Origin of the sequence: Pseudomonas sp., from assembly GCF_050739935.1 — a bacterium.
GTDB lineage: Bacteria > Pseudomonadota > Gammaproteobacteria > Pseudomonadales > Pseudomonadaceae > Aquipseudomonas.
In genome coordinates this window covers 1-56,306 of the sequence record NZ_JBOICF010000069.1, presented here as the reverse complement: position 1 = coordinate 56,306, position 56,306 = coordinate 1, and the positions used below count along the sequence as shown (strand labels likewise).

55 protein-coding genes and 2 pseudogenes (1 of these 57 running past the window's edge) are annotated in these 56,306 nt (G+C 58.7%); 34 read left to right on the top strand and 23 right to left on the bottom strand.

Annotated features, from left to right (window positions below):
* The 8 genes from ACRER8_RS13650 to ACRER8_RS13615 all read left to right on the top strand — a co-directional run.
* On the top strand, window positions 1–56 hold the end of the coding sequence (locus ACRER8_RS13650) for a mannuronate-specific alginate lyase (protein WP_431746898.1). It extends 1,081 nt beyond the left edge of the window; the window shows 56 of its 1,137 coding nt (coding positions 1,082–1,137); its start codon lies off the left edge, out of view; it ends in the stop codon at window positions 54–56.
* Window positions 57–288: 232 nt separating this feature from the next.
* Complete coding sequence (locus tag ACRER8_RS13645) at window positions 289–1,854, top strand: MBOAT family O-acyltransferase (protein WP_431746783.1); 1,566 nt, start codon at window positions 289–291, stop codon at window positions 1,852–1,854.
* A gap of 10 nt (window positions 1,855–1,864) precedes the next feature.
* Window positions 1,865–3,055: an alginate O-acetyltransferase gene (locus tag ACRER8_RS13640; RefSeq protein WP_431746782.1), complete on the top strand. Its 1,191-nt coding sequence runs from the start codon at window positions 1,865–1,867 to the stop codon at window positions 3,053–3,055.
* A 38-nt stretch (window positions 3,056–3,093) separates the two neighbouring features.
* A complete protein-coding gene (locus ACRER8_RS13635) occupies window positions 3,094–3,750 on the top strand; it encodes an alginate O-acetyltransferase AlgF (protein ID WP_431746897.1) in 657 nt (218 codons plus the stop codon).
* Between the two features lie 273 nt (window positions 3,751–4,023).
* The gene (locus ACRER8_RS13630) at window positions 4,024–5,478 is read left to right on the top strand and encodes a mannose-1-phosphate guanylyltransferase/mannose-6-phosphate isomerase (RefSeq protein ID WP_431746781.1); all 1,455 of its coding nucleotides are present in this window, start codon (window positions 4,024–4,026) and stop codon (window positions 5,476–5,478) included.
* Between the two features lie 325 nt (window positions 5,479–5,803).
* On the top strand, window positions 5,804–6,268 hold the full coding sequence (locus ACRER8_RS13625) for a multidrug transporter (RefSeq protein WP_431746780.1): 465 nt from the start codon (window positions 5,804–5,806) through the stop codon (window positions 6,266–6,268).
* Between the two features lie 27 nt (window positions 6,269–6,295).
* A complete protein-coding gene (locus tag ACRER8_RS13620) occupies window positions 6,296–7,120 on the top strand; it encodes an SDR family oxidoreductase (protein ID WP_431746779.1) in 825 nt (274 codons plus the stop codon).
* Between the two features lie 201 nt (window positions 7,121–7,321).
* Window positions 7,322–9,544: a hypothetical protein gene (locus ACRER8_RS13615; RefSeq protein WP_431746778.1), complete on the top strand. Its 2,223-nt coding sequence runs from the start codon at window positions 7,322–7,324 to the stop codon at window positions 9,542–9,544.
* Here the strand turns inward: ACRER8_RS13615 and ACRER8_RS13610 are convergent, their stop codons facing one another.
* The 4 genes from ACRER8_RS13610 to ACRER8_RS13595 all read right to left on the bottom strand — a co-directional run bounded on the left by ACRER8_RS13610 (window position 9,545) and on the right by ACRER8_RS13595 (window position 14,457).
* Complete coding sequence (locus ACRER8_RS13610; protein ID WP_431746777.1) at window positions 9,545–10,399, bottom strand: efflux RND transporter periplasmic adaptor subunit; 855 nt, start codon at window positions 10,397–10,399, stop codon at window positions 9,545–9,547.
* A gap of 18 nt (window positions 10,400–10,417) precedes the next feature.
* Complete coding sequence (locus ACRER8_RS13605) at window positions 10,418–10,618, bottom strand: DUF1656 domain-containing protein (RefSeq protein WP_431746776.1); 201 nt, start codon at window positions 10,616–10,618, stop codon at window positions 10,418–10,420.
* A complete protein-coding gene (locus tag ACRER8_RS13600; RefSeq protein WP_431746775.1) occupies window positions 10,608–12,794 on the bottom strand; it encodes an FUSC family protein in 2,187 nt (728 codons plus the stop codon). Before ACRER8_RS13600 ends, ACRER8_RS13605 begins: the two co-directional genes overlap by 11 nt.
* Window positions 12,795–12,945: 151 nt before the next feature.
* The gene (locus tag ACRER8_RS13595; protein ID WP_431746774.1) at window positions 12,946–14,457 is read right to left on the bottom strand and encodes an efflux transporter outer membrane subunit; all 1,512 of its coding nucleotides are present in this window, start codon (window positions 14,455–14,457) and stop codon (window positions 12,946–12,948) included.
* Window positions 14,458–14,639: 182 nt separating this feature from the next.
* On the opposite strand from ACRER8_RS13595, the gene ACRER8_RS13590 reads away from it, so the two are divergent.
* Both ACRER8_RS13590 and ACRER8_RS13585 read left to right on the top strand, forming a co-directional pair.
* Window positions 14,640–15,587: a LysR family transcriptional regulator gene (locus tag ACRER8_RS13590; RefSeq protein ID WP_431746773.1), complete on the top strand. Its 948-nt coding sequence runs from the start codon at window positions 14,640–14,642 to the stop codon at window positions 15,585–15,587.
* A 247-nt stretch (window positions 15,588–15,834) separates the two neighbouring features.
* Entirely contained in the window at window positions 15,835–16,809 is a 975-nt protein-coding gene (locus ACRER8_RS13585; RefSeq protein WP_431746772.1) for a 2-hydroxyacid dehydrogenase, read from the top strand.
* 251 nt (window positions 16,810–17,060) lie between these two features.
* Here ACRER8_RS13585 and ACRER8_RS13580 read toward each other — a convergent pair whose 3' ends face one another.
* Complete coding sequence (locus tag ACRER8_RS13580; RefSeq protein ID WP_431746771.1) at window positions 17,061–17,960, bottom strand: DMT family transporter; 900 nt, start codon at window positions 17,958–17,960, stop codon at window positions 17,061–17,063.
* A 323-nt stretch (window positions 17,961–18,283) separates the two neighbouring features.
* Here ACRER8_RS13580 and ACRER8_RS13575 point away from each other — a divergent pair, with 323 nt between their 5' ends.
* On the top strand, window positions 18,284–19,156 hold the full coding sequence (locus ACRER8_RS13575) for a helix-turn-helix domain-containing protein (RefSeq protein WP_431746770.1): 873 nt from the start codon (window positions 18,284–18,286) through the stop codon (window positions 19,154–19,156).
* Between the two features lie 178 nt (window positions 19,157–19,334).
* On the opposite strand, the gene ACRER8_RS13570 is transcribed toward ACRER8_RS13575, so the two are convergent.
* Genes ACRER8_RS13570 through ACRER8_RS13560 form a run of 3 tightly spaced genes read right to left on the bottom strand, consistent with a single transcriptional unit; the run spans window position 19,335 to window position 21,642 of the window.
* Window positions 19,335–19,667: a DUF3325 domain-containing protein gene (locus tag ACRER8_RS13570; protein ID WP_431746769.1), complete on the bottom strand. Its 333-nt coding sequence runs from the start codon at window positions 19,665–19,667 to the stop codon at window positions 19,335–19,337.
* The gene (locus ACRER8_RS13565; protein WP_431746768.1) at window positions 19,667–21,313 is read right to left on the bottom strand and encodes a PepSY-associated TM helix domain-containing protein; all 1,647 of its coding nucleotides are present in this window, start codon (window positions 21,311–21,313) and stop codon (window positions 19,667–19,669) included. The genes ACRER8_RS13570 and ACRER8_RS13565 overlap by 1 nt, the downstream gene beginning before the upstream one ends.
* Complete coding sequence (locus ACRER8_RS13560; RefSeq protein ID WP_431746767.1) at window positions 21,310–21,642, bottom strand: DUF3649 domain-containing protein; 333 nt, start codon at window positions 21,640–21,642, stop codon at window positions 21,310–21,312. The genes ACRER8_RS13565 and ACRER8_RS13560 overlap by 4 nt, the downstream gene beginning before the upstream one ends.
* Before the next feature lie 366 nt (window positions 21,643–22,008).
* Here ACRER8_RS13560 and ACRER8_RS13555 point away from each other — a divergent pair, with 366 nt between their 5' ends.
* Both ACRER8_RS13555 and ACRER8_RS13550 read left to right on the top strand, forming a co-directional pair.
* Window positions 22,009–22,428 (top strand): HPF/RaiA family ribosome-associated protein, encoded by a 420-nt coding sequence (locus ACRER8_RS13555; RefSeq protein ID WP_431746766.1) that lies wholly within the window; start codon window positions 22,009–22,011, stop codon window positions 22,426–22,428.
* Between the two features lie 519 nt (window positions 22,429–22,947).
* Complete coding sequence (locus tag ACRER8_RS13550) at window positions 22,948–23,277, top strand: DUF3509 domain-containing protein (RefSeq protein WP_431746765.1); 330 nt, start codon at window positions 22,948–22,950, stop codon at window positions 23,275–23,277.
* Window positions 23,278–23,352: 75 nt separating this feature from the next.
* Here the strand turns inward: ACRER8_RS13550 and ACRER8_RS13545 are convergent, their stop codons facing one another.
* Window positions 23,353–24,342, bottom strand: coding sequence for a sugar-binding transcriptional regulator (locus ACRER8_RS13545; RefSeq protein WP_431746764.1), 990 nt, complete (start codon window positions 24,340–24,342; stop codon window positions 23,353–23,355).
* An 86-nt stretch (window positions 24,343–24,428) separates the two neighbouring features.
* Entirely contained in the window at window positions 24,429–24,887 is a 459-nt protein-coding gene (gene rpiB, locus ACRER8_RS13540; protein ID WP_431746763.1) for a ribose 5-phosphate isomerase B, read from the bottom strand.
* Between the two features lie 310 nt (window positions 24,888–25,197).
* On the opposite strand from rpiB, the gene ACRER8_RS13535 reads away from it, so the two are divergent.
* From ACRER8_RS13535 to ACRER8_RS13490, 10 genes and pseudogenes are all read left to right on the top strand, one after another.
* The gene (locus ACRER8_RS13535; protein WP_431746762.1) at window positions 25,198–26,685 is read left to right on the top strand and encodes a sugar ABC transporter ATP-binding protein; all 1,488 of its coding nucleotides are present in this window, start codon (window positions 25,198–25,200) and stop codon (window positions 26,683–26,685) included.
* Window positions 26,682–27,662, top strand: coding sequence for an ABC transporter permease (locus tag ACRER8_RS13530; protein WP_431746761.1), 981 nt, complete (start codon window positions 26,682–26,684; stop codon window positions 27,660–27,662). Before ACRER8_RS13535 ends, ACRER8_RS13530 begins: the two co-directional genes overlap by 4 nt.
* A 50-nt stretch (window positions 27,663–27,712) precedes the next feature.
* Entirely contained in the window at window positions 27,713–28,714 is a 1,002-nt protein-coding gene (locus ACRER8_RS13525; RefSeq protein WP_431746760.1) for a substrate-binding domain-containing protein, read from the top strand.
* Between the two features lie 62 nt (window positions 28,715–28,776).
* Complete coding sequence (locus tag ACRER8_RS13520) at window positions 28,777–29,535, top strand: SDR family oxidoreductase (protein WP_431746759.1); 759 nt, start codon at window positions 28,777–28,779, stop codon at window positions 29,533–29,535.
* Window positions 29,536–29,564: 29 nt separating this feature from the next.
* On the top strand, window positions 29,565–30,692 hold the full coding sequence (locus ACRER8_RS13515; RefSeq protein WP_431746758.1) for an MDR/zinc-dependent alcohol dehydrogenase-like family protein: 1,128 nt from the start codon (window positions 29,565–29,567) through the stop codon (window positions 30,690–30,692).
* A 44-nt stretch (window positions 30,693–30,736) separates the two neighbouring features.
* The gene (locus ACRER8_RS13510) at window positions 30,737–31,738 is read left to right on the top strand and encodes a dihydroxyacetone kinase subunit DhaK (RefSeq protein ID WP_431746757.1); all 1,002 of its coding nucleotides are present in this window, start codon (window positions 30,737–30,739) and stop codon (window positions 31,736–31,738) included.
* Window positions 31,739–31,741: 3 nt separating this feature from the next.
* The gene (gene dhaL / locus ACRER8_RS13505) at window positions 31,742–32,389 is read left to right on the top strand and encodes a dihydroxyacetone kinase subunit DhaL (protein WP_431746756.1); all 648 of its coding nucleotides are present in this window, start codon (window positions 31,742–31,744) and stop codon (window positions 32,387–32,389) included.
* A 60-nt stretch (window positions 32,390–32,449) separates the two neighbouring features.
* Window positions 32,450–33,106 (top strand): annotated as a pseudogene (locus ACRER8_RS13500) (RHS repeat-associated core domain-containing protein); the annotation flags it as partial.
* Window positions 33,060–33,617, top strand: a complete 558-nt coding sequence (locus ACRER8_RS13495; RefSeq protein ID WP_431746755.1) for an RHS repeat-associated core domain-containing protein — start codon at window positions 33,060–33,062, stop codon at window positions 33,615–33,617. The pseudogene ACRER8_RS13500 and the gene ACRER8_RS13495, both read left to right, overlap by 47 nt.
* A 1-nt stretch (window position 33,618) precedes the next feature.
* On the top strand, window positions 33,619–34,017 hold the full coding sequence (locus ACRER8_RS13490; RefSeq protein WP_431746754.1) for a hypothetical protein: 399 nt from the start codon (window positions 33,619–33,621) through the stop codon (window positions 34,015–34,017).
* A gap of 79 nt (window positions 34,018–34,096) precedes the next feature.
* Here the strand turns inward: ACRER8_RS13490 and ACRER8_RS13485 are convergent, their stop codons facing one another.
* Entirely contained in the window at window positions 34,097–34,585 is a 489-nt protein-coding gene (locus tag ACRER8_RS13485) for a phosphate-starvation-inducible protein PsiE (RefSeq protein ID WP_431746753.1), read from the bottom strand.
* Between the two features lie 255 nt (window positions 34,586–34,840).
* On the opposite strand from ACRER8_RS13485, the gene ACRER8_RS13480 reads away from it, so the two are divergent.
* On the top strand, window positions 34,841–35,104 hold the full coding sequence (locus ACRER8_RS13480; RefSeq protein ID WP_431746752.1) for a YebG family protein: 264 nt from the start codon (window positions 34,841–34,843) through the stop codon (window positions 35,102–35,104).
* 119 nt (window positions 35,105–35,223) lie between these two features.
* Here ACRER8_RS13480 and ACRER8_RS13475 read toward each other — a convergent pair whose 3' ends face one another.
* The 4 genes from ACRER8_RS13475 to ACRER8_RS13460 all read right to left on the bottom strand — a co-directional run bounded on the left by ACRER8_RS13475 (window position 35,224) and on the right by ACRER8_RS13460 (window position 39,572).
* On the bottom strand, window positions 35,224–36,330 hold the full coding sequence (locus ACRER8_RS13475) for a dihydrolipoamide acetyltransferase family protein (protein ID WP_431746751.1): 1,107 nt from the start codon (window positions 36,328–36,330) through the stop codon (window positions 35,224–35,226).
* An 18-nt stretch (window positions 36,331–36,348) separates the two neighbouring features.
* Window positions 36,349–37,365, bottom strand: coding sequence for an alpha-ketoacid dehydrogenase subunit beta (locus tag ACRER8_RS13470; protein ID WP_431746750.1), 1,017 nt, complete (start codon window positions 37,363–37,365; stop codon window positions 36,349–36,351).
* Window positions 37,355–38,455 carry a pyruvate dehydrogenase (acetyl-transferring) E1 component subunit alpha gene (pdhA, locus tag ACRER8_RS13465; protein WP_431746749.1) on the bottom strand — a complete coding sequence of 367 codons (1,101 nt, stop codon included), beginning with the start codon at window positions 38,453–38,455 and terminating at the stop codon, window positions 37,355–37,357. Before pdhA ends, ACRER8_RS13470 begins: the two co-directional genes overlap by 11 nt.
* Before the next feature lie 94 nt (window positions 38,456–38,549).
* The gene (locus tag ACRER8_RS13460; protein ID WP_431746748.1) at window positions 38,550–39,572 is read right to left on the bottom strand and encodes a Glu/Leu/Phe/Val dehydrogenase dimerization domain-containing protein; all 1,023 of its coding nucleotides are present in this window, start codon (window positions 39,570–39,572) and stop codon (window positions 38,550–38,552) included.
* Between the two features lie 205 nt (window positions 39,573–39,777).
* On the opposite strand from ACRER8_RS13460, the gene ACRER8_RS13455 reads away from it, so the two are divergent.
* Window positions 39,778–40,581, top strand: a complete 804-nt coding sequence (locus ACRER8_RS13455) for a SirB1 family protein (RefSeq protein WP_431746747.1) — start codon at window positions 39,778–39,780, stop codon at window positions 40,579–40,581.
* Here ACRER8_RS13455 and ACRER8_RS13450 read toward each other — a convergent pair.
* The 6 genes and pseudogenes from ACRER8_RS13450 to ACRER8_RS13425 all read right to left on the bottom strand — a co-directional run bounded on the left by ACRER8_RS13450 (window position 40,535) and on the right by ACRER8_RS13425 (window position 48,550).
* A complete protein-coding gene (locus ACRER8_RS13450) occupies window positions 40,535–44,053 on the bottom strand; it encodes a dermonecrotic toxin domain-containing protein (RefSeq protein WP_431746746.1) in 3,519 nt (1,172 codons plus the stop codon). The genes ACRER8_RS13455 and ACRER8_RS13450 overlap by 47 nt on opposite strands.
* A 1,005-nt stretch (window positions 44,054–45,058) precedes the next feature.
* Window positions 45,059–45,970, bottom strand: a complete 912-nt coding sequence (locus tag ACRER8_RS13445; protein ID WP_431746745.1) for an SDR family oxidoreductase — start codon at window positions 45,968–45,970, stop codon at window positions 45,059–45,061.
* Window positions 45,971–46,095: 125 nt separating this feature from the next.
* Window positions 46,096–47,070 carry an alpha/beta fold hydrolase gene (locus ACRER8_RS13440; RefSeq protein WP_431746744.1) on the bottom strand — a complete coding sequence of 325 codons (975 nt, stop codon included), beginning with the start codon at window positions 47,068–47,070 and terminating at the stop codon, window positions 46,096–46,098.
* 2 nt (window positions 47,071–47,072) lie between these two features.
* Window positions 47,073–47,300 (bottom strand): annotated as a pseudogene (locus ACRER8_RS13435) (class II aldolase/adducin family protein); the annotation flags it as partial.
* Between the two features lie 177 nt (window positions 47,301–47,477).
* On the bottom strand, window positions 47,478–48,164 hold the full coding sequence (locus ACRER8_RS13430; RefSeq protein ID WP_431746743.1) for an LrgB family protein: 687 nt from the start codon (window positions 48,162–48,164) through the stop codon (window positions 47,478–47,480).
* Window positions 48,161–48,550 carry a CidA/LrgA family protein gene (locus ACRER8_RS13425; RefSeq protein ID WP_431746742.1) on the bottom strand — a complete coding sequence of 130 codons (390 nt, stop codon included), beginning with the start codon at window positions 48,548–48,550 and terminating at the stop codon, window positions 48,161–48,163. Before ACRER8_RS13425 ends, ACRER8_RS13430 begins: the two co-directional genes overlap by 4 nt.
* Window positions 48,551–48,690: 140 nt before the next feature.
* Between ACRER8_RS13425 and ACRER8_RS13420 the strand changes: the two genes are divergently transcribed.
* Window positions 48,691–49,563, top strand: a complete 873-nt coding sequence (locus tag ACRER8_RS13420; RefSeq protein WP_431746741.1) for a LysR family transcriptional regulator — start codon at window positions 48,691–48,693, stop codon at window positions 49,561–49,563.
* A 45-nt stretch (window positions 49,564–49,608) separates the two neighbouring features.
* On the opposite strand, the gene ACRER8_RS13415 is transcribed toward ACRER8_RS13420, so the two are convergent.
* Window positions 49,609–50,064: a flavodoxin gene (locus ACRER8_RS13415; protein WP_431746740.1), complete on the bottom strand. Its 456-nt coding sequence runs from the start codon at window positions 50,062–50,064 to the stop codon at window positions 49,609–49,611.
* A 98-nt stretch (window positions 50,065–50,162) separates the two neighbouring features.
* On the opposite strand from ACRER8_RS13415, the gene ACRER8_RS13410 reads away from it, so the two are divergent.
* Window positions 50,163–50,609 carry a PAS domain-containing protein gene (locus tag ACRER8_RS13410; RefSeq protein WP_431746739.1) on the top strand — a complete coding sequence of 149 codons (447 nt, stop codon included), beginning with the start codon at window positions 50,163–50,165 and terminating at the stop codon, window positions 50,607–50,609.
* A gap of 82 nt (window positions 50,610–50,691) precedes the next feature.
* Window positions 50,692–51,297 carry a hypothetical protein gene (locus ACRER8_RS13405; RefSeq protein WP_431746738.1) on the top strand — a complete coding sequence of 202 codons (606 nt, stop codon included), beginning with the start codon at window positions 50,692–50,694 and terminating at the stop codon, window positions 51,295–51,297.
* An 85-nt stretch (window positions 51,298–51,382) separates the two neighbouring features.
* Here ACRER8_RS13405 and ACRER8_RS13400 read toward each other — a convergent pair whose 3' ends face one another.
* Window positions 51,383–52,315 carry a MerR family transcriptional regulator gene (locus ACRER8_RS13400; RefSeq protein ID WP_431746737.1) on the bottom strand — a complete coding sequence of 311 codons (933 nt, stop codon included), beginning with the start codon at window positions 52,313–52,315 and terminating at the stop codon, window positions 51,383–51,385.
* 215 nt (window positions 52,316–52,530) lie between these two features.
* On the opposite strand from ACRER8_RS13400, the gene ACRER8_RS13395 reads away from it, so the two are divergent.
* The 6 genes from ACRER8_RS13395 (at window position 52,531) to ACRER8_RS13370 (ending at window position 55,899) form a co-directional block, all read left to right on the top strand.
* Window positions 52,531–53,100 (top strand): antibiotic biosynthesis monooxygenase, encoded by a 570-nt coding sequence (locus ACRER8_RS13395; protein ID WP_431746736.1) that lies wholly within the window; start codon window positions 52,531–52,533, stop codon window positions 53,098–53,100.
* A gap of 304 nt (window positions 53,101–53,404) precedes the next feature.
* Window positions 53,405–54,115, top strand: coding sequence for a dihydromonapterin reductase (folM, locus tag ACRER8_RS13390; protein ID WP_431746735.1), 711 nt, complete (start codon window positions 53,405–53,407; stop codon window positions 54,113–54,115).
* A gap of 20 nt (window positions 54,116–54,135) precedes the next feature.
* Window positions 54,136–54,696: a GTP cyclohydrolase I FolE gene (folE, locus tag ACRER8_RS13385; RefSeq protein WP_431746734.1), complete on the top strand. Its 561-nt coding sequence runs from the start codon at window positions 54,136–54,138 to the stop codon at window positions 54,694–54,696.
* A gap of 3 nt (window positions 54,697–54,699) precedes the next feature.
* A complete protein-coding gene (folX, locus tag ACRER8_RS13380) occupies window positions 54,700–55,071 on the top strand; it encodes a dihydroneopterin triphosphate 2'-epimerase (protein ID WP_431746733.1) in 372 nt (123 codons plus the stop codon).
* Between the two features lie 197 nt (window positions 55,072–55,268).
* Window positions 55,269–55,565, top strand: a complete 297-nt coding sequence (locus ACRER8_RS13375) for a DUF1244 domain-containing protein (protein WP_431746732.1) — start codon at window positions 55,269–55,271, stop codon at window positions 55,563–55,565.
* Window positions 55,558–55,899: a HopJ type III effector protein gene (locus ACRER8_RS13370; RefSeq protein WP_431746731.1), complete on the top strand. Its 342-nt coding sequence runs from the start codon at window positions 55,558–55,560 to the stop codon at window positions 55,897–55,899. Before ACRER8_RS13375 ends, ACRER8_RS13370 begins: the two co-directional genes overlap by 8 nt.
* Window positions 55,900–56,306: the final 407 nt, after the last annotated feature.

Sequence of the window (56,306 nt, the reverse complement as noted above, 5' to 3'; positions counted from 1 at the left end):
ACCTGACCCGCACCTATGACCCAAGTCATGAGAAGGGCGAGAAAGGCGGTTCGTAAGAGTAACTGCTGAACGCAGCCCCACTTCGGGAGCAGCTTTATCCGCGAGAGGCCGGTCTGGACAACTCAGAACCGACCCGCAAGCGGCGGTGACACAAACACCGCCATCGCGAATAAATTCGCTCCCACAGGGAGTTTCGGGTTGCGGTGAGCTGCATGCTTTATCCCTCCATTTCGATGGGGGGTTTGGGGGGGCTTCGGCCCTTGATGCTGGACAAACGGAGAGATAAGGATGGTTTTCTCATCCAACGTGTTCCTGTTCCTGTTCTTGCCGGTGTTTCTCGGCTTGTACTACATGAGCGGGCAACGCTATCGCAACCTGCTGCTGCTGGTGGCCAGCTACGTGTTCTATGCGTGGTGGCGAGTGGACTTCCTGGCACTTTTCGCAGGCGTAACGCTGTGGAACTACTGGATCGGCCTGCGCGTCGGCGCCGCCGGGGTCAGGACCAAACCGGCACAGCGCTGGCTGCTGCTGGGTGTCGCGGTCGACCTGTGCATCCTGGGCTACTTCAAGTACGCCAACTTTGGGGTGGACAGCATCAACGCGATCATGACCTCGTTCGGTCTTGAGCCGTTCATCCTGACCCACGTGCTGTTGCCGATCGGGATCTCGTTCTACATCTTCGAGTCCATCAGCTACATCATCGACGTCTACCGTGGCGATACCCCTGCTACGCGCAATCTGATCGACTTCGCAGCGTTCGTGGCGATCTTCCCGCACCTGATCGCAGGTCCCGTGCTGCGGTTCCGCGACCTGGTGGACCAGTTCAACAACCGCACCCATACGCTGGACAAGTTCTCCGAAGGCGTGACCCGGTTCATGCAGGGCTTTATCAAGAAGGTCTTCATTGCCGACACCCTGGCCGTGGTGGTCGATCATTGCTTCGCCCTGCAGAACCCGACCACAGGCGATGCCTGGCTCGGCGCGCTGGCTTACACCGCGCAACTGTATTTCGACTTCTCCGGTTACAGCGACATGGCCATCGGCCTGGGCCTGATGATGGGTTTCCGCTTCATGGAAAACTTCAAGCAGCCTTACGTCAGCCAGTCGATCACCGAGTTCTGGCGCCGCTGGCACATCAGTCTGTCGACCTGGCTACGCGACTACCTGTACATCACCCTGGGCGGCAACCGGGGAGGCAAGGTCGCGACCTACCGTAACCTGTTCCTGACCATGCTGCTGGGCGGCCTGTGGCACGGCGCCAACATCACCTACATCGTCTGGGGTGCCTGGCACGGTGTGTGGCTGGCGATCGAGAAAGCGCTGGGTATCAACACCACGCCGCGTACGTTCAACGTCGTGCGTTGGGCCTTCACCTTCCTGCTGGTGGTGATGGGCTGGGTGATCTTCCGTGCCGAGAACCTTCACGTCGCCGCTCGCATGTACGGCGCCATGTTCAGCTTCAGCGAATGGCACCTCTCGGACCTCAACCGCGCCAGCCTCACCGGGTTGCAGGTGGCGACCCTGATCGTGGCGTACATCACCCTGGCATTCTTTGGCTTGCGTGATTTCTATCAGAACCGCGCGCCAGCCAAACCCAAAAGTGATCAGCCTGTTCAAGCAGACGGCCCTGCCTCCGCAGTGCCAGGCCTGATCAAAGCGGTTCCGGGCGACAAGCCGGACAGCATTCATCAACCGGGTTACATCGTCGGCACCGAGGCGCAGGTACAGCCTGCCTACTGGACCGCCGACTGGTCGCGCTATGTCATGCGCGCCCTGATCCTGCTGATGTTCGTTGCCTCGATTCTCAAACTCTCGGCGGCCAGTTTCTCGCCGTTCCTGTACTTCCAGTTCTGAGGAGCCTGACATGACCCGTTCATTACGTTTCCTCTACATTTTCCTGTTCCTGGCGATCCTGCTGGTGCTGGGCCTGTGGTCGCTGCGCAGCTTCATCGGTTTCTCGACCTCCAAGGAAACCACGGTGCTAAACGGTCACTGGACCAAGGCCGTGGAAACCCGATATGACGAAGAGTTTCCGATCAAGCGTCTGGGCACCAACCTTTGGGCTGCGCTGGATTACAAGGTATTCAACGAAGGCCGTCCGGGGGTGATCCTGGGCAAGGATCAGTGGCTGTACACCGACGAAGAATTCGACGCGGTGGCCAATGGCGAACAGAACGAAGCGGACAACCTGGCGATCATCCAGGGCGTGCGTGACACCCTGAAAAAACAGGGTACGCAACTGGTGCTGGCCATCGTTCCGGCCAAGACCCGTCTGTACCCGGAGCACGTCGGCGACAACAAACCGGCTGCGCTGCATACCGACCTGTATCAGCAGTTCCACGCTCAGGTGAATCAGGCCGGGATCTTCGCGCCTGATCTGCTGGCGCCGCTGCAACGCGCCAAGGACAAAGGCCAGGTCTTCCTGCGCACCGACACCCACTGGACGCCGATGGGTGCCGAAGTGGTGGCTCAGCAGCTGGGCGAAGCAATCTCCAAACAGACTCCCCTGAGCGGCGATCCGCAGACCTTCGTCACCGAAGCCAAGTCCAGCGCGCCGTACAAGGGCGACCTGACCAACTTCCTGCCACTGGATCCGCTGTTCAGCAACTTGTTGCCGAAACCGGATGACCTGCAGCAGCGCAGCACCAACCCGGCCCAGGCCGAGGGTGAAGGTGGTGATGCACTGTTCGCCGACAACTCGGTGGCGGTCGGCCTGGTCGGCACCAGCTACAGCGCCAACCCCAACTGGAACTTTGCCGGCGCCCTGAAACAAGCCTTGCACAGCGACGTCGTGAATTACGCCGAAGATGGCCATGGCCCGATCCTGCCGATGCTCAAGTATCTGCAGACCGACGCCTTCAAGAGCAGCCCGCCGCAGGTGCTGATCTGGGAGTTCCCGGAACGCTACCTGCCCGCTCACAACGACCTGACCGAGTTCGATCCGCAGTGGATCGCCGAACTCAAGAAGGCTCGTGACCCTCAACAAAATCTGGCTCAGAACGCCAACAACTCCAGCTTCGTGACATCCGAGCCGCCCCAGCGGGCGCAAAACTAAAGAGGACTACTCAAATGACCTTGCAGAACCCAACTCGCATGCCGACTCGTTCGACCAAGACCAACCTGCTGAAAACCTGCGTCCTGGCCGCCAGCCTTGGCTTCGTATCCCTCTCGGCTTTCGCCGGTGGTGACGCGGCGCTGTACGGCCCGACCGCACCGAAAGGCTCGGCGTTCGTACGTGTCTACAACGCGAGCAATGCCGAAATCAGCGCCAACGTCGGCAACACCAGTCTCAATGAAATCGGCCCGCTGGCCAGCAGTGATTTCAGCTTCATGCCGCAGGGCGACTACAGCGCCAAGATCGGCAGCAATACGTTGCCGGTGAAACTGGCGGGCGATCACTACTACACCATCGTCAACAACACCTCCGGCGCACCGCAGCTGGTTGAAGAGCCGCCGTTCAAGAACAAGCAGAAGGCCTTAGTGCGTGTGCAGAACCTGAGTGACAAGGCGCTGACCCTGAAGACCGCCGACGGCAAGACCAACGTGGTTGAAACGGTCAAGGCCAAGGGCACCGGCGAGCGCGAGATCAATCCGGTGAAAGTCAGCCTGGCGTTGTACGAAGGCGACAAGAAAGTCAGCGAAGTCAAGCCAGTAGCACTGGAGCGTGGCGAAGCGTCAGTGCTGTATGTCACCGGTAGCGGCAGCACCCTGTCGCCTGTCTGGGTCAAGCGTCCGACTTCGACTCAATGAGTCATGACGATTGACCTGTAGCAGCACGGCTTGCCAGCGGCAGCGTTGGATCAACGACGGATTTGTTACCTGACACACCGCAACCGCCGGCAAGCCGGACTGCTACAGGATGAGCGCAGCGACAAACGAATTGAACAAATGGCCAGCGCCAGGTGATGCGCAGCAGCACACCGTGAGGGCGCCGACCGCAGCGGTACAACAACAAGACAGACGAAACGACAGAACAACCGACGTATAGCCCATTAAAACGCTATTGCTATTTGGAGAATTAAAATGATTCCAGTGATCTTGTCAGGTGGCAGCGGTTCCCGACTCTGGCCTCTTTCGCGTAAACAGTTTCCAAAACAGTTCCTGGCACTGACCGGCGAACATACCCTCTTCCAGCAGACCCTCGAGCGCCTGCAATTCGACGGCATGCAGCATCCTGTCGTGGTGTGCAACAAGGACCACCGCTTCATCGTCGGTGAGCAGTTGGCAGCACTGGGCCTCGACACCCAAGGCATCATCATGGAGCCGTTCGGTCGCAACACCGCGCCCGCCGTTGCCATCACCGCGATGATGCTGGCCAACGAAGGTCGTGACGAGCTGATGCTGGTGCTGCCGGCAGACCACGTCATCGACGATCAGAAAGCCCTGCAACGCGCGCTGGCACTGGCTACCGTGGCCGCCGAGCGTGGCGAGATGGTGCTGTTCGGCGTACCGGCGACCAAACCTGAAACCGGTTATGGCTACATCAAATCCACCGCCGATGCCTTGCTGCCCGAAGGTGTCAGCCGCGTCGCCCAGTTCGTCGAAAAACCCGACGAAAAACGCGCCAACGAATTCGTCGAGGCGGGTGGCTACTACTGGAACAGCGGCATGTTCCTGTTCCGCGCCAGCCGTTATTTGGAAGAGCTGAAAAAGCACGATCCGGATATCTACGACAACTGCCTGCTGACCCTGGAGCGCAGCAAGCATGACGGCGACAACATCGAACTGGATCAGGCCAGCTTCGCCTGCTGCCCGGACAACTCAATCGATTACGCCGTCATGGAAAAAACCCAGCGCGCCTGCGTGGTGCCACTGGAAGCTGGCTGGAGCGATGTCGGTTGCTGGTCGTCCTTGTGGGATGTGCATCAGAAGGACGAACACGGCAACGTCACCAAAGGCGATGTGGTCGTTCAGGACAGCCGCAACTGCATGATTCAGGGCAACGGCAAACTGGTTACCGTGATCGGCCTGGACAACATTGTGGTCGTCGAAACCAAGGACGCCATGATGATTGCCCACAAGGACAAGGTTCAGGGCGTCAAGCAGATGGTCAACACTCTCAACGAGCAGGGCCGCAGCGAAACCCAGAACCATCTGGAAGTCTATCGCCCATGGGGCTCGTACGACTCGGTGGACATGGGCGGCCGCTTCCAGGTCAAGCGCATCTCGGTCAAGCCAGGCGCCAGCCTGTCGCTGCAAATGCACCACCATCGCGCCGAGCATTGGATCGTCGTCTCGGGCACCGCGCAAGTCACCTGTGACGAAAACGTGTTCCTGCTCACCGAAAACCAATCAACCTACATCCCGATCGCCTCGGTCCATCGCCTGCGCAACCCTGGCAAAATCCCGCTGGAAATCATCGAAGTGCAATCGGGCAGCTACTTGGGCGAAGACGACATCGAACGCTTCGAAGACGTCTATGGTCGCTCCACTCCCGGTATCGAAGCCGGTGTGAGAACCCAGACCATCGCCCGCTGATCCAACGATAAACCCGCTGCAGTGCCCCCGCCCACCCTCTGCGTATTCCCATCCGCAGAGGGTGGGCGGGGGCTTTTTCCATGCGTGTTACCAGCACACCATCGACACTTTCTGGGGACTGTGGAGTGAGCTTGTTCCACGAAGAAGAAGCAGGCAGCAGCCATCCATTTGCTGAGGTAATACCAGAGCTTTAGTGAGCAAACTCCCTCCCACAGAAAGTCAGCGGCTGGCCATCCGCGAGGACAAACTCAACGCTGTCATTGCAATTTGGTCAATGTCGCCCCTTTCGGTACGATGCCCTCACCTGCCTTCGCGAGACCGAAAGATGATTATCGGCGCCATACTGATTTTCGCCTGGCTGATCCTCCTGCTGCGCTACCCCGCCAAAGCCTTGCCGGTTTCACTGGCAGCCGCCGTCGGCCTCGGCATAGTCGCCGCTATAGTGGTCTGGCAGGACAAACGGGACGCTCAGCGACTCGATCACCTGCAGCTGCGTCTGGATTATGCCCCGGAAAAATGCCCCACCGGTCGCCCCTTGCTGGTCCTGATCGATAACGGCAACGAGGTGCCGCTGCAAGAGCTACGCTGGAAAGTCACCGCCTATGCACCAGGCGACACCGTCAACCTTGCTGACGACACCTACACCGCGCCGCGCTATCGTGGCCCTGGCGAATTGCTGCCCGGCAGCCAATGGCAGGATTGTCTGCCGCTGCCACCGCTGCGAGCCGGTTATCGCCCGCAAACCCTCGAATTCCGCGCCGAGCGCCTGCAAGGCACGTTCTCCGACTGATACCCCACTTCAAGGAATGAATCGCCCATGCCTGTCGTTCTGATCACCGGTTGTTCCAGCGGCATCGGCCGCGCCATGGCAGATGCTTTCAAGGCGGCGGGTCATGAGGTCTGGGCCACCGCTCGCAAGTCTGCCGATGTCGACACACTGGCCGCCGCCGGTTTCCATGCCGTGCAGCTGGACGTCAACGACAACACCGCGCTTGAACAACTGGCGGCTGAGCTTGAAGGGCATGGCAAAGGGCTGGACGTATTGGTCAACAATGCCGGGTATGGCGGCATAGGCCCATTGCTCGACGGCGGTGTGGAAGCGATGCGCAGACAGTTCGAGACCAACGTGTTCTCCATCGTCGGCGTCACCCGCGCGATGTTTCCAATGCTGCGCCGTAATAAGGGTCTGGTGGTGAATATCGGCAGTGTTTCCGGGATCCTGGCGACGCCTTTTGCGGGCGCGTATTGCGCATCCAAGGCCGCGGTGCATGCGTTGAGCGACGCGCTGCGCATGGAGCTGGCGCCGTTCGACATGCATGTCATGGAAGTCCAGCCCGGCGCCATCAACACTCAATTCGCCCGCAATGCCAGTCATGAAGCTGAACAGGTCATTCATGAAAGCTCCCCTTGGTGGCCGTTGCGTGAGGGCATCCGCGCGCGGGCCAACGCCTCCCAAACCCACCCGACGTCGGCCAGCGACCTCGCCCGTGACGTGCTCAATGCTGTGCAGCGAACCAGACCGCCACGCTTGTTGCGCTGCGGCAACGGCAGCCGAGCCCTGCCATTGATGGCGCAGTGGTTGCCCAAAGGATTTCTTGAAAAGGTGTTGAGCAAACGCTTCAAGCTGAACAAGCAGCTGTAACCGATCTCTGACTGAACAGCGAAAATTCTGTACCACCCAGTCGATTTAACAGCTGCGCGATGACGCCTTATCGTTTTGCAGCGCAGGAATCTGGCTACAGAAAAACTATCTTCCCCTGCCGCATACTTCCTTCAACTGCCCTTGGTCGGGCCGATCCACGCGGCTTCCCAGAGAGGCCGATTTACTGTCAAGGAAGACACCATGAGCGATCACCCTCCGTTTTACGATGATGATTCCGATTTTTATCCTGGCGACGAAGGCTGGTTCGCCCAGCCGTACGAATTCGGCATGTCTGGGCCCCAGGAATCAGCCGGTTTCACTGCCGAAGGCATTGAACTTGGCGACTTCAACCAAAGCATCGACAGCGACGCTCCAGTCGGAGCCGACACCGAATTGCGCGAAGGCACCACAGAACTTACCGCGCAGGAGTTGAACCGCGTTACCGACGACATGATCGCGCTGTTCGACAGCGTCTATGATCCGGAACTGCTTGATCCGCTGCTTTATATCGCAGCCTCGATACGCCAGATGGTGGACGCATCGAATGTTCCGGATGATCTGAAAAGCCGCATCAGCTCAAAAACTCCGATTACCGTCAGCTATCGCCACCGGCCCAAGGTTACGAGCGGATTGATCGACGCCGGCGCCTTTGTCGGGGTGAGGGAAAAGAGAGAGTTCACACTCGATGAAATAGTCACCGACAGCTACCTGCGTCAACTCGAAGATCATCAACAGGTACAAGTCGAGTGGCCTGCCGAGTTCTCGCAAGAGCTGATCGACACACTGGCGTCAGCGAACCTGCAAGCGAGTTATCAAGCCGATGTCAAACGACGCTTGAGCACCCCGGATGCCAGGTTCATGTTGAAACTGCAGTCTACGACCGAGGTGGCAAACCGTCTGGAACAATACGCGAACCGCGCCGACGCACCGCAGGTTTATCGGCAACTGGCGCAGGCCTACGGCCGAGGCGAGGCGACGCTGGAGGTGGTGCAATTCAGAAGCCGCACCCGACAAATCGATGTCGCCCAGGTGCTCTACCTTCGGCTCGAAAGCAATCGATCGTCCGACGGACTGCTGATCTTCCTCGGGGCAACAGAAGAAGACGCTATCGTTCCATTGCCATACATATCGCGGCGCTGGTTCGTTGAATCGTCTCCAGGGCTTCGCCGCCTGATCGTCGAACGTCTGCCGCTGTACCACCAGATCCTGAACGGGGACGAAAAGCTGCTCTACATCAACAGCTTCTTCGGGCCTACGGCGACGACGATTTCACCGTTGCAATTTCACCAGGTGAATGATGTGTTCGAGACGCTGTACACGTTCAAAATCAAGTGCATGCTTTCGGACATCGACACACTGGTCTCCACCGATAGCGAGCGGATGACCGATAAGCTTCTGCAGGCCGGGGTTTCCATTCTTCAAGGCCTTTCCATTGTCGCAACCTTGCCAATCGGCGGTGGCGGCGGGCTGGCCGCGCGTTTACTGGTGTCGTTTCTTCTCGGACAGGGGGCGGCCGGTCTGGAAGCGGTGCGTGGCGCAAACGCTGATATCCCCGAAGAAGCAGAAGAGCGCTACAAGACAGCGCTGTATAGCGCAATCGCCGAGATTGTCGGACCCTTCGCGCAAAAGCTGCTGGGCAAAGCCATATCGGTGGCGAACAAATCCAGGATCAGCACTCGGGTCTTCAGGCACATGCAGAGAACACGACCCTATCCTGGAAAGCCGGCTGCAGGTTACGACAGGATCAAGCCTACCCCGTCCGAAGTGAAACGTATCAAGACAGAGCTGGCGCTGCAGCTGTCCGAGGGACCGCAGCGGGCTCAGGCTCTCGTAGACCAAAGCGGGCAGCTGCTGAACAAAACCGTCGAGGGCCATGATCTGGTCGTATACCGCGGCAAGGTATTTCGCGGCGATATGCGCCCACCGCAGGAGATTTTCGAGAAGGGTTTCGAGTTGAGAACTCCCGCGGCAGACATCCACAAGGACATCCATCAGGTGACCGGAGTTCGGGGCGGCTTTGGTGGCGGTCATGATGCGCTGGACATCGATGGCAAAGGTATTTCGACGTCAGCCTATTACTACAGGGAAAACGTCGGGGCGTTTGTTTATGGGGGTAAAAAAGGTGGCTATACCTATCTGATCGATGCCCACAAGATCGACGGCTACCATCTCTATCAAAATCACCACAACGCCCTCTATCCCAGTGCCGCGAAGAAGATCCGGTTCAAGCCGACCGAAATCAACTACGGTCAGGATATTCCGCCCCATCTGGTGCTGGGCGCTTACGATCCGCTGGGCAACTTCATAGCCAACAACGCAGCGCTGAAAAGTTACGCCCGCGAGCTGGCCATAAAGGAAATTCGCCGGCTTGCCGCCGCGGCGATCTCCGCGGGCTCTAAAGAGCCCATCGCCGACGGAGCTTGATCACTGCGGATTGACGATCACCGTACAGGTAATCCCCGCCGCCAATACCACGCTCTCCGGTACGTTATCCAAGTGGATGCGTACCGGCACGCGCTGGGCCAGGCGCACCCAGTTGAAGGTCGGATTGACGTCAGCGATCAGCTCGCGGCTTTGCGGGTTATCGCGATCGTAGATCGCGCGGGCGATGCTTTCGACATGGCCTTTCATCACTTCGCCGCTCATCAACTGCATGTCCGCCGGGTCACCGACGTTAACGTGAGGCAGCTTGGTTTCCTCGAAAAATCCATACACCCAGAACGAGTTCTTGTCGACGACAGCCATCTTCGCTTCGCCGATGCGCGCGTAGTCGCCGCGATGCACATTAAGGTTGGTTACGTAGCCATCGACTGCCGCCAGCACTTTGGTGCGTTGCAGGTTGAGTTGCGCCGCTGCCAGCTGTGCCACAGCCAATTGGTAGTCAGCCTGCGCGGAGTTGGCGACGTTGGAGGCGTCTTCACGATTTTCCGCCGAGATTACCAGCGCATCCATATCCTTGCGGCGCGCAGCGTTGACCTTGCGCATTTCCCAGGTGGCCTTGCGCGAAGCCACCATCGCTTCGGCCTGCTTGACCGCCAGTTGGTAATGCTCGGGGTCGATCTGCATCAACAGGTCGCCCTTTTTCACCGGCTGGTTGTCTCTGACCGGCACGTCAATGACCACGCCACTGACGTCGGCGGCGACATTGATCACATCCGCGCGCACTCGCCCGTCGCGGGTCCACGGGGTGTCCATGTAGTGAATCCATAACAGGCGGCCGATCCAGATGGCCAGCGCCAGAATCAATAACGTTGCGATCAGACTGATGAGCTTTTTCATCTCGAGTTCACATGTGCCTCAACGGTAAACGGTCAGCGCCATTGCGCCAAAAATGCAGCTGAACAGGCTCAGGCGCAGCAACGCCGGGTGCCAGAAAAAACGGTACAGGTCCAGGCTGGACATCAAGCGATCCAGCGCCCAGGAAAGCACCATGGCGACCAGGAACATCACGGTCACGGTCGGCATGTAAACGCCATGAAAGGCAATCTCACGAGGCATTGGAAAATCCTTGCGCCGCCTGCACGGGGACACATGCGGCCAATGGTGATTGCGGGTCGAGCAGGCTGGTGCGGATGAAGTGCAGGTAGCTTTTCACCCGGCGCAACGCCGAGGTATCGAAGTGCGGGGCGAACGGTTCATCGGTGTTCTGCACGCAGATAATCGCGTGGTCCACCGCGTACAGGCTGCGGGCCAGATTGTGACGATCGGGCTGAAGGAACAGGCGTACCAGCGAACGGCCCATCGCCCGAATCGCCTGGCGCCAGGGCTGCGACTCGGCATAGCTCGGGTGGACCGGCAAGATGTGCTGCTCGCGACGAAGTTCGATGATTGCATGACCGATTTCCAGCACCACGAACATCCAGCGCAGCAAGTTGCGTTGCACTTCGGGTTTACCGGCGGCCAGCCCGTAGGCTTGATGCATCAGGTCGCGGGTGCGGCTTTCGAAATTGGAACCAATTCCGCGCAGCGGCGCGCTGATCGCGAACCCCACCTGCTGACGCAAATCGGCCTCAAGACGCTGCCAAAGCCAGCGACTGTTGGGCGGCAGAATGATCGCCCCCGCCGCCGCGCACAGCAGCATGCCAATCACCATTGCGATGTAGTCGTTGATGAACGTGTAAGGGTTGTAGACCGTGAGATTGTCCGGCGCCGAGCCAATGCTGAAGAAGATCAACAGTCCCAGACCGTAGCCGACCCACTGCGGACGCATGGTCAGAAAAGTGCCGAACACGAACACCGGCGCCAGCACCATGCACAGTAACGGGAAGCCATCGATCCGAGGCAACACGAAGAAGGTAATGAAGAAGCCCAGCAGCGCGCCGAGCAATGTTCCGCACGCCATCTGGAATGACATGCGCCGAGGATTAGGCGTAGTCGCCGACAGGGCCACGGTGGCCGCAGACACCAGCGTCATCGAAGCGCCGCTGGGCCAGGCAGTCGCGACCCAGTACACCGACATCAGCGCCAAAATGAATGTCGCGCGCACGCCCGAGGCCAGCGACGACATCCAGTTGGTGGTGGACACAAACGGCTCGACCCATTTTTCCCGCGCGTGGCTGTGATCGGCCAGCGAGGCGTGGGTCTGCGCGTAGTCGTGCATGTCGTCGACGAAGCGATACAGCAGCTCGTAGGCGGTGTGAAAATCCAGCAGGTCGTCGTCGCTGGGGTCGGTCTTGACGAACTCGGCGCGCAGGCGGCGAACCCGTTCAGGCAAATCGGCCTTGAACTCGCTCAATCGAGTGGCCAGAAGTGCCGCATCGGCGTTGGTCAGTGCCCGACCGGCGAAGTGTTGAAGCAACTGGGCCAAGGCATCCAGACCTGGTTCGATCGCTGCAACGGCGGGCGTCACACCGCGACGGCGCAGGCGTTCGAGCAATTGATGCAGGGCGTTGAAACGTGTGGTGATGGTCATGAATTCGCTGTTCAGACGATTCAGCCGACCATTGCGCCGACGCATGTGCGGGTCTTCGAAAACCGTGACGGCGCGCAGGCCTTCCAGCCCGACGGCGTCGGCGATGAAGCGCACGTTGCTGGCTTCGAATGCCGTCGAATCGCTGTCGCCGCGCAAGCCGCTGATGACGAATTGAGCGAACACCCCGAAGCGCTGATACAAGGCGTTGCGCATGGCCGCGGCCGAACTTTGCGGCAGAATCGCGGCGGTGACCAGCGTCGAGCAGACGATCCCGAGGGAGATTTCCAGTACGCGCCAGAGCGCAGCCATGAACGAAGTTTCCGGGTGCGCCAGCGCGGGCAGGCCGGTCATGGCGGCGGTGTAACCGGCGAGCACGAAACCGTATGCGCGAAAGTTACGATAGCGCGCGGCACCGGCGCAGCAGAGGCCGACCCAGATCGCCAGACTGCCGAGGAACAGCTCGCTGTTCTGCGCGAACAGGGCCATCAGCGTGACCATCACTACCGACCCGGCCAGCGTACCGAGCAAGCGGTAGAAACTCTTGGCGAACACATGGCCGCTTTGCGGCTGCATGACGATGAACACCGTGATCATTGCCGTGCGCGGCTGCGGCAATTCGAGGCGCATCGCAATCCAATAGGTCAGGAACGCAGCGGTGAGCACCTTGAAAATGTAGATCCAGGTCACCCCGTCGCTGCGCGCCCAGCCATTGAGTTCGCGACGCCATTCCAGGGATTTGAGCCAGTGCAGGGCTTGGGTCATTTCGGTTCAAGCCCTGCATTGGCCGCGCCACCGCTTTCGTGAGCAAGCTCGCTTCCACAGGAGACCGTTGTCGTCGGTGGCGATTGCGTTCCGTTGCAGGCGCGCGCTTGCCCGCGAACTGGCCCGTATTGACGACGAATATCCATCTGGCTCATCGATCAAATATCGCCAACGAGGCCGGGGTTTTCGGCGCTGCGGTTTTATCCGATGCAGGGGAATCATTGCCCGCCATCAGGCCACCGCCCAACGCCACCACCAGCTCGGCATGCACGGCCAGGCGTGCGGCCTGGACTTGCTGCTGCACCTGTTGCTGATGAAACAGCAGGGTCTGCGCGTTCAACACGTTCAGGTAGTCGGTCAGGCCGCGCTGATAGGCGACCATGGCGATGTCATAGGTTTTCTGCGCCGCTGCCACCGACTGATCGGCGAACACCTGCTGCTTGTTCATCGATTCACGACGGATTAACTGATCGGAAATACTCTTCAACGCCGTCACCAGCGTCTGGTTGTACTGCGCCACCGCCGCGTCATAACCGGCCGATGCCACGCCAAGCTCCGAGCGCAAACGCCCGCCATCGAAGATCGGCAGGCTGATCGCCGGGCCGACGCTGTAGTTGAATTTCTTGCCAGTCAGAAACTCCAGCATTCCGCCACCGGTGGCCATGTAACCGAGGCTGCCCATCAGGTCGACATTGGGGTAGAAACCGGCATGGGCGACATCGATACCACGGGCCTGGGCGGCAACGCGCCAGCGACTGGCGACCACATCAGGCCGCTGCCCAAGCAGCTGCGCAGGCAATGCGGAAGGCAAACTCAGTGCGGTTTTCAACGACAGGGTCGGACGCTGCAGGCTCGCGCCCTCGCCCGGCCCTTTGCCTGCCAGCGCGGCAATCTGGTTGCGACTCAAGGCAATGGCTTCGTCCAGCGAGTCGATCTGTCGATGGGTTTCCGGCAGCGGCGTTTGCGCCTGGCTGACTTCAAAGTGCGTGCCGATGCCGCCCTTCAGACGCCGCTGGGCCAGATCGAGAATCTGCTGTTGCTGGGCCAGGGTCGCTTCGGCAATGTCGCGCCGGGCGTAGTTGAGAGACAACTGGATGTAGGCGCGAACGATGTTGTCCTGCAACTCCAGCTGCGCCTGGCGCTCTTCGGCGGCGCTCATGTGCGCCATGTCCAGCGACTGCTCGGCGTTGTTGCTTTCCCGACTCCAGAGGTCGAGGGAATAGCTCAGGCCGAGGGAGGCATTGTTGTCCCAGGTGCTGGTGTTGGACAGCTCGCCGGGGCCATAGAACTGGTCGGTCGGCCAGTTGTGGCGCTTGAGCGTGCTGTCGCCATTGATGTGCAGCGATTCGGCCGACTCGGCGATACCCGCCATGGCCTTGGCCTGACGTACGCGGGCGGCGGCAATCGCCAGACTCGGGCTGCCAAGGGCGGCGAGTTCGATCCAGTGGTTGAGCTGATCATCGCCATAGGCGCGCCACCATTGACCGTCCGGCCAATGGGCGTCTTTGGCAGCTTCTTTGATAGCGTCGTCGGTCGCCAGCGTGTCTGGCGACAACGAGGTGCCTTGAGGGGCAATTCCGCCGGTTCCGATGCAGCCGCTGATGAGTAACGTTAAAGCCCAGACACTGAGGGGCTTGAGCCCTCTGACGATGCGACGCGGCACAGCTGCAATTACCTGAATTAAGGAGCAAACCAATCGAGCCGCGATTCTAGGGCGCGCCTGTTTCGGCGATAAGCCGGGGCTTGTGTGAATCTTTGTTACCGAACGGAAGATAATCCTTTGGTATGGCTGACATGGATCAGCAACTTCATGTCACAATTTGCTATCTCACCAGAGAACGGCCAATGGACACTCTGCAAAACATGCGCGCCTTCAGTTGCGTGGCACAAGCGGGCAGCTTCACCGCTGCTGCGGCTCAGCTGGATACCACCACCGCTAACGTTTCGCGCGCAGTCTCCAATCTTGAAGCACACTTGCAAACCCGACTCCTCAACCGAACCACACGACGCATCGCCCTGACTGAAGCGGGTAAGCGCTATCTGCTGCGTTGCGAGCAGATTCTGGGCTATGTCGAGGAAGCCGAAGCCGAAGCCAGCGACGCTCACGCGCGACCCGCCGGACAACTGAAAGTGCACTCGATGACGGGCGTCGGTCAGCATTACGTGATCGATGCCATTGCCCGTTATCGGCGCAATCATCCGGACGTGTCGTTCGATCTGACCATGACTAACCGGGTACCGGACCTGCTCGAAGAGGGCTACGACGTCTCCATCGTGCTGGCCAGCGAGCTGCCGGATTCAGGCTTCGTGTCACAGCGGCTGGGCATCACTTACAGCATAGTTTGCGCGTCGCCCGCCTATATCAAAGCGTTCGGCATGGCCCACAAACCGGCCGATTTGCTCAATCACGCCTGTCTGCGCCTGGTCAGCCCGGTGTTTCCGCTGGAGAAGTGGGCGTTCGACGGTCCCGAAGGCCAGGAGACCGTGACCATTGCCAGCTCACCGTTCCTGGTCAATTCCGCAGACGCCATGAAAGCGGCGATCAGCAGTGGCATGGGCATCGGGATTCTGCCGATCTACTCGGCCATCGAAGGGCTGCGCAACGGTTCGCTGGTTCGCGTGCTGCCGCAGTACCGCTCGCACGAACTGAACCTGTACGCCATCTACCCGTCGCGTCAGTACCTGGATGCCAAGATCAAGACCTGGGTCGAATACCTGCGCGGCTCGTTGCCGGAAATCATGGCGGCCCATGAGGCGGATCTACAGACCCATGCGTTGCCGGAGACGGTGTAAAACCTGAAAGGGCATGACCGCGACCCGCATGTTCTTTGACGGAACACAATTTCCGCCGTGGGAGCGAATTCATTCGCGAATCGGTGCAGACGACACATCTGCCTGGCCTGATAGATTTTTCGCGAATGAATTGGCGCCCACAGGGATTACGTCCGGCTCTACTCCCCTGTGCCCTCTGCCAATCTGCCGACAAGAATGTTAGCGTGCTACGCGTCGTCCATTTGAACAGCCCCAGAGAAGCTATCCGATGAAAAAGACCGTCCTTGCCTTCAGCCGCGTGTCCCCGGAAATGGCCGAGCGCCTGCAGCAAGATTTCAACGTGATCATCCCGGACCCGAAAAAAGGTGATCTGAACGAGCAGTTCAACGAAGCCCTGCCACATACCCACGGCATGATCGGCGCCGGGCGCAAGCTTGGCCGCGAGCAACTGGAAAGCGCCACACAGCTGGAAGTGGTCTCAAGCATCTCGGTCGGCTACGACAACTACGACGTCGGCTATCTCAGCGAACGCGGCATCATGCTTACCAACACCCCGGACGTGCTGACTGAAAGCACCGCCGACCTGGGCTTTTCGCTGATCATGAGCAGTGCCCGCCGCGTCGCCGAGCTGGACGCCTACACCAAGGCCGGCAAGTGGACTCGCAGCATCGAAGCGGCGCACTTCGGCACCGATGTCTACGGCAAGACCCTAGGTATCGTCGGCATGGGCAACATCGGCGCGGCGGTGGCGCGTCGCGGCCGTCTGGGCTTCAACATGCCGATCCTGTACAGCGGCAACAGTCGCAAGACTGCCATCGAGCAAGAACTGGGCGCGCAATTCCGCACCCTGGATCAACTGCTGGCCGAGTCGGATTTCGTGTGCCTGGTGGTTCCACTGAGCGAAAAGACCACGCACCTGATCAGCACCCGCGAGCTGTCGCTGATGAAGAAAAGCGCCATTCTGGTGAACATCGCCCGCGGCCCGATCGTCGATGAACCGGCCCTGATCGAAGCGCTACAGAACGGCACCATTCGTGGTGCGGGCCTGGACGTATACGAAAAAGAGCCGCTGGCTGAATCACCGTTGTTCCAGTTGAACAACGCCGTGACCTTGCCGCATATCGGCTCCGCCACTCACGAAACTCGCCAGGCAATGGCCGATCGTGCCTACACCAACTTGCGCGCAGCGTTGTTGGGCAAGAAGCCGCAGGATCTGGTGAATCAGCAGGTGTGGAAGGGCTGAAGTCTTTCCAAGTCAATCCAGAGCCAACTGTGGGAGCGAATTCATTCGCGATGACGTCTGTACATTCGCAGGCTATCTAGCGTCTGTACCGGCCCCTCGTCGGAGTGTCGCCCAGAATGAATCCGCTCCCACAGGTTTGCTTGATCGTTCCCACGGTCACCGTGGGGAATGCCTCTCCAAACGCTCTGCGTCTGGCAGCTGAGGCGGAGCGTCAGACTACGTACCCATGCAGAGCGCGGCACGATCCTGTTTTACGCTAACTTCCCCGCCACCGGCACCAGCACCTTTGGCTTCCTGAACACCAGCACATTCCCCGCCATCACCAGTACCAGGCCCATCAATGCGGGCAGGGTCCATTGGTAGCCTTCGGCGTATGCCGAGACATTAAGGGCCACCACCGGAAATAGCACCGTGCAATAGGCCGCTCGCTCCGGCCCCATGCGTCCGACCAAAGTCAGGTAAGCGGTGAAACCGATCACCGAACCCGGGATCACCAGATACAGCAACGAGCCGATGTAACGCGCATTGCATTCGAAAGCGAATGGCGTGCCGCTGATCAGGCAGTAGACGCACAGCATCGCCGCGCCATACAGCATCCCGTAAGCATTGGTGGTCAGCGGTCGCAAGCCGGCTTTCTGTTGCAGGCTGGAGAGCATGTTGCCTGCCGAGAAACACAGCGTACCGAGCAGCGCCAGCCCAAGACCAATCAGGGTTTCGCGACTGGCGCTGTGCCCGGACAACTCCGGCCAGAAAAGACAGCCCAGCCCCACCAGACCCAAGGCGCCGCCGGTCAATACATTGCGGGCAATCTTCTGCTTGAGGAACACCCGTGCATTGAGTGCGTTCCACAAGGTCGAAGTCGAAAACACCACGGCGACCAGGCCACTGGGGATCCATTGGCTGGCGTGCAGAAAGCACATGAAGTTGACACAGAACAGGCACACGCCCTGGGCCAGGCAGATCAACTGCCCACGCCGATTGACCTTCTGCAGCCTGCCGCTGATCAGTAGCATGGCGAACAGAATCAGCGCCGCCAGACCGAAGCGGTAGACGATCGATACCGCAATCGCCACCTCGCCCAGTTGCAGTTTCAGGGCAATCCAGGTGGTGCCCCAGATCAGAACGGTCAGCAGATACAGCGAGATGTTCATGGCAGGCTCCTCATTGAGGTTTCAGTTTGAGGGCCGGACCTGAACCTCACTTGCAAAAACTTGCGCATTTGATCGTCAGGCCGCTGGCAGCGGGAGCGCTACGGAGTAGGATGCGAGGCATTGAAGACGCTCCTGAAACCGCGTTCTCGCAACGCCTGCCCCACTGGGGCGTGAGCTTGCTCACGAAGACTGACGTTCAGGCGCTAGATTTGCTGTGAATGTACTGGCACGTTCGCCCGATGGCGGTCCCGGCCAAGCTCACTTCCACAGGTCTGTTTTCTGCGTCCGGAACCAGGACCGCCCCAAGTTCCCTGAGAGCCACCATGTCGTCACTTGAATCCATCCAGGTTTTTCAGTCCCTGAACAGCTCGCCCCACGCGCGGCTGGAGCAGAGTGCATCCCTGGGTGACGGTGTGGTCGCAGCCTTGTGGAACAACCGCCATGACGCGCAGGACTATCACGCGCCAAGCCATCACACGTTGTCCTGTTACATCTCCGGCGGGTTCGAAACCTATCGTCGCGACCAACCCGGCAGAAAGGGCGCGCCGGACAAGCTCTGCGTGCTCCCCGCCGGGCATCAGTCGTCGTGGGTGGTCAATGGTGACCTGCGGCTGGCCCATCTCTACATCAGCCCCGAACAATTCGCGCTCAACTGCGTCACGCTGCTGGACCGCGAGCCTCGGGAAATGATGCTGCAAGAGAACACTTTCATCGACGATCCGCTACAAGCCGAACGCTTCCAGCGACTGATCCGCATGAACTGGAGCGAACCCGGTGAGCGTCTGCAGACCAGCAGCCTGGCCCATGAACTGCTCGATCATATGGTCCTGAGGCAGGTCGGGCTGCGCGACGGTCTGCGTTTGAAAGGCGGACTAGCGCCGCATCTACGTCGGCGCCTGGTGGAGTTCATCGAGCTGAATCTGGCCGAGCCACTGAGCCTGGGGCAACTGGCCGATATGTGCGCGCTGTCCGAATACCACTTTGCGCGGATGTTTCGCGAAAGCTTCGGCTTGCCGCCCCATCAATACCTGCTGGCCCGCCGCATGAATCGCGCCCGGCAATTGTTGCGTGGCACGCGGATGGCCTTCAGCGAGATTGCGCTGGACTGCGGATTCGCCAGCGCAAGCCATTTCAGCCATCGTTTCAAGCAGGTGATGGGGGCTACGGCTGGCGAGTATCGGTTGGCGTTTCAGTAAACTCGGCTGACGAGCAGGCCTCGATACTCCGGTAATACCACTTTCCCGGTGGGAGCGAATTCATTCGTGATGCGGCAATACATCCCGACGCTCCCCTATCGCCTGGAGTATGTTCCGCGGATGGCTTCGCTCTCACAGAAGTGATGCGCGGCCCCTCAAACCTTCAGCGTTTTCGCACTCAAGCCAGCAGTTGAATGCAGGCGGCGATTGGGGCGAGCAATATCCCGGCGCCCGCCAACGACAGGGCCAGCCCTGGCCGATACGACATCACGAAAACCAACGACACCGCACTGCCCATCAACGCGGCGAACCACTGCACCAGAGCCTGACCCAGACCCTGTGAAACCAGCGCAATCCAGAGCGACAGCAGCAGTGCGGTCCAGCCCGAAAGCTTCAAAACCGTGCCGCGAATGATGGACAGCGACCCGCCAAAGAGATCGCCGTAGTGACGGCTCATGGACAGGCACAGCGCGGTGAAACCGATGTAGCAAAGCAAAGTGACCAGCAGCATCAGTTGGCCTCCTGCACTACGGAATCTGCATTGACGCTATCGCGAGCAAGCGAGGGCCTGCTCTTCTGAGGCTGGCTGCGACCTTGTTCACGACTCGATCGTGCAGGCCTGCCCTCGCTGGCGATCGCGACCTTGCCGTCACCACGAAACCTCATCGCCCCCCACGCCAGGAAAATCCCCGTGATCAACGCCGTCAAATCCAGCGCTGCCAAGGTCATGTGTCCCTGCTTCAGCGAAGCCCGGAAATAGCCGCCCGCCGTGAGCATATCCAGCACCGGCAACGCGCAATACAGCACCGCAGCCAGCATCAGCTGTTCGCGCCACGCGCTGCGTCCGTTGCGCAATGCCACGCACACAAGGGCATGCAGCGAGGCCAATCCCCATACGCAGAAAAACGTCCGCACCTCCCAGTCGCTGCGTCCGGCAAGATCCACCGGCAACAGCCGATTGGCCCAGAAGAAGCTCACCACCGCCAGCATCAACCCTGACATGCTGGCGACGTTAAGCATCTCCACCAGACGCAGCTCGAACGGCAGAACCCCGCCCTTGGCATACTTGAGCTTGCGCTTGCTCAGCCAGATCACCAGCCCGGTGCCGATCATCGCCGTGCCGCCAATACCCGCGAGGAAATACAACCAACGCAACACCGGCCCGGCGAAATGCCCCATGTGCAACCCGTAAAGCCCCCCGGCCAGCGTCAGCGATGCAGCGCTCATGGTGCTTTGGTCCTTGAGCGCGCCGCTGACGCCATCGAACACCAGCACCGTGCCGGGTTCGTGGGGGATGTGATCGCCGCCGTGACGGCTCAAGCTCACCGTGGCATTGGCGCTGCCAGGATTGTTCACCGTGATCAGCCCGATTCGGCTGCCTGGCCATTTGTCCGCGGCAATCTCGAACATTGACGCAACCGGCGCCAGGGGTGCGGTTTGTGTGGCTGGCGGAACAGTCTTGAACGCCGGGAACAGGTCGTTGAAAAACCCTTGGGTGTCCTTGCCGTAGGTCGTGAGGATGCTCAGCGGCATGATCATGGTCATGAAGATCACCAAACTGCTGTAAGTGATCATCAGGTGAAACGGCAACACCAGAACCGCTACCGCGTTATGTCCATCGAGCCAGGTGCGCTGGCCCTTGCGTGGGCGGAAGGTAAAGAATTCCTTGAAGATCTTCTTGTGGGTGATGATCCCGCTGACCAGTGCGACCAACATCGCCATCGCCGCCAGCGACGCTAGCCAGCGGCCCCAGGGATAGGGCATCTGCAACTGGAAATGGAAGCGATAGAAAAACTCGCCCCCCATGCTTTCCCGCGCCTGCACCGGAGTGCCGCTGAGGGAGTCCAGAGATTTCTCTTCAAAGCGACCTTTGGCGTTTGTCCAGCTCACACCCAGTTCCGGCGAGCGCTCGTCCGGCAGCGTGATGAACCAGCGTTTCGCATCGGCAGCGTTTTCTTGCAGCCAGCGCTGTGCGCGATTAACGCTGTCGGCAGCGGTGACTTCGTGGGGAACGATTTCCGGCTGCATCCAGTGAGTGATTTCGTTCTTGAAGTACGAAAGCGTGCCGGTCAGGAAAATCGCGAACAGCAGCCAGCCAAAAATCAATCCGACCCAGGTATGCAACCAGGCCATCGCCTGCCGCAATCCCTCTTTCACAATAGCCACCGCGCGCTGGCGTATGCCGCTCCGAGCACCGCGCTGGGCAGCAAAACACCCAACCAGGCGCGCCATGCCGTACGGCAAGCGAAACACCACAGTACGGCAAGCAGATACACCAAAAATGAAAGCGTCATACTCAGCACCACCGCTTCGGCCCGGGCCAGCGGCAGAAATTGGGCAAGACAAATGCTCGACAGCGCCGTCAGCAGATATCCGCCAATCAACGCTGCTATCACGCGAGAGGCCACCGCCAGACGCCAACGAATGGAACTCTCGCTGGCGCGCGCCGCACCTTTTTTAACGAGCTTTGGGCGCGTTTCGGGCATAGATGCGCGCAACGATTGAGCTTCCATCAAGCGTGAACTCCGGCGAAAAAACAGGACTCTAGGTTCTTGCAGCGATGAATCCGCATCGACGTGATAATCCTGAAATCAGGCGTGCAGACCAGTAGCGTTTCCTGCATGCGCGTAAAAGAACGCAATATTAATGATAAATATTCTCATATGCAAAAGAGTCTGACGGAATCCCTCGATGAATCAGTCGTCCGTGAAGGTTCCGTTCCCCACAGAAATATTTTCTCTCACGCAAGGGGTTGAATTGTTTCTTCATCGGCGCCAACACTGTGATTGAGGGCAGACGAAAATCAAGTGTCGTCGAGACTCTCCCGAGCAAGCCAAAGTAAGGGAAGAACTATGCAAATCCAGGTCAATAGCGATAACCACATCGAAAGCAGCATCCGACTGGAGGAGTGGGTACGAACCACCGTTGAAAGCACGCTCGACCGCTACGAAGAAGATCTCACCCGCATCGAAGTCCATATCCGCGACGAGAACGGCGATAAGCCCGGCCCCCATGACATCCGCTGCCAGATGGAAGCCCGGCCCAAAGGACATCAACCCATTTCCGTGACGCACAAGGCCGAATCGCTGGATCAGGCGGTGGAAGGTGCCGCCGTAAAGCTCGATCACGCCCTTGAGCACCTGTTCGGCAAGTTACGCAGCAAACGCGCAGGTGTGACGTCGACTGATAGCGGCTCGGGCACGGATTCGGAAAACCCGGATGCGCTGCTGCAAGAAGAATTTCTGGAGAAAGATGAAGCCTTGCACGGTTAAACCGATGGCATGAACACATCGATCCAACAATGAAGGGCGGGCCTGTGGAGACAGGGCCCGCCCTTTTTATGGGCAAACGGAAATGTTATTGGCAAAGCAGCTTTAGCGAATCTGTCATATCCATGGCCCATGCACACAAACCAAGCGTCGAGCACGCTATTAGTGCTCAAGTGCACGTGAAGCGGCACATGGCTACTATTAAGTCTTTAATTAAGAAGGCAAATCCGTAGCCTGTTCATTCGCTGAATGCATTTATTCCCGCTCCGCAGCGCCCGCCGTCCTGGATGGCCCAAACCATGCAAGCCCCACTGCGTCGAGCCTCCAACCCTTGTCCGACTGGCTCCCCGGGCAGCTAACCGTCAACCCGGATGCGTATCAACGACCCGTGCTCAATCTGCACTCATATCCCGGCGATAAGCAGCTTTTTGGCGAAATGTTTTCTACCGTTGATCCCGCGTCCAGAACTAAAGGGACTAACCCCAAGTCAATTTATGCAGATCGATAATCAGGTAATAGGCCATGGAAAATCCTTTTCAACAGATCACTGATGCTTTTCACCCAGACTACCGGGTCAATTTGAGTATCCAAGGCCTCGATGGAACCATCATGCTGACTCTTTCCAACGAGTCAGGTGTGGTCGCAAAACGCTTGATCAGCCCAGAGCAACGTAATTCACCCAAGCGCCTGCGCCGCTTGATCGAGAGCGTGCAATTCGGTATCGCCATCGAGCAAGGGCACAGCGCGATCAAGATTCTCGCCGCCATGACCGATGGCGATCTCAAACGATTGTCACCTCCACCGGCGCGCAATCATTTTCTCAACCGCCCTCAGTTGAATGTGGGTATTTGACCGGATCTGCGCAGCATGACGCGAACCTGACGGAGGCGACTCGATGAATCGCCTCCCATTTCGCTCTTCCTTTCTTTAGCCGACCGACGTCTTGCGTGTGGCATCGTCCAACGCCAGGATCGTATGCGCATTGGTGACTGTCGTTGCCAGCGTGTTGATCACGCCCGAGCGCAACGCCCCCAATGTCGCCGCCGCTTTGGTGTTCTCACTGGCAATCGCCACCACATCCGGAATCCGCACCAGCTCCTGCACATTCAAACCGATGATGCGGCCTTGCATTGCGGTGATCGCCGGCTGGCCGTGAATGTCGATGAAGTCGTAGCCCATCATGTCGCCAACAGTGCCGGACAGCCGCGCCTGAGCAATCTCTTGTGGCGAAAACCAACCCATGCGCACCATATTGCTGTTTTCGCTCATGTCCCCGATGCCGATTAAGGCGATGTCGGCGCGACGGGCGCGATCCAGCGTCGAGCGTACGGTATCGTTGCTGATCAACACGCTGCGCAATTCCGGATTCGCGACCAGCGCGGGGGCGTAAAGGGTTTCGCTTTCGGCGCCGAAACGCATCGCCAGGCGACGGCAGATGTGATCCGGATTCATGTATTCACCCGCCTTCAACGAGCCGCCGATGGCACACACGAACGTGCAGTTCCTACTGACCGGCAGAAATACGTTGTCTGCTACAGCGCCTACGTTCCGCCCCATGCCGACCGCGACGATCATACCGTCGCTGAGGGTCTTGTTCAGGTAGTTGGCGACCAGACTGGCGACCGCCGAACGCTGAGTGTCCGGGTCGCTGTGGTCGACTGCGATCAGCGCGCGGTCGAGCTTGAAGCGCTGAACCAGGGCCTGCTCCAACTCATTGTTCATGGTCGGGTGCTGCAGAACCCGAACCTCGACAATGCCTTCGTCCCGGGCGCGCTTGAGCAGACGACTGACCTTCGCCCGTGACAGATCGAAGCGCTTGGCAATGGCTTCCTGCGTGACGTTCTCGAGGTAATAGAGCATGGCGACGTCGGTCATCAGATCGATGTCGCTGACCCCGGCTTGAGTACTGTCACTCATGTGAACTGGCTTCCGCTTCAACTTCAAAGGCCCATTCTCGCTATACCTTGCTGCCGGCGTCCAGCCACGACGCTCGCGCGACGTAATTAATGGTTGTCGCGCTCGATGGCACTGATGCGCTCGACCTTCGCGCCAGAGCGCGCCGACTCGAATTCGGACTGCAGAAACGAATTGACCACGCTCTTGGCCAACTCAGGCCCGATGACCCTCGCACCGATGGACAGAATTTGCGCATCGTTGCTTTTGCGTGCGCGCTCTGCCGAATAGGTGTCGTGGGCCTGCGCCGCGCGAATGCCCAGCACTTTGTTGGCCGAAATCGCCATGCCTATCCCCGTTCCGCAAACCAGCACCCCCAGACGATGGTGCCCCTCGCTGATGGCGGTGGCCACCGCCAGTGCAATGTCCGGATACAGCACCGGCTCCATCGAATGAGTGCCGAAATCCTCGACCGGATGACCCAGCGACTGAATGTGCCGTTTCAACAACTCCTTGAGCTCCAGCCCCGCTTCATCACATCCGATGGCCACCGAAAAAGGTGCGTTCATGGCGTTTTCACTCCGCTGCCGAAAAAATCGCAGAATCGATCAAATGATCACTGCATGAAAATATTCTCAGTTATTTCGCAGCGAATTAGCCCTTTCTGTCAAGCCACATCCTGATAGCGATTCAAGAAAAATGTTATTACAGACGCAAAATCGTCTGTAAAAGGCTCAAGAATGCGGCTTTTGAAGAAACTGAAATAAAACGAGTTGACTGATCAGAATTTCATTTGATAAACATATGCTCACTTTGCGGAGCGATCAGTCGATGACATCTGCGAACCCTAATAAGAATTCACAGCACGAGGACACGCCAATGGCCCCGCCATTACTGCTCCAGGCTGAACATGTCGCCAAGGCCTATGCCGGCATTCCTGCACTGCGCGATGGGCGTCTTTCTCTGCGCGCCGGCAGCGTCCACGCCTTGTGCGGTGGCAACGGCGCAGGCAAGTCGACGTTTCTCGGCATCCTCATGGGGATCACTCAACGAGATGCCGGCGATATTTTTCTGAATGGCCAACCTGTGCACTTCAATCGTCCGAGCGATGCCTTGGCCGCCGGGATCGCGATGATCACGCAGGAACTCGAACCCATCCCCTTCATGACCGTTGCCGAAAATATCTGGCTGGGCCGAGAGCCGCGCCGCGCGGGCTGCATCGTCGATTACAAAGAACTCAACCGCCGCACCCGAGCCCTGCTCGAAGAACTGGAATTCGAAGTCGATGCCGAAAGCCCGATGCATCGCCTGAGCGTGGCGCAGATCCAGTTGGTGGAAATCGCCAAGGCATTCAGTCATGACTGCGAGGTGATGATCATGGATGAACCGACTTCAGCCATCGGCGAACGCGAGGCCGAGACGCTGTTCAAGGCGATTCGTCGCCTGACCGCACGCGGCGCCGGAATCGTTTACGTGTCCCATCGCCTGAGCGAACTTGCGCAGATCGCCGACGAATACACCATCTTTCGCGACGGCGCGTTCGTCGAAAGCGGGCGCATGGCGGACATCGACCGCGCGCACCTGGTACGTGGCATCGTCGGTCAGGAGCTGCAAAGCATCGATCACAAGATCGGGCGCGAATGCCGGAAGGAAACGTGTCTGAGCGTCGAGGGCCTGAGTCGCGACGGCGAATTTCAAGACATCAGCCTGCAAGTCCGGCCAGGTGAAATCCTTGGCATCTACGGCCTGATGGGCTCCGGTCGCAGCGAATTTCTCAACTGCATCTATGGCCTGACCTTGCCCGATTCCGGCAGCGTGATGCTCAAGGGAAAACCCCTGCCCACTGGCGTTCCGGCCTCGACCATTGCCGCCGGCATGTCACTGGTTACCGAAGACCGCAAGGAAAGCGGTCTGGTGCTCAACGGCAGCGTCATGGCCAACATCGCCCTCTCCGCCTACAAGAGCCTGTCCAGTTGGTCGCTGATCAGTGCGCGCAAGGAAAACGAACTCGCGCAGCAGATGGTCAAGCGGCTGCACATCAAGACCGCCTCCGTGAATCTGCCGGTCGAATCGATGAGCGGCGGCAATCAGCAAAAGGTGGTGCTCGCCAAATGCCTGTCGACCCAACCGATCTGCCTGCTTTGCGATGAACCCACACGTGGGATCGATGAAGGCGCCAAGCAGGAGATCTATCACCTGCTCGACGAGTTCGTGCGCGCCGGCGGGGCCGCCATCGTCGTTTCCTCCGAAGCCCCGGAATTGCTGCATCTGAGTGATCGCATCGCGGTGTTCAAGGGTGGCCGTCTGGTCACCATCAGTACTGACACCGCTCTTTCCCAGGAAGCCTTGTTGAGTCTCGCCTCATGAACACCAAGACCTTATCCGCCCCGCTTACAACCTCAGTGCCACGGCATCGGCTGCGTCTGACACTCGACCGCTTCGGCCTGCCACTGGTATTTATCCTGCTGTGCATCGTCATGGCATTCGCCAGCGAGTACTTCATGACCTGGCGCAACTGGATGGACATCCTGCGCCAGACCTCGATCAACGGGATTCTCGCCGTGGGCATGACCTACGTGATCCTGACCAAGGGCATCGACCTTTCGGTCGGCTCGATCCTGGCCTTCGCCGGACTGTGCAGCGCGCTGGTCGCAACACAAGGCTACGGCCTGCTCGCGGCAGTCAGCGCCGGGATGTTCGCCGGCGCGATGCTCGGCGTGGTCAACGGCTTCATGGTCGCCAACCTGTCCATTCCGCCGTTCGTGGCGACCCTCGGCATGCTCAGCATTGCGCGAGGCATGACCTTCATTCTCAACGACGGCAGCCCGGTCACCAACCTGCCAGAGGCCTATCTGACACTGGGCATCGGCAAGTTCGGTCCGGTCGGCATCCCCATCGTGATCTTCGCCGTGGTCGCGCTGATCTTCTGGATGGTCCTGCGTTACACCACTTACGGACGCTACGTGTACGCCGTGGGCGGAAACGAGAAAAGCGCGCGCACCTCCGGCATCGGCGTACGAAAAGTGATGTTCTCCGTGTACGTCGTGTCCGGATTGCTTGCAGGCCTGGCAGGTGTAGTGCTCTCAGCCCGAACCACCTCGGCACTGCCACAAGCGGGCATGTCCTACGAACTCGACGCCATCGCGGCCGTGGTCATCGGTGGCACCAGCCTCTCCGGCGGCACCGGCAGCATCGTCGGCACGCTGTTCGGCGCCCTGTTGATCGGCGTGATCAACAACGGCCTGAACCTGCTCGGCGTCTCCTCTTATTACCAGCAAGTAGCCAAGGGTCTGATTATCGTCCTCGCGGTACTGATCGACGTCTGGCGCAAAAGAAAACGTTAACCCCTGACATCCACTGCAACAGAACGATTACAACAATAAGGAGTTCTTTCATGAAAGCAGGCAAAACATTACTCGCTGCGCTGGCGCTATCCGCTCTCGCCAGTGGCATTGCCCAGGCGCAGACCTACAAGATCGGCGCCGCTGTCTACGGCCTCAAAGGCCAGTTCATGCAGAACTGGAAGCGCGAAATCGAGAAGCATCCGGCGGTTGTGGACGGTACCGTGAAGCTCACCGTGTTCGACGGTAACTACGATGCCATGACCCAGAACAACCAGATCGAAACCATGATGGCCCAGCACTACGACGCGATCATTTTCGTGCCGATCGACACCAATGCCAGCGTCGGTACCGTACTGCGCGCTCAAGAGGAAGGCGTTCTGGTGATCGCTTCCAATACCAAGGTCGCTAGCGACAAAGTGCCTTATGTCGGCAACGACGATGTGGAAGGCGGCCGCCTGCAAGCTCAGGCGATGGTCGACAAGATCGGCGGCAAGGGCAATGTAGTGATCATCCAGGGGCCAATCGGTCAATCGGCACAGATCGATCGCGAAAAAGGCGAAATGGAAATCCTCAAGAAAAACCCGGACATCAAAGTCATCGAAATGAAAACCGCCAACTGGTCCAGAGCTGAGGCCATGACCCTGACCGAAGACTGGCTGAACGCGCACCCCAACGGCGGTATCTCCGGCATCATCGCGCAAAACGACGACATGGCCCTAGGTGCATTGCAAGCGGTGAAATCCCGCGGACTGTCTCCAAACGACGTGCCGATCACCTCAATCGACGGCATGCCCGACGCCATCCAGGCCGCGAAGAAAGGCGAAGTCACAACCTTCCTTCAGGACGCGCAGGCGCAATCTCAAGGTGCCCTCGACGTGGCCTTGAAAAAGCTCATCGGCGCTGATTACAAGCCGCGTTCCACGATCTGGGAACGCTACGCCAAGGACGTCAAATGGGCCGACGGCAAGGATCAGCTGTACATCCTGCCTTGGGTGCCCGTGCTCAACAGCAATGCCGACGCGTTGTACCAGCAGGTCAGTGCAGCCAACTGATACTCGTCAACCATTCACAACCCGCGCGGGCCGTCATGGCCCGCCATGTCAGGAGCCAAGCCATGTCCGGATTCATCAACCGCGCTTTCAACTTCAGCGGACGTTGCGCCGTGATCACCGGTGGCGGCGCCGGGATTGGCCTGGCTTGCGCCACCTTGCTCGCCGAATGCGGCGCGCGAGTGGCTCTGCTCGATCGTGACCCGGCGGTGGAATCCGTGGCCGCAAGCCTGGGCAGTGAACACGTCGGGGTAGTCGCCGATTTGCGCCAGCTCGACCAGGTACAAAACGCCATAGACAGCATCGCGGCCCGCTTTGGTCGCATCGACTGCCTGATCAACAGCGCTGGCGTGGTGTTCCTCGATAAAGCACTGAATGTGAGTGAAGACGCCTGGGACAGCACCCTGGATATCAACCTCAAGGCCAGCTTCTTCGTCGCTCAGGCCTGCGCCCGGCATATGATCGAGCAAGGCCAGGGACGCATCGTGAACCTGGCCTCGCAAGCCGCCATCGTCGGCCTCGACCAGCACGTGGCCTACTGCGCAAGCAAGGCTGCGGTGGTGGGCATGACCAAAGTTCTAGCCATGGAATGGGCAGCACATGGCATCACCGTCAACGCCGTATCGCCGACCGTCGTCGAAACCGCGCTGGGCAAGAAAGCCTGGGCCGGCGAGCGCGGCGAACAGGCGAAGAAACAAATCCCTGTAGGTCGCTTCGCCCAGCCGGAAGAAGTCGCCGGGCTGGTGCTGTACCTGCTCAGTGGCGCCGCACAAATGGTCACCGGCGAAAATGTGGTGATCGATGGCGGCTACAGCATTCAGTGACACAACATCCTTTTTTTGTGAGGTCTTCCATGTCCGCCGTTATCGAACGTAGCGCTACAACGTCCAGCGACCACCTCAACCCGGTCATCCCGGCGACCATGCAGGCCGTGGTCTGCCATGGCCCTGAAGATTACCGGCTGGAGGAAGTCGCGGTGCCGACGCCCGGCCCTGAGGAAATCCTGACCAAGGTTGAGCTGTGCGGCATCTGCATGGGCGACATCAAGACCTACCGCGGCGCCCCTTCGTTCTGGGGCGACGCTGAACAACCGCGCTACGTCAAACCGCCGATGATTCCCGGCCATGAGTTCGTCTGTCGCGTCGTCGCGCTGGGCCCAGGCGCCGAGAAACGTGGCGTCAAAGTCGGCGACCGGGTGATTTCCGAACAGATCGTGCCGTGCTGGGGTTGCCGCTTTTGCAACCATGGCCAGTACTGGATGTGCCAGAAGCACGACTTGTACGGCTTCCAGAACAACGTTCAAGGCGCAATGGCGCAGTACATGATCTTCACCAAGGAAGGCATCGTGCACAAAGTGCCGGACGAGATCGCGCCCGACGAAGCAATCCTGATCGAGCCCCTGGCCTGCTCACTGCATGCCGCCGACCGCGCCGATGTCGGGCTGGATGACATTGTGGTAGTGGCGGGCGCTGGCACCTTGGGCCTGGGGATTATCGGCGCAGTTCGCCTGCGCAATCCAAAACGCCTGATTGTGCTGGATATGAAACCCGAACGCGCCGAGCTTGCCCTGCGTATGGGTGCCGACGAAGTGTGGAATCCGGCGCAGGAAGACGTGTTGCAGAAGATCCGCGACATCACGGAAGGCTATGGCTGCGACATATATATAGAGGCCACCGGTCATCACAAGGCGGTGAACCAGGGCCTGGCGATGCTGCGCAAGCTGGGCCGCTTCGTCGAATTCAGCGTATTCAACGATGAAGCCACGGTGGACTGGTCGATCATCGGCGACCGCAAGGAACTGGACGTGCTCGGTTCGCACCTTGGGCCATACATGTATCCACGGGCAATCGACTTCATCGGCAATCGCAAGATTGACATGCGCGATGTGGTCACGCACAAATTCGCACTGGCCGATTTCAAAGAAGCCTTCGCGGTCATGGAACGTGGCGATCGCTCCCTGAAAGTGGTGCTTGAGCCCTGATCGATACGCCGACTGAACAAGAAAAAGAACAAGGAAAACGCGTCATGAATCGAGTGATAAACGATGCGGATCTGGTGGTCGAGGACATGCTGCGCGGCATCCTCGTCGCCCATCCACAATTGCGTCAGTACGAAAGCAACCCACGGGTGATCACCAAGGCCAAGGCATCAAGCGCAGGTCAGGTCGGCATTGTCACTGGCGGTGGTTCAGGACATGAGCCGGCATTTCTCGGTTACGTCGGGCCAGGCCTGGTCGATGCCGTGGCGGTCGGCGAAATCTTCTCCTCCCCCACTGCCAAAAGCTTCTTCGATGCGTTTCGCGCTGCCGACCAGGGCGCAGGCATCGCCTGTCTGTACGGCAACTACGCTGGCGACAACATGAACGTGAAGCTGGCGATGAAAATGGCTGCCAGCAAAGACCTCGAGGTTCGCACGGTCGTCGCCAATGACGATGTGGCCTCCGCCCCTCGCGAAGACATCGCCAAACGCCGCGGCGTCGCGGGCGAAATTTTCATGTGGAAAATCGGCGGTGCGGCAGCGATGCAGGGTTATGACCTGAGCGGCGTGATCCGCGTCGCGCAGAAGGCTGTGGATAACTGCCGCTCCATCGGAGTCGGCTTGACGCCATGCACCATCGCCGCCGTCGGCAAACCGAACTTCCAGATCCCCGACGGACAGATGGAGCTGGGAATCGGCCACCATGGCGAGCCTGGTATTGAGGTGGTCGCCATCGAGCCAGCCGCGGCGATGGCCGAACGCATGCTCAAGCCGATTCTTGCCGACCGCGATTTCAATCAGGACGACAGCGTTGTGGTACTGGTCTCGGGCCTTGGTGCGACACCAGTCATGGAGCTGTACATTCTTTACGCCGAAGTGGAGCGCCTTCTTACCGACAAAGGCCTGAAAATTCATCGCTGCTACGTCGGAAACTACTTCACGTCGCTGGAAATGATGGGCGTGACTTTGACCCTGTTAGGGCTGGATGACGAACTGAAGACCCTGATCGATCAACCCTGCCAGTCCATCGGCATGACCCAGACGGAGTAAATCATGAGCCAGCATTTTTCCAGCGCTGATGGCAGCGCCATTGTCGGCGACCTGGTCAGCGTGATCGTCGCTAACCGCGAATACCTCAGCGAAGTGGACGGCGCCATTGGCGATGGTGACCACGGCATCAATATGGCCAAGGGTTTCGCCCTCTGTGGACGAACCATCGAAGGCAAACGACTGAGTCTGGCTGAAGCGCTCGACGAGCTGACCCTGAGCCTGATGGAAGGCATTGGCGGTTCGATGGGTCCGCTCTACGGCAGCCTGTTCATCGGCATGGCCAACGAAGTGCGCGACACACAGACAATCGATGCAGCGCAATTCGCCAGGCTGTTGCGAGGTGGTCTGACATCGTTGCAGGACATCACCGACGCAGGCGTGGGCGATAAGTGCCTGATGGACACACTGATTCCCGCTGTCGAAGCGGCTGAAAATGCTGCTCGCGAGGGCGAGTCGTTTGATGAACTGCTGGCGCAGGTGAAAGCAGCCGCAGCCAAGGGCCGCGATTCGACGAAAGACCTGATAGCGAAAATCGGCCGCGCCAGTCGCCTGGGCGAACGATCGGTGGGAGTGCTGGATGCGGGGGCTGTGTCGTGTTGCCTGATTCTGACGCGACTGGCGGATTCGGTTGAACCAAGACTGCTGGAGTAAGGCGCTGGTCAGTGAAAATGCCCCTTCAGGACGGGGCATGTGCATTTTGTAAGGCGTTAGTTTTCCTGGAACGACGAACGTCAGTTGCTCAGTGCCGTTGATCCAAATGGCGGGCAGTGGCAATACAGTTATGACGACGCCGGCAACCTGAGTGCGACTGAGGATCCGCTGAGCCGGATCGACTCGACGTTGTGGCTGGAGCACTGGTCGCTGCCTCGCGTGGAAACCGACGCAGCAGGCCACAGCTGGCAATATCGCTACAACGCTCGCGGCAACTGCACCCACGAGGCCGACCCGCTGGGGTATGTCACTCAGTACCGCTACGACGAACGCGGTCAGGTGATCGAGATCGTCGATGCCGCTGGCAAGAGCAAAAAGCTTTGCTGGAATGACTTCGGGCAGCTCATCCAGCACATCGACTGTTCCGGCTACCGGACGGCGTTCAGTTACGACCGACGTGGCAATCTGCAGAGCATCACCAATGCACTGGGTGAGCGCACGGTTTATCGTTACGACGTCCAGGGTCGGCTGCTGAGCAGCGAATGGCCTGACGGACGAGTGGAGCACTATCAGCGGGACGTCAGCAGAGCGCTCACGGGTTATACCGATCCTGCGGGCCACACCACTGCCTATCGATACGACGCGCGAGGGCAAGTACGGCGGCGAATCGATGTCCATAATCGGCAGGTGCAGTTCAGCTACGACCCTTACGGGCGATCGCGAGACCGGACTGCACTACAACACCTTCAGGTTCTATGATCCGGATGTGGGAAGGTTCACGACGCCTGATCCGATAGGGTTGGCGGGAGGGATCAACCTCTACCAGTACGCGCCGAATCCGGTCGGGTGGGTGGATCCGTGGGGTTGGAAGCCCTGTTTCAGAGATACAAAAGCCCAAGCTCATGCTGAGTCGATTATCAACAGACACGGCGGAATTGCAGCCGGTGAAAACAGATATAAGATGCCAAATCGACGTGCTGCACGACAGGCTGCCTCAGAGATCGCTGGGGGTTTAGGCTCAAAACCCCTTCCGATCACAAAATCAGAGTTTCGCGGGGGACCACCTTCATGGAGGAATTCCCAAGGCAAAATCGGAATGAAAAACCAGTCCGATACATCGGGTTGGAGAGATGACTCACCCGGCCACCCTCAGCTAGGCGCCGGGCCTCACGTGAACGCCTGGAATGTCGACAGGGGAATCACATCAAATCTTCATCTAGACTACTGATATGAAAAAAATAGCCATACGTTCAAGTTCGAATTTAGAAAAAGCGCTAAAGGACAATGTGCAGCCATATTGGTACAGCGTCCTACAAACCGACGGTCAAGTTTCTCCGACGTCGGAAAAAAACCCTTGGAATGAAGACGTCGCAGAGCTTGAAAAAACTGTTTATCTTGTGGACGACTGCGTTCTTACAATTCGTCCCGCGCGCTATGCATTGAAGAACGATGGAGCAGGAGACTATGAGAAAGACCATTATTTTTTGGAGATTTCGAATCAAGACGGCTCGTCTATCTTCAGTTCAAACCGGGTCTACTCATGGGAGGACGTGAACAATTTAGCCATTTACTTCAAGGGACTTTCCTTCACAGCAGCTACCAGAATCTGGAAATCCAAAAAAATCTGATTCATCGAGTTTCTAGGCTCTAGAGTCAAAAAGTAGGAGCAACTCACCCATACAACATGGGTGAGCCCTCGCCCTTAAATCAAATCTCCCCCTTCTCCTCAATCACCGCCCCCTTGGTCTTCCCATGAGGATCTGGCACCTTCACCGACGGAAACTGCGACGACGCATACCGCACCACCAGGATCGCGAAGGCCAGCAGAAGAATTGCACCGCTGAGGTACACGACGCCCAGATCCGGTGGGGCGTGGTGCGAGACGTCGGAGATAAGCAGGCGCGTCAGCGCGGTGATTGCGACATAGATGAGGAAGCGTACCGGCATGTGGTTGGTCTTGAAGTAGATCCCCACCATCGCGCCCAATTCCAGATAGATGAACAACAGCAGGATGTCGTCGACCGCGATATGCCCCTTATCCAGCATGCCCAGAAATGCCATGACCGCAGCCCAGGCGGTGACGGCGCCGATGGCGAACAGTGCCAGGTAGTGGAAGGTCTCGACGAACAGATTACCCAGCGACTCGGCACAGCTGTGTACGTGCTGACGGAGGGACTCGGCCCAGTTGATTTTCACGATGTACTTCCTTGAATGGCCCGGAACGGATGATGCCGCGCGCGTATGACGCTTTTGCTTGCGCTTTGAGCCAAGCATTAAAGGGGCCATCGGCTATGGTTGAGAACGTGACCCATTGTCGCAAGGCGGATCGCTGGCGTTGAAAAGCGTGTGAATTGCCACTACCCAAGCAGCATCGATTCCCTTATGCTGCGCACTGTATAAAAACACAGTACCCGCTAAAGATATTTATCGTGAAGGCATATGAGGTGGTAAATGGCCGTCGAAGTGGTATACCGCAGCAGCCGAGATCTGGAGCGTTTGTTCATGGATAAAGCCGAAGCTGACCGTCATGACAAAATGCTCGAACTCGCCGAGCTGCTGTCCAGCGTATTGAGCAAAGCCGTACCGTCCCTGTCCGAAGCACAGGTTGAAGAGGCTGGCATCTACATGGCGAAAAACCGTGATGTTTTCGCCCGTGCGTTCAAGAACCAACCCGATGCGTTGAATGAACTGCTCAGCGATACGGCTGAAGAATAAGCCGTACAGCGCAACGTTTTGGTAACACATACCTGTAGCAGTCCGGCTTGCCGGCGGTTTCAATTGCAAATACGCCCACGCCAGCAAGCCATGCTGCTACAGATACGCATCGCTTGCAGTCATTCCGGTTTTTCCAGTTCCTCAACCAGTGCTTTGAAGAACCGCGCCGCTTCGCCGCCTGTCACGGCGCGATGGTCGAAGGTCAGTGACAGCGGCAATATCGGGTGCACCACGACCTGACCATCCATCGCCACTGGCTCTTCGCGAATGCCACCCGCTCCGATGATCGCCACTTGCGGCGGCACAACCACCGGGTTGGCGTAGCGCCCGAACAGCGTGCCGAAGTTTGACAGGGTGATGGTAGCGCCCATCATTTCCCGCGGCGGAATCGAGCGTGCCTTGACGTCCGCCCGGAGGCGATTCATGCCCTCTTTCAAATCCACCGACTGACGATTGCCAACGTCGCGCAGAACTGGCACGAACAAGCCGTCCGGCGTGTCCACGGCAATTCCCAAGTCGAGATTATCGTGCTGCTTGATCGACAGCGACTTGCCGTCGAACCAGCTGTTGAGCACCGGCTCTACTTTGCTGGCCGCCGCCATGGCTTTGCCGAGGCGGATCAAGGGATCGCGCGCCGAACCCCAACGATGCAGGTCGGCGTCGCCGAAGATCGTCACAGGGACCACCTCGGCGTGGGACTTGGCCATGTTCAGCGCCATACTGCGCCGCACGCCACGTAGCTTTTCGCCGCCAAACTTGTCGCGCTCGGCCTGAGAGGCGTTTTCCACATCGGCGCGAGTGATCAGCCCGTCACTGCCTGAGCCGCTGAGGGCGTTGAGCTCAACGCCCAATTGACGCGCCAGTTGCCGAACCGCAGGCGTCGCCCGAGTCGACATATGCTCACGGGTCGAGGGCGCGGCACCAACGAAGAACTCATCGCCCTGACTGTTCCCCCCGCCCTCCAGGCGCCCGACCACTGTTCCCGCGTCGCCCTCCCCTTCGAACGCCATCAGCGGTTCGCCGACATGCAGAATATCGCCATCGCTGCCATAAACCTTGGCCACCACGCCATCATACGGCGCGGGAATGTCGACGATGGCTTTGGCGGTTTCCACTGACACCACCAGTTGATCAGCCTTCACCGTATCGCCAGCCTTGACATGCCACTCGACGATTTCCGCTTCCTGCAACCCTTCGCCCAGATCGGGCAATTTGAAATATTTCATCGCAAGCCTCCTCGGCCGTCAGGCGAAATTCAGGGCACTGTCGCAAGCGTGAAGAATGTCCTCGACGCTCGGGATATACAGCTGCTCCAACCGGTACAGCGGCGGTGGAATGTCTGGTGCTGTGACCCGTTGAATCGGCGCCTGCAGATCGAGCAGTACACGCTCGTAAAGGCTGGCGGCGATTTCCCCACCCAGCCCGCCGGAACGTGGCGCCTCATGAATGATCACGCAGCGCCCGGTTTTTCGTACCGACGCCTCCAGCGTGTCGAGGTCCAGCGGCTTGACGCAGGCCACATCGATCACCTCCGCCGACACACCTCGTTCGCCCAGCGCCGTTGCGGCCTGCAAGGTTTCGTGGACACTGGCACCCCAGCTGATCAACGTGATGTCGCTGCCTTCGCGCAGGGTGAAACAAGTGTCCAGCGGCAGGCGTTTACCATCGTCGGCCAAGATCTGCGGATTCATTCGATAGAGCCGCGTGGGCTCAAGGAAAATCACCGGATCAGGATCGTCGATGGCGGCCAGCAACAGGCCATAAGCTCTGGCAGGCGACGACGGAATCACCACGCGCAGTCCTGGCACGTGGGCGAACATCGCCTCGGTGCTTTCGCTGTGATGTTCCGGCGCGCGAATGCCGGCGCCCATGGGCGAGCGCATGACCATCGGGCAGCTCAACCGCCCCCGTGTGCGATTGCGCATACGCGCGGCGTGGGATACCAGGTGCTCCATCGCGGCATAGATGAACCCCAGGAACTGGATTTCCACGATCGGCTTCAGGCCCTGCGCGGCCATGCCGACCACCAGTCCGCCGAGCATGGTTTCCGCCAGCGGCGAGTCGATTACCCGCTTGAAGCCAAATGTCTCACGCAGGCCCTGAGTGGCGCGAAACACGCCGCCGTTGACGCCGACATCCTCGCCCAGCACCACGACGTTTTCGTCTTCGCTCATGGCTCGGTGCATCGCCAGATTGACGGCTTCCAGCAGGCTGACTTTTTTGTCTGTGGGCAGTTTTTCCGTGGACAGATCATTCGCCATGATCGGCACCTCCGTTGCGACGAGCCACACGCTCCAGGAACCACTCTCGCTGATCGGCCAATGGTGTCGGCCATTTCGCGTAAACATGGTCGATCACTGACTCCGGCGCCTGGTTACCTGCGCTTTCGAAGTTGTCCACAGACTTCTGAACCAAGCCCTGGCACTCGGTAATCAGCGCCTGCTCACGCCGTTCGTCCCAGACACCCTGGCTGGCCATGAACGATTGCAGACGTTTGATCGGTTCCTCTTGCCAGGCCTGCTTGACCTCATCAGCGGCACGATAACGGGTGGCGTCGTCCGCGGTAGTGTGATCGCCGAGTCGATAACTCAGACATTCCAGCAACACCGGACCCTTGCCCTTCCGTGCTCGTTCAAGGGCAACCTGCATGCGGTCATACACGGCAAGGATGTCGTTGCCGTCAACCTGCTCGCCGTGGAACCCGGCGCCAATGGCTTTCTGCGCCAGCGTCGGTGCGCCGCACTGGATCCGCCGGGGCACGGAAATCGCCCACTGGTTATTGTTGATCACGAACACCACCGGCAACTGCCAAGCGCCCGCCACGTTCAGCGCTTCAAGGAAGTCGCCCTTGCTGGTGGCCCCATCGCCGCAGGTCGTTACGGCTACGCGATGCTCGCCCCGAATCTTGAACGCGCTGGCCACGCCGCAGGCATGCAGCGCCTGGGTAGCGATTGGCACACAAAGAGGAAAATCCTCAGCCACGGCGGGTTCGGCATAATCGCTGCCGCGTTCGTCGCCACCCCAATACAGCAGGATCTCTTCCATACGAACGCCGCGCATCAGTTGCACGGCGGTGTCGCGGTAATAAGGAATCAGCACGTCTTCGGCGTGCATCAGACTGCCAATCGCGACACCGATGGCCTCCTGACCGAGGGTCGGCGCATAGGTGCCGATGCGCCCGGTGCGCTGTAACGCGACGGCTTTCTGGTCGAAAAGTCGGGTGAGGACCATTTGCCGGTAGAGACGCGTGAGAAGGTTGAAGTCATCGGCCCATTGGGGAAGTTCTCCGGTCAGGCGACCGTCGGGCGAAAGATAACGGGTGTACGCAAGCTTGATCTTGTTATTGGACATTGCACACTCCTGACGCGCTTCGGGTTTATCGCGCGCGATGGTCATGCTCGCAGCTTGTGGTAGCGAGCGTGATTCGAAAAATCCCGGTAAGGGCTTATTCGAGATTCAACAGGCGTTCTGCCAACGCATCGGCTACCCGCGCGGGTGAGCGCTTCTCGGCCTGGGCATGGGCAAATACTTCAGTCAGCCGTGTTCCTATCTGAGACAGATGCGCGGTAATGGTGTTCTGGTTTTCTCCTTGGTGTTGTAGCGCGACGTAGATCAGCCCGCCGGAGTTGATGACGTAATCGGGGGCGTAGAGGATGCCGCGGGTTTCGAGCTGATCGGCTATGGCTGCGCAGCTGAGTTGATTGTTGGCACCGCCGGCCACGGCGGCGCAACGCATTTTGGCCACGCTGTGGCTGTTGAGCACCCCGCCCAACCCGCAGGGCGCAAGGATGTCGCAAGGGGTGCTGAGCAGCGCCTCACTGGCGACGGGTTTGGCGCCCATTTGCTCCATCGCGAGCTGCACCTTACCGCTGTCCAGATCGGCAACCAGTAATTCGGCACCTGCGGCGTGGAGCTGTTCGGCCAATGCCCAGCCCACATGGCCCAGTCCCTGAATCGCCACCCGCAGCCCTTCAAGGTTGTCACTGCCCAGCCGCGCCATGGCGGTGGCTCGAAGCCCGGCATAAAGGCCCATCGCGGTGTAGGTCGTAGGGTCACCGGACTCAGTAGTGGTGGTGACGTGCTGGGTGTATTGCGCGATGCAGTCCATGTCTTCGCGGGACGTACCGCTGTCGATGGCAGTGATGTAACGGCCGTCCAGCGTCTGGACGAAACGCCCGAACGCTTCGAACAGCGCGGAGCGATCCGGCACGTGGGCAGGACGCAGGATCACGGCCGTTCCGCCGCCCAGCGACAAGCCCGCCAGAACGGCCTTGTAGCTCATGTTCCTCGCCAACTGGATAGCGTCGTCTATGGCACTCTCTTCGTTTGGATAGGACAGATAGCGACAGCCGCCCAGCGCTGGGCCCTTCAAACTACTGTGGATCGCGATCACCGCTTTGAGGCAGGTATGGGGATCGACGATCATGTGCAGCGATTGAACGCGTGAGTTTTGCATGAGAGCGAACATAGGCAGTGCTCCCGTTTTTTGTATTGCGAGTATAGGCGCTGGCAGAAAAAACGTGGCTCCGTCGGACGACCGCACAAAACAAGTCCGCGTTTTTACGGGACAAGGTCTGAACAGCCAGTCGGCACTGGACGAACGCTGCTACGGGGGCTACAACGATGCTTCCCAAGACCGCATTTCAGACGCCTGATCCGAAGGGGAGAAGCCGATGAATCCACGCCAACAATGCCTCGACTGCCTGCGATGCACGCCCCCGTTGACCTTCGAGGCGGCATTGTGGATCTCTGTCGAGCATGATGGCCAGGTCGATCCCCGGCAGACGCTCGAACGGCTCGATCAGCTTCAGCGCCGAATAAGCGCTGCGCTGCCGATGCTCCCGGCTGCGGAACTCGCTCAACCCTTGTTGCGACACATGGCGACGATAGGCTTTCAGCAGGATGACGTCGCTCAGCCCAAACCCCAGGTCGCTTTGTTGGACAAGATTGTGGAGCGTCGGCGGGGTCAGCCGCTGGGGCTCGCAATAGTTGCGCTGGAACTTGCCCGTCGCATGGAGATTCCGCTTGAGGGTGTGAACTTCCCTGGGCATTTTCTGCTACGAGTACCCGGTGCCGATCATGCGCTGGACCCTTGCGGCGGCCGCAGGCTTTATCCCAAGGATTGTCGTGAGTTGCTATTGCGCCAGTTTGGGCCAGACATGCCGCTCAAAGCCGACCACCTTCGCACCGCAACCCCACAGGCTATGTTGCAGCGTTTGTCGCGCAATCTGCGCCATTTGCATCAGATCAACGACGATCTCATAGCCTCGTTGAAAGACGCCAACCGTGTTCTGGAAATGGGACAGGCCAACACGAGCGATTATCTCGCCCGTGCCAGCCTGTATCAGACGCTCGAATGCCCTCAGGCCGAACGCTATGACCTGGAGCATGCACTGCTGCTAAGCGACGATCCGGTACAGCGAATCAGGCTCACCCAAAGATTAGTGACTTTGCCGTCCCCTGGAGGTGTTCATTGACGGCCTTCTGCAACTTGGACTCGAACTCACGTTTGCTCCAGATCCAGACGCCCACAGGAACACCCACTCCCGTCGCAGCCAATTGTGCGGCATTGAACAGTTTTCGAAGCTTGTTCCCTCCGGAAACGATGCCCATCACGCCTTCCAGCAACAGCGGCAACGCAGTGGCCCGGTCTCCGGAAATATAGGCGTCCACTCCTTGATAGACCTTGACGGCACTGGTGAAGATTCCCCAGGAAATACGTGCTGCCGGGAACGGAACCAGCAACACATTTCCCAGCCATTGAATGACGGTCCATGCAGTAGAGAGTCGCGCTTCGGCAAGGCTCACGGTCTGAGCATCGACATCGGCGATCATTCGTTCGATCATGTCGCCATACAGCCGCTCGGCATCGATGATCCGGCTCTCGAAACGATTCACGATCCTGATGAACCGCTCGTCGAACTTTCCGCCTCGCTGCAGCCGTTCAAGGAACGTGCCGACCATTGGCTGCCCCATGTAGGCAACACGCCGGTAGCAATAATTCTGCATCTCAGCCGATTCCAGCAACTGGGCATAATCGGTCACAGGCCTGAAGTCGATACCGTCCGGTGAATTAGGGGTGTAGAGCAAGTTGTAAGCCGGATCGCTCTTGCTGAAATCCCGGAAGATGAAGACGCCTTCGATAATCTGATTGGCAATCCGGAATGCCGAAACACTGCTGGTCCTGCTAAAGCCAACGGCATTCTGGTCAAGTCCGTTAATGGTCTGTCGCACCCAGGCATATTGGGACTCATCCATTCGCCCTCGCATGAACTCCTTGAGTGCACCGCGTGTCATGTCGTACTGAACGCGCTTGGCCATCAATAGCTTGCGGCGGGCATACAGCGGATCCCCACGTTTGAGAAACGTTTCTTCAAGGAAGTCCATGTATTTGGCACCCATGTCCGCGCCGCGGATTTGCTTGTCCATGAAGTGGATCAGCCGTACGGGCAATGCGGTTACATCCAGCCCGGTCGAGGAATACAGATGTATCCGTGGCCGGTACGAAAGAATGTCCTTGCTCCCTTCCATCATCAGTTGGGTCAACTGATGCAGCTCGCTGTGCTCGCCGAACTCAGGATTGTCACGACGCGGCAAACCAAGCCCGAGGTATAAGGTGTCCGGATCGACATGACGCGTGTATCCAGCACTGCGCAGGAAATCGTTCAGCAACCTCGACGTCTGCTGGTGCACATAAGAGCGAAAATCTATCAGCCCCGGACTGAGTTTCACGAACTCGGCGTTCAGCGCCTCGATCCGCGCATCCAGCACGGCCCGGACCGACAGGCTCGCAAAGGGCGTCTGATTGTCAGTCTGTGGGGCGGCCATGTCTGCCGCTCGCAGGGCTCGCGATACCTTCTGGCTGACAAGGTCCGCCAGATTGCGTTCGAACGTGTCTCCCTGACAGCGGACAAAGAGGCAGCTGTTAAGCCCCCATAAGGACGGCTTCAGCTGAACGTCATTGATCACCGCGCTGTGCCCGCGCTCCGACGGGCTGCTGGCCAGTTGATCGTGGATATACGAGCGACCGGAATCTGTCGCCAGCCATTCCCCAACCCCGAAGCACAACTGCCTCCAGGAGCTGAATTCGAAGAAATCCTGGCCCCCCGGAGCACCGGGCGCATACAGAACGAAATGCTCGGAAGATTGGGTCTTGTCCGCAAAGACAATGAAGTCATTGAAACGTGTGTGGGTTTCCAGCAGGTAAAGACTGCCGATGCTGTAGCTGGACCCTACCTTGTCTTTGTCAGCGCGAATCATGCTCAGCAGCTCACGACTGCGGTCCTGGATCATATGACCCTGCATTGATGCAGCGAACGCACTCAAGGCAATGGCACTGTCACGATGCAGAACCATTTCGCGAAGATTGTCCGGGTTCTCATAGGCTTGGCGCAGAGCCACGCTGTAGCGACGATGAAGGTTCAACTCGGCGACCATCGTCGTGACGAACTCTTCGGAAAAATCGACGTGGATCTGATCGGTCGCTGGCTCGAAGACCATCTTCTTCTCGACATTCGGCATTCCGTGGATGGCGAACTCGAACAGCGACTTCCGATAGCTGGTGTTCAGGTCTTGGCCGGTACCGAGCCTGATGTTGTCTTGCAGCGTGATCATCACCTTGCTCGGGTCGATCGTGCAGCCCAGGCGCTCGCGGATGTAGCGTATGAGTTCGCTGTGCGCGAATACGACGAACGACTCGACGCCCGCCAGGCGCTTTGCAACGCTGCTTTTGAGTGCCCGATGCCTTTCTTCAAGCGCCAACAGATGCATCTGATCCGACTGCTTTGCGTACTTTCGCCACTCAGGTTGGACAAACGCCTCCATCCTGACCGAGAGCAGATTGAAACGATGGCCCAAGGCATCGTCCAGATAGGAACAAAGCTGCACGCGTTCGAGAGCGGCGTGAAAGCCGGCATCATCCAGTTCCGGTTGCTGCATCAGAAAGTCCAGATCCTCTTCCTGCTTGCGCTGCACCGACTGCATGTGATCTTCCAGCAGTGGACGGTTAATGAAAGTGAATTCCCAGGCGTCGGGCGCGATGGATTGGCCGTTGGTCAGTCGTCCCTGATCGGACAGTGGCATGCAGTCGACAAAATGTTGGTCGGGGTCCCCTCCAGTCAGGCGACGGCTCAGCGTCTCGCGCAGGATAGCAATCGACTCGACGCGCTCGATCCCTCTGCACGGTAAGACCAGGAAGACCACACCTGAAGGCTCGCTGGAGGGTTGGGTGGACTGGGTGATGACATACACCGACGGCAAGGGGATGTGTCTGCCGTTTCGTGAGCGCCAAAACAGCGCAAAGACACCATCGGTGTTACTTCCCAGTACGACGCTGGACAAGCGGCTCTGCTCTGCAACGCTCATGGCCCGGGACAAGCCGAGCAGTTCGATCTCGCTCAGCAGCGCTTGGCGTTGCAGCTCGGAGAGTATCCGGGCAGGCGTATCCATGCGTGTCGTATCAACGGGATGAACAATCCTGCGTTGCCACAGCTCACGGTGATACTTTTCGTACGCCGAGGACACTGTCGGCATGAGCTTGTTGATGACGTCTATCAACTGCCTGTTTTGAGTGCCGGTGAGTGCATGAGCCCGGTCCAGCGTTGCATGTCGTGTATGGAATCCGGCACCTGCGACCTCGGCCACCGGCGTTGCGTTACGCATCGCATCTATGAGCACGTCCGTCATGGCCATCGAGGAGATGGAGCCATTGGAATCGCGACGGTTGAAAAAGATCGCATCAGGGTTGGACACGCGCAGCCCGATATGAGGACGAAATTGTCTGATTCGTTCACGAAGCAGCTCCGATGCCCATTCACGGAACGCCTGGCTCTGGGCCAGGACCTGCTGGCAGCCAGAACTGGCTTCGGCAAGCTTGGTCAGTTGCTGGGTGATCTGATCGAAGCGTTGGGATGCTCTGGAAATAGGGGAAGAATCAATGACGGCGTTCATGGGTAAAGCTCCAAGGTAAATCGCTCATCCCCCTGGCGGCATCCAGCCGGTCGGGAACACAGATAAGCGATGAAAGTGAGCGACTATTAAACGAGCAGCTCGGAGCCGGACTGCGGTACATATTTATATTGTCAGGTCATACCCAGCAACAGCGCTTGTAGGAATAAGCGCTGGCTGCACTAGGAAACGCCCGTAATTGTTGCCGCCTGAGTAACACTCCATGTCGTAAACAGCTATGTTTAAGCGCACAAAAAGAACTTATGATTCATCCACTTCGCGGCCGCCCTCGCCGCGAACCGGAAATTCCGCCTCTTTCGTTTGACAGTTAATACGCTTCAAACCTTTGACGGCATTTCCTGGACGTAGATTTTCAAGCTCCTGGATCTAACGTCTTGTTTAGCCGCTGCCGCTGCAGCGGCTTTTTTTTGACCGTTATTTGACCTAATAGTGGCGCGATGCGATCACATCCCAGACTTTGACCATAGAACTTGAGAGTGCTCGGAAACGCCCTACAACTATTTAGCAGCGGCCCTACAAGCATTAGGCTTAAACGTTAGCTAACCTGCGCGACGATAAACAACATTTTTACGAGTGCGAGGTTTCATCATGCGCAGGAAACGTTGACTGTTTTGATGCTGGCTTTGGGGATCGGATCATTCGCCGGCATCGCCAGTGCAGAACCTAACGGAATCAATCTTAATTCTGTACCAGCTTTAGGGTCAGATTTCTCAAGGTTTTGGACTTAGCCTCGTTTAAGTTTAAATCGATTATCTGGAGCAGCCATGTACATCCTTAGCCGCTCTTGAATCTTGCGCAAATTCTCGATCATATACCCTCTAAAGACCAAGTTGACTCTCAGAATCTGCCGAAACCTTGAAGCTGAGGCAAAAAAAGTGAAGAAGGAATCATTGCTTTATAAAAGGAACAATCCTACAAACAAACAACCATCCGACCTCAAAAAACGGCCAACCCAATTGCTCGAACTGGCCGTTATGTACGTTCGTATCACCCCGTAAACTTCTGCAAATTCGTCATCATTTCCTTCAATGCATCAACATTGTCCGCCGGGTGCACGGCGTCGCTGAAATTGTTGATCGCGGCCCATTGTCCGGCAACATCTTCCGGAGAAAAACCTGAACGAGGGTCAAACCCGACGCCGAGGCTGCGTTCCCAGCGCACTTTGCCGATCCACCCACCGCCTACTTCGTAGAGACCGGCGCTGTCCTGGCATTGCTCGCTGCCCAAATAGACCACCAACGGGCTGACCAACTCCGGTTTAAGCAGCTCGAACACGCTGGCGGGGATCAGGCCTTCGGTCATACGGGTGCCGCCGGTTGGCGCGATAGCATTGACCAAAATGTTGTTCTTGCGCCCCTCCAGAGCCAGGGTGCGGGTCAGCCCGTAAAGTCCAAGTTTGGCCATGCCGTAGTTGGATTGACCGAAGTTGCCGTAAATCCCGGAGGTAGACGAGGTGAAAATCACGCGGCCATAATTTTGCTCGCGAAGGTGCGGCCAGGCGGCGTGAGTGACTTTGTACGCGCCCTCTACATGGACCCGGTAAACCAGATCCCAATCGGCGTCTTCCATCTTGGCGAAGCTCTTGTCGCGCAAAATGCCAGCGTTATTCACCACCACATCCACACGACCGAACGCATCGAGCGCGTTCTGCACGATCTTGTCGCCATCGGTTACCGAATCATGGTTGGCCACCGCTTGACCGCCAAACTCTTGAATTTCCGCCACCACACGGTCGGCAGCAGAAGCGTTGGCCCCCTCGCCATCGGCCGACCCGCCCAGATCATTGACGATGACTTGCGCGCCGTGGCGGGCGAACAGCAAGGCATGGGCACGCCCCAAGCCACCACCAGCGCCGGTGATGATTACAACTTTGTCTTCGAAACGTAAGGATTCACTCATGCCACTATCTCCCCAATGATGGTGCGCGTTCTCGACGCTTTGCGATCAAGCGAAGCGACCTGCAGGATGGATCGAGGACGGGCGAAATAGTCACTGAGTGTCAACCAGACATGGGCAGGTCACAATCAATACGAGGCGCCCTGAATGGCGCTCGATAACGCAAAGGGATGATTGGCCGGTTTGCTGCTCTGCACCACGGACGGCACGGCGACTGCGGGCCGTAAATCGGTGACGGCAGCACGGAACGCTTCATAGCTGCGCAGGACCAGCGTGGGAGACTCGGTCTGGGGATAGCGGCCGATGTTCGGAATGAGAACGGTGTCGGGGTTGGGGATCAACTCACGATAACGCTGCTCCATGTGCTCGCCGGAGACCGGGTCGGCGGCACCGTTGATGAAGCGCATCGGCACCAGATTGCGCTGCATCGCCTGCACCCAGCGCTCGCGCATGATCACGCGCTCGGGGATATAGCTGATCAAGCGGTGCAGGATGTGATGACCGCGACCGGCCGAGATCAGACTCCAGAAGTCATCCAGCTCACTTTCGCTGGGACGCGTATCGGCGCCGAAAGTACGGCTGAATTCTCGATCCAGGCTGTCGCGGTCGAACAGGCGGCCCGTCAACCACCCCAGACGGCTGAGCAGCATTTTCTGGACCCGCAATGGCCGGTGGTTTTCCGGAAACAGTCCACCGTTGAGAAACACGCAGCTGGCCATGTCGAAATGGCCTTCGCCATGGCGCGCCAGCAGTTCCTGAGCGACGCTGTCACCGTAGTCATGGGCCAATACATGTACCGGTCGATGCACCTGCAGGTGGTCCAACAATGCCTGCTGCAGATCGGCTTGTTCCACGAGACTGTACTGGTGGCGGCGGGGTTTGGCTGAATCGCCAAAACCGAGCATGTCGCAGGCAATCACCCGGTATTGCCGCGACAATGGCTGCCACAGGTAATGCCAATCCCAACTGGCAGTAGGAAAGCCATGAATCAGCAGTAAGGGAGCGCCGTGCCCCGCCACCCAATAGCGAATGTTCTGTCCGCGAAACAGGAAGTCGTGCCCGCGGGTACGCCAGACGCAGAGGGGTATTTCCGCGAGCCGCATTATTTCTTGTCCGACTGATCGACCTTGACCAGGCTCGACGCAGTCATCTGATGAAACATCATGCCGCAGGGATTGATCAGGAAGTCTTCGTTACCAGGCAACTTGGCCGAGATGTGGCTGGCAATCAGGTCGTCCCAACCATGCATGGTGACCAGTCGATAGCAGGCGGCAGGCGCCACACGCGCCTGCCATTCAGCGGCGCTGACCTGATCCTTCACGGTCGGGTTGATGTGGCTGACGGTATCGGCAACGACCTGCGCGACTTTCACGATCTGCTCTCCTCGGCGGCTATTCTGCTGTCATGGATCAGCAGTCTAGTCAGCCAGGATAAAAGCGGTACTTGCCTTCGCAGCCACCTTAGTGGCCCGGCGAGTCAGGAGCCAGCAGACGGCTCTAGATCAGGCGTTTCAGAGCATCCACACCAGCAATGGCGCGGCGAACAGGTTCAGTAAACCGGTCAGCACCATGACCAGGCCAGCCACGGAGCCCTCTTCGCCGCCCACTTCCCGCGCGCGGCTCACACCGGCTCCGTGCGCCCCGACGCCGAACAGTGCGCCGCGCGCCAGTGCCGTGCGCAACGGCAGCCATTTGAGCAGCACGCCACCCAGTGCCGCCCCGAACACCCCAGTGCACATGACGAACACCGCGGTCAGCTCCGGCACGCCACCCAGATCGTGGGCCAGCGGCATGGCGAACGGCGTGGTGATGGAACGCGGCACAAGCGACATGACCACCGAAGTATCTAACGCCAGCACCTTGGAAAGCCCGAACGAACTGGCAATCGAAGCCGCGCTGCCTGCGAGCATGCCGATCAACAACGCTGGCCAGTGGCGCGCGAGCAATGCCCGCTGCTGCCAGATCGGCACCGCGAACGCCACCGTGACAGGCCCCAGCACCAGCATCAGCCAATGGGTATTGGTGGAATATTCGGCGTACGCGGTATGCATCGGCACGGCAATGGCCAGCAGAACGGTCGGCACCAGAATCAGCGGCGACAGCAGATAACGGCCGGTCCGGCGATACAGCCAGCGGCTGCCGATGTAAGCGACAACTGTGAAAAGCAGCCAGAAGATCGGCATCGGCTCGAATTTCATACACCACCCCTCGGCGAGCGATCGTTCATGCGGCAGACCAGTTCGACCGTGAACGCGGTCACCAGCATGACCATCAGGGTGCTGCAACCGATTACCAGCATGATCCGCCAACCCTCATTGCGCATCAGCGTTCCGTAATCCAGCAGACTCATAAGAGGCGGGATGAAGAACAACAGCATCTCTGCCAGCAAAAGCCCCGCACCGGTTTGCAGGGTCGCGGGCTTGACGACGCCGGTGGCGAAAACCAGCAACAGCAGCGCAAGGCCTATCACCCCGCCCGGAATCGGCAGTTTCAGCCACAGCGCGATCTCGCAACCGACCTGGTAAATCGCTATCAAGGCAACCAGCTCACCGACTAGCCGGGCGAGACGGGACAGACGTTTCATGATGTTTCAATCCTCTGAGGACTGTAGTTTATCGATTCACCTTCCATCCCAAAAACGAATTGTCAGACTTGCGACTATTCCATTTGGGAATTCAATCATTCACACTGCCGCCATCTGATATCGATCAAGCAGTCCTCATCGTGGAATTCAAACAGCTGCGCAGTTTCATCGAAGTGGTACGTGAAGGCGGTTTTACGCAGGCGGCCAAAACGCTGTTCATCAGCCAATCAGCGGTGAGCAAGCAGGTCGCACAATTGGAGGAAAGCCTTGGCGTGACGTTGCTTGATCGGCAGGGGTCGCAAGTCGCCCTGACTGCGGCGGGAAAGGTCGTGCTTCATCGTGCCGAAGAGATGCTCATCCTGCGCAATGGTCTGCTTCGGGAACTGGACGATCTCAGCAACCTGGCCCGAGGCGAGCTGCGCCTGGGTCTGCCAATGCTTGGCAGTGACACCCTGTTCGCCAAGGCATTCGCCGAATACCGGCGGCTGTATCCGAACGTCTCGGTACATTTGCTCGAAGGCGGCAGCCGCGCCATCGAGCAGGCAGTGATGACAGGTGAACTGGAACTGGGTGCGAGCCTGACCCCGGATGACCCGGTCTTCGCCTCTCAACCTTTTTGCGATGAACCCTTGGACGCGCTGCTGCCAGCCGACCATCCTCTGGCCCATCTAAAGGAAGTGGAGCTAAGCCAGCTCGCTGATACGCCCTTCCTTCTTTACCAGCGCAGCTTCGTGCTTAACGACCGCTTGCTTCAGGCGTGCCAGCAGGTCGGCTTCACACCGCGTGAAGGCGGGCGTAGCGGGCAGGCGGATTTTCTGGCGGCGCTGGTCGCGGCCGGGCAAGGCGTGGTTCTGTTACCCCAAGTGGTGGCCCGGGCGCTGGTTCGACCCGGTGTCGTGCACGTCACGCTCAAGGCACCGGCGAACCTGCGCTGGGACATCGCCTTCATCTGGCGCGAGGGCGCGTACCTGTCCAGGGCTGCACAGGCCTGGCTGGCCCTGGTTCGCCGATAGGCTATTCCCATCATATATAGAAGCGAGAAGCACCAGCGAGCTCGATCAGGCGCTGAGTTTGCCGACGAATTCAGCGAGCCACGGCTCGGCGTCACTTTCCGGAGTGACCGTTTCGCTGGCGTCCAGTCGCAGCATTGCCTGCAATTCGTGAATGCCCAGTTCCTGGAACAGTTCTCGTAACTGCTCGCCACCGCCGCAGAATGTATCGCCGTAGCTGGCATCGCCCAGGGCGATGACGCCGCCCGGCAAGCCGCGCCACGCAGCAGGCAATGTGTCGCGGATCTGCGAGTACAACGGCACAAGGTTGTCCGGCAACTCACCCAGCCCCGTGGTCGAGGTCACGGCCAGAAACGCTTCAGGCGCAAAGGCTTGCAGGTCGGCCAGCGTCGCGCGCGGATTGAACAACACCTGGTGACCGGCATCCTTGATGATCTGCTGGGCGTGTCGGGCAACTTCTTCGGCCGAGCCGTACACCGAGCCCGAAACAATGGCGACTTTCATTGTGTGATCCTGTGACTGATTGAAATCGTGCGGCATTATGCCCCAGACGGACGTGATGTCTTAGAATGGCGCCTCTGCAAATTGCATGGAGGCCATTGATGATCAACGCGAAGCTGATGCAACTGGCGATCGACGCCTCGAACGACGGGATCGTGATCGCTGAGCATGAGGGTGACGATAACATTCTCATTTACGCCAACAAGGCCTTCGAACGCCTGACCGGTTTCAGCGCCGACGAGGTCCTTTATCAGGACTGCCGAATGCTGCAGGGCAATGATCGCGATCAGTTCGCCCGCAGGGTCATTCGCGACGCCTTGAACAAAGGCCAGCCCTGCCGTCAGATTCTTCGCAACTATCGCAAGGATGGAAGTTCTTTTTGGAATGAGCTGTCTATTACGCCGATATTCAATGAGGCCGAAAAGCTCATGTATTTCATTGGTATCCAGAAAGACGTGACCGAACACGTGCTGACGCAACAGAAAGTTGTCGAATTGCAGGCGGAACTGGCGCAAGCTCGGTTAGAGATCGAGAGGTTAAAACGGTAACGCTCTGCAACTGACGAACGGCAGCAACCGGGCAGTGAATTTAGTGTCTGCTTTTTCAATAACGGGTTAATCGGGCTTGATCATGCCGCGCGACGATATCCTCACGCAGGATGAGCTGGATTTCATCCAGAACATGCAGCACAACCCCAAGCTGAACCTGCGCGACAAATCCCGCAGCTTGGTGGTCAATGGGGGCGTGCAGATTCAGGATCTGCTGACGCGTCTGGCCGCCCACGAGCAAGTCACCCTGCAGGCACAGTTCGACAATCAGCAAATGACCTTCCCGTTGCATCTGGTCGAAGACGAATTCCATGCACTGCATCTGGAACTTGGCGCTCCCAGCATCTTTGAGGAAGGCCCGCGGATTCGCCCCTGGCGCCTGATCCTGCCCGAGCCCGTCGCGCTCGAGACCGAAAAAGGCTCATTGACCGCATTGTGGGTGCACGAGATCTCGTTCAAGGGGATTCTGCTGGAAATTCGCAAGCAGACGAAACCACCGAAATATTTTTCCGCCTGGTTCACCCCCGCCGGCCTTGCGCCAATCGCCCTGCGCGGCACTTTCGAACGCCTCACCGAGCAGGGTCTGGCGGCGTATCGCTTGAGTCAGAACAGCAAGGAAGACACCGAGCGCCTGCGCCAATACATCCTTCAGGAACACCGCAAGATCCATCCTTCGATGCATCTGTAGAGCAACTGCGAGCGGCAAGTTACAAGTTAGAAGCCGATATGCAGTGGCCTGTTTTGCGGCTCGGTGCTTGCAGCTCATAGCTGGCTTAAGTATCCAGGCGCCCCGCCAGAAACTGCTGCAGACGCCGTTGCATCGTGGCTCCGTCGCTGCCCAGGCAACCGATCACCGAACCTTGAAGGCTGTCTTGCGCCATATCGGCGGTTTTACCGGCCAGCAACAGCGGGCAGGCCAGCCCCAGGCCGAGCCGTATCAAGCGCTTGGCCATATCCCCTGAAGGCAACTGATCGGAAAACAACACCAGCGCATCGGGCCGTATCTTGCCGCAGACCAGCGCCAGCTCTTCCAGCGGCTGCCCCGGCGCCAGTACGCTGACCCGGATTTTTTCACAGGCCATCAGCAGGGCGGCGACCCACAGCTCCAGCTCCCGGCACGCACCAGGCATCGCGGCCAGCAGTACGCGGTGTTCACTGGATTCATCAGTCAGCTGTAAACGCTGCAGGGTGCGCATGCGCAGGAAACTATCCAGAAACAGCCACTCGCTGACCTGCCCGAACGAGTCATGACGCAGGGCGAACTCATGCCAGACCGGCATCAGCACGTCCTCGTACACCACCTGCTCTGGATAAAGAGACAGAACGTGGCCATAGATGTGGTCCAGCCTTGGCTCATCGAAGTCGTTGACCGCTTGACGCACTCGCTCCTGCCAAGTCCGCCTGGCACTTTCGATGACGCTGAGCGGCCCTTTTTTGGCGTCCAGATCGCGGATGCCTGCGAGGACTTTACCCACCTTGCTGACCGCAACCCCGCGCTCGGTCCACATCAAGATACTGCGAACCGTTTCGACATCGGCCTGGGTGTAGAGGCGATGGCCACCGTCGGTGCGTGTCGGCGTGATCAACCCATACCGACGCTCCCAGGCGCGCAGCGTGACCGAATTGACACCGGTCAGGCGCGATACCTCACGAATGGGCAGCCATTCGTCATCGCCGTCGCACGGGGCGCTGAGCAGTTGAGTCATCGAGATGTCCGTCGTCAGATCATGAGGGCTGGATTGTACATCTGCCGTTGAGCGCATGAGTGTCTGGTATCGGCAAAGACTTCTGGCTTTGTGCGCGGATTCAGGAATAATCCTTGCTTGCTTCTTTCAACGAAGCTGACGCAGCGCCACCACCCCGGCGTTACGCCATGTGATTTCCCTACCCGGGAACCTCACTCGTCTATCGGAGATACATAATGTCTACCTCACCCGTCACGCTGATGGTTGCCCGTCGCGTCGCCCATGGCCGCTATCAGGAACTGATTGCCTGGCTGCACGAAGGCGAACAGCTCGCTACCGACTTCCCCGGCTATCTGGGTTCTGGGGTCCTTGCACCGCCTCCGGGAGACGACGAATTCCAGATCATATTCCGCTTCGCCGATGAAGCCACCATGCACGCGTGGGAGCATTCTGCATCCCGGCGCTCCTGGTTGGTGCGCGGCAGCGGGCTCTTTGCGAAAAACTCGGTGCATCGTGTACGAGGCATGGACGGATGGTTCGGCGCCATCGGTCAACGCCCGCCCCGCTGGAAACAGGCGGTGGCCATCTGGCTGGCATTCTTTCCTGTGTCGCTGATCTTCAACTTCGTGTTGGGGCCATTGCTGGGCCAGCTTGAATTGTTGCCGCGGATCATGATCAGCACGCTGATCCTCACTCCGCTGATGGTGTTCTGGTTCATTCCACTGTCGACCCATCTGCTGTCAGGGTGGCTGCACAGCAGCAATCAGGCGCCTGTCGCCCCGGCCGAACCGGCCTCGACTCGCTGACGCCACACAATCCCTGCAACCGGTGCGAAACGTGTCGGCACCGGCTCGCTGGCGAACGCGGTGTGTCAGTCGACTCATCTGTAACTGACTCACCACATTCGCCAGCAAGCCGACTCCTGCAAAATTGTGTTACTTCGAAGACTTGTGCCTGCCCGCGCAGTTGTACACCACTGACCATTGGGTTAAGTTTGCCCCGGACGTTCGTTCTCTGATGGCCCAATGAAAGCAATCGATCCTAGCCATTCAGAGCCGATAAGCCCGCAATCTTCCGGTTTCTTCTTTCTTGATAAGCGCGCGAGCTGCCATGGCCTCTACCCCTGCCCCTGTCCTGATCACTGGCGCCAGTCAGCGTATCGGCCTGCATTGCGCAGAACGGATGCTGGGCGAAGGTCAGCCGGTGATCATCAGCTACCGTTCCGAGCGTCCTGGCGTTCAGCGGCTCAAGGCACTGGGCGCGATCACGATTCAGGCCGACTTTTCATCGCAGCAAAGCGTGCTGACCTTCATCTCTCAGATCAAGGAGCAGACCGACAGGCTGCGCGCCATCGTTCATAACGCCTCCGAATGGCTGACGGAAACGACAGGCGATGAAGGCGACGTGTTCATGCGCATGTTCAATGTGCACATGCTTGCGCCTTACCTGATCAATCTGCATTGTGCCGAGTTACTGCACCGCTCAGAGACGGCCGACATTGTGCACATCGGTGACGACGTCACGCGCAAAGGCAGTAGCAAGCACATCGCCTACTGCGCCAGCAAAGCGGGCATGGACAACCTGACACTGTCGTTCGCCGCGCGGTTCGCACCGAATATCAAGGTCAACGGTATCGCTCCGGCCATGCTGATGTTTCAACCCGACGACGACGCGGCGTACCGCGCCCGCACGCTGGCCAAATCGGCACTGGGTATCGAAGCCGGGCCCGAGGTGATCTACCAGAGCCTGCGTTATCTGCTGGATAATCCGTACATTACCGGCGCCACGCTGACCGTAAACGGCGGACGGCACATCAAGTAAGCCGCCCCGAGGAACCTTTGATGACCCTGTCACTGCCACAGCATTACCGTGAAATCATTCTCGGCCTGGGTGAGAACCCGGACCGTGAGGGTTTGCTCGATACGCCGAAACGCGCGGCCAAGGCCATGCAGTATTTGTGTCACGGCTATGACCAGACGCTGGAGGAAATCGTCAACGGCGCGCTCTTCGCTTCGGACAACGACGAGATGGTCATCGTCAAGGACATCGAGCTGTATTCGCTATGCGAACACCATCTGCTGCCGTTCATTGGCAAGGCCCATGTGGCCTACATCCCGACCGGCAAGGTGCTTGGCCTGTCGAAGATCGCGCGGATCGTCGACATGTTCGCTCGCCGTTTGCAGATTCAGGAAAACCTGACGCGCCAGATCGCCGACGCCATTCAGGGCGTGACCACCGCAGCAGGGGTTGCGGTAGTCATCGAAGCCCAGCACATGTGCATGATGATGCGCGGCGTTGAGAAGCAAAACTCGACCATGAATACCTCGGTGATGCTCGGCGCTTTTCGTGAATCGACCACGACCAGAATGGAATTTTTGCAACTGATCGGACGGAGCAAGTAGTCCATGGCAAGACTCGAACCAGGCACCGCACGCATCCGGGTCAAAGACCTTTGTCTTCGCACCTACATCGGCATCAATGAAGACGAAATCATTAACAAGCAGGATGTGCTGATAAATCTGACGATCCTGTATGCGGCCCAGGAAGCGGTGCGCGACAACGATATCGATCACGCACTCAACTACCGGACTATCACCAAGGCGATCATCCAGCACGTGGAAAGCAATCGCTTCGCCCTGCTCGAACGCCTGACCCAGGAAGTGCTCGATCTGGTAATGAGCTACCAGGCCGTGCAGTACGCCGAAGTAGAGGTCGACAAACCCCATGCGCTGCGGTTTGCCGAATCTGTGTCGATCACCCTGGCTGCCGAGCGCTGAGTTCGGGGAAATATGGTCCCCTGTGGCAGCGAATTCATTCGCGAGAGGCAAGTACGTCCGATACACATCTGTCGAATGTACAAATGCATCGCGAATGAATTCGCTCCCAGGTCATGAATCCGTTCGACGAACACCATTGCCCACCCCGCCCAGCGCTCTTATCATTCGCCCCATCTTCCATTCGCACAGAGCCTGTCATGACCGAGCAACAACGCCTGGAACTCGAAGCCGCCGCTTTTCGTCGTCTGGTCGCGCATCTGGACAGCCGCAAGGACGTGCAGAACATCGACCTGATGAACCTCTCCGGTTTCTGCCGCAACTGCCTGTCCAAGTGGTACAAGGCTGCCGCCGACGAAAAGCAGATCGACATCAGCCTCGACGACGCCCGCGAAGTGGTTTACGGCATGCCGTACAGCGAGTGGAAATCCCTCTATCAAAAAGAAGCCAGCACTGAGCAACAAGCCGCGTTCGCCAAGGAAAAGAAACATGACTGACCTGAACACCCTGCGCGCCAGCCTGAAAACCGGCGAGCACGTTTTCGCCGACACTCTGGCTTTCGTTACTGCGAACTACGATTACCAACCGCAGGCGTTCATCAACGGCCCGGTGGAAAACGCCGCTGGCCAGAACGAAGGGTCGTGCAAGACGCTGGGGCTGGCGCTGCTGGAAGGTCTGAGCGACGAAGAGGCGCTGCTGGCGTTCGGCGAGCACTATCGCTCGGTGGTTGCCACGCCTGAAGGCAGCGACCACGGCAACATTCGTGCGCTGATCACACATGGCTTGGCAGGCGTGAAATTCAGCGCTGAGCCATTGAGCCGCAAGGGCTGATTTGCAGCGAAGACCGGCTGCGACCGATATCACGGATCGCGTGCCCCCACTGTGGGAGCGAATTTATTCGCGATGGGCCCCTACATTCGCCAAAGATGTGTCGCCTGGAACACCGTTTCACGAATGAATTCTCCTGAGTTCATCGGCAGCCGCGCCGGCGATCAAGGGCAGCGGACTGGACCCGATGGCGAAGTGATTGAAGGCAGGCTGTATTTCAACATCTGACTAATTTCCCCTGTGGGAGCGAATTCATTCGCGAAGGGGCGGTACGACCGACGCATCTCTATGGGCCGTACGACTTCGCGAATGAATTCGCTCCTACAGGTGTTGTTCATCAGCCACCAAGATCCAGCTCAACCAACTCCCCGCGCACATCGCGCCCATCGACGTGCAACACGCCTACGGTA

Coding starts and splice junctions, on each gene's coding strand:
- ACRER8_RS13550 (WP_431746765.1), top strand. CDS start 22,948: ATGGAAAATCCTTTTCAACAGATCACTGATGCTTTTCACCCAGACTAC.
- ACRER8_RS13600 (WP_431746775.1), bottom strand. CDS start 12,794: ATGACCCAAGCCCTGCACTGGCTCAAATCCCTGGAATGGCGTCGCGAA.
- ACRER8_RS13415 (WP_431746740.1), bottom strand. CDS start 50,064: ATGAAAGTCGCCATTGTTTCGGGCTCGGTGTACGGCTCGGCCGAAGAA.
- ACRER8_RS13640 (WP_431746782.1), top strand. CDS start 1,865: ATGACCCGTTCATTACGTTTCCTCTACATTTTCCTGTTCCTGGCGATC.
- ACRER8_RS13635 (WP_431746897.1), top strand. CDS start 3,094: ATGCCGACTCGTTCGACCAAGACCAACCTGCTGAAAACCTGCGTCCTG.
- ACRER8_RS13535 (WP_431746762.1), top strand. CDS start 25,198: ATGGCCCCGCCATTACTGCTCCAGGCTGAACATGTCGCCAAGGCCTAT.
- dhaL (WP_431746756.1), top strand. CDS start 31,742: ATGAGCCAGCATTTTTCCAGCGCTGATGGCAGCGCCATTGTCGGCGAC.
- ACRER8_RS13425 (WP_431746742.1), bottom strand. CDS start 48,550: ATGAAACGTCTGTCCCGTCTCGCCCGGCTAGTCGGTGAGCTGGTTGCC.
- ACRER8_RS13570 (WP_431746769.1), bottom strand. CDS start 19,667: ATGCTGCTGGTCACTTTGCTTTGCTACATCGGTTTCACCGCGCTGTGC.
- ACRER8_RS13455 (WP_431746747.1), top strand. CDS start 39,778: ATGAATCCACGCCAACAATGCCTCGACTGCCTGCGATGCACGCCCCCG.
- ACRER8_RS13410 (WP_431746739.1), top strand. CDS start 50,163: ATGATCAACGCGAAGCTGATGCAACTGGCGATCGACGCCTCGAACGAC.
- ACRER8_RS13555 (WP_431746766.1), top strand. CDS start 22,009: ATGCAAATCCAGGTCAATAGCGATAACCACATCGAAAGCAGCATCCGA.
- ACRER8_RS13610 (WP_431746777.1), bottom strand. CDS start 10,399: ATGAAAAAGCTCATCAGTCTGATCGCAACGTTATTGATTCTGGCGCTG.
- ACRER8_RS13375 (WP_431746732.1), top strand. CDS start 55,269: ATGACCGAGCAACAACGCCTGGAACTCGAAGCCGCCGCTTTTCGTCGT.
- ACRER8_RS13630 (WP_431746781.1), top strand. CDS start 4,024: ATGATTCCAGTGATCTTGTCAGGTGGCAGCGGTTCCCGACTCTGGCCT.
- ACRER8_RS13400 (WP_431746737.1), bottom strand. CDS start 52,315: ATGACTCAACTGCTCAGCGCCCCGTGCGACGGCGATGACGAATGGCTG.
- ACRER8_RS13395 (WP_431746736.1), top strand. CDS start 52,531: ATGTCTACCTCACCCGTCACGCTGATGGTTGCCCGTCGCGTCGCCCAT.
- ACRER8_RS13545 (WP_431746764.1), bottom strand. CDS start 24,342: ATGAGTGACAGTACTCAAGCCGGGGTCAGCGACATCGATCTGATGACC.
- ACRER8_RS13370 (WP_431746731.1), top strand. CDS start 55,558: ATGACTGACCTGAACACCCTGCGCGCCAGCCTGAAAACCGGCGAGCAC.
- ACRER8_RS13620 (WP_431746779.1), top strand. CDS start 6,296: ATGCCTGTCGTTCTGATCACCGGTTGTTCCAGCGGCATCGGCCGCGCC.
- ACRER8_RS13645 (WP_431746783.1), top strand. CDS start 289: ATGGTTTTCTCATCCAACGTGTTCCTGTTCCTGTTCTTGCCGGTGTTT.
- ACRER8_RS13445 (WP_431746745.1), bottom strand. CDS start 45,970: ATGAGTGAATCCTTACGTTTCGAAGACAAAGTTGTAATCATCACCGGC.
- ACRER8_RS13490 (WP_431746754.1), top strand. CDS start 33,619: ATGAAAAAAATAGCCATACGTTCAAGTTCGAATTTAGAAAAAGCGCTA.
- ACRER8_RS13515 (WP_431746758.1), top strand. CDS start 29,565: ATGTCCGCCGTTATCGAACGTAGCGCTACAACGTCCAGCGACCACCTC.
- ACRER8_RS13575 (WP_431746770.1), top strand. CDS start 18,284: ATGTCGTCACTTGAATCCATCCAGGTTTTTCAGTCCCTGAACAGCTCG.
- ACRER8_RS13475 (WP_431746751.1), bottom strand. CDS start 36,330: ATGAAATATTTCAAATTGCCCGATCTGGGCGAAGGGTTGCAGGAAGCG.
- ACRER8_RS13440 (WP_431746744.1), bottom strand. CDS start 47,070: ATGCGGCTCGCGGAAATACCCCTCTGCGTCTGGCGTACCCGCGGGCAC.
- ACRER8_RS13580 (WP_431746771.1), bottom strand. CDS start 17,960: ATGAACATCTCGCTGTATCTGCTGACCGTTCTGATCTGGGGCACCACC.
- rpiB (WP_431746763.1), bottom strand. CDS start 24,887: ATGAACGCACCTTTTTCGGTGGCCATCGGATGTGATGAAGCGGGGCTG.
- ACRER8_RS13585 (WP_431746772.1), top strand. CDS start 15,835: ATGAAAAAGACCGTCCTTGCCTTCAGCCGCGTGTCCCCGGAAATGGCC.
- ACRER8_RS13460 (WP_431746748.1), bottom strand. CDS start 39,572: ATGTTCGCTCTCATGCAAAACTCACGCGTTCAATCGCTGCACATGATC.
- ACRER8_RS13525 (WP_431746760.1), top strand. CDS start 27,713: ATGAAAGCAGGCAAAACATTACTCGCTGCGCTGGCGCTATCCGCTCTC.
- ACRER8_RS13520 (WP_431746759.1), top strand. CDS start 28,777: ATGTCCGGATTCATCAACCGCGCTTTCAACTTCAGCGGACGTTGCGCC.
- ACRER8_RS13470 (WP_431746750.1), bottom strand. CDS start 37,365: ATGGCGAATGATCTGTCCACGGAAAAACTGCCCACAGACAAAAAAGTC.
- ACRER8_RS13450 (WP_431746746.1), bottom strand. CDS start 44,053: ATGAACGCCGTCATTGATTCTTCCCCTATTTCCAGAGCATCCCAACGC.
- ACRER8_RS13560 (WP_431746767.1), bottom strand. CDS start 21,642: ATGCCCGAAACGCGCCCAAAGCTCGTTAAAAAAGGTGCGGCGCGCGCC.
- ACRER8_RS13430 (WP_431746743.1), bottom strand. CDS start 48,164: ATGAAATTCGAGCCGATGCCGATCTTCTGGCTGCTTTTCACAGTTGTC.
- folM (WP_431746735.1), top strand. CDS start 53,405: ATGGCCTCTACCCCTGCCCCTGTCCTGATCACTGGCGCCAGTCAGCGT.
- ACRER8_RS13510 (WP_431746757.1), top strand. CDS start 30,737: ATGAATCGAGTGATAAACGATGCGGATCTGGTGGTCGAGGACATGCTG.
- ACRER8_RS13495 (WP_431746755.1), top strand. CDS start 33,060: ATGTCCATAATCGGCAGGTGCAGTTCAGCTACGACCCTTACGGGCGAT.
- folE (WP_431746734.1), top strand. CDS start 54,136: ATGACCCTGTCACTGCCACAGCATTACCGTGAAATCATTCTCGGCCTG.
- ACRER8_RS13590 (WP_431746773.1), top strand. CDS start 14,640: ATGGACACTCTGCAAAACATGCGCGCCTTCAGTTGCGTGGCACAAGCG.
- ACRER8_RS13615 (WP_431746778.1), top strand. CDS start 7,322: ATGAGCGATCACCCTCCGTTTTACGATGATGATTCCGATTTTTATCCT.
- ACRER8_RS13625 (WP_431746780.1), top strand. CDS start 5,804: ATGATTATCGGCGCCATACTGATTTTCGCCTGGCTGATCCTCCTGCTG.
- ACRER8_RS13405 (WP_431746738.1), top strand. CDS start 50,692: ATGCCGCGCGACGATATCCTCACGCAGGATGAGCTGGATTTCATCCAG.
- pdhA (WP_431746749.1), bottom strand. CDS start 38,455: ATGTCCAATAACAAGATCAAGCTTGCGTACACCCGTTATCTTTCGCCC.
- ACRER8_RS13530 (WP_431746761.1), top strand. CDS start 26,682: ATGAACACCAAGACCTTATCCGCCCCGCTTACAACCTCAGTGCCACGG.
- folX (WP_431746733.1), top strand. CDS start 54,700: ATGGCAAGACTCGAACCAGGCACCGCACGCATCCGGGTCAAAGACCTT.
- ACRER8_RS13605 (WP_431746776.1), bottom strand. CDS start 10,618: ATGCCTCGTGAGATTGCCTTTCATGGCGTTTACATGCCGACCGTGACC.
- ACRER8_RS13480 (WP_431746752.1), top strand. CDS start 34,841: ATGGCCGTCGAAGTGGTATACCGCAGCAGCCGAGATCTGGAGCGTTTG.